The sequence below is a fragment of the Actinoplanes sp. NPDC051851 genome (genome assembly GCF_040681165.1).
GTDB lineage: Bacteria > Actinomycetota > Actinomycetes > Mycobacteriales > Micromonosporaceae > Actinoplanes.
Genome location: NZ_JBFAYF010000001.1, coordinates 365,647 through 423,317, shown reverse-complemented (window position 1 = coordinate 423,317; position 57,671 = coordinate 365,647). Strand labels below are relative to the sequence as shown.

50 protein-coding genes, 3 tRNA genes and 1 pseudogene (1 of these 54 running past the window's edge) are annotated in these 57,671 nt (G+C 69.8%); 19 read left to right on the top strand and 35 right to left on the bottom strand.

Annotated elements, in window-relative coordinates; translation table 11 throughout:
• From AB0M08_RS01975 to AB0M08_RS01960, 4 genes are all read right to left on the bottom strand, one after another.
• Positions 1-604, bottom strand: partial view of an FtsW/RodA/SpoVE family cell cycle protein gene (locus tag AB0M08_RS01975; RefSeq protein WP_364486813.1) — the beginning only. Its footprint begins 851 nt before the window's first position; the window shows 604 of its 1,455 coding nt (coding positions 1-604); it begins with the start codon at positions 602-604; the stop codon falls past the left edge of the window.
• A gap of 76 nt (positions 605-680) precedes the next feature.
• Complete coding sequence (locus AB0M08_RS01970; protein ID WP_364486810.1) at positions 681-2,051, bottom strand: PP2C family serine/threonine-protein phosphatase; 1,371 nt, start codon at positions 2,049-2,051, stop codon at positions 681-683.
• Positions 2,048-2,530, bottom strand: a complete 483-nt coding sequence (locus AB0M08_RS01965) for an FHA domain-containing protein (protein ID WP_364486807.1) — start codon at positions 2,528-2,530, stop codon at positions 2,048-2,050. Before AB0M08_RS01965 ends, AB0M08_RS01970 begins: the two co-directional genes overlap by 4 nt.
• 5 nt (positions 2,531-2,535) lie before the next feature.
• Positions 2,536-3,330: a DUF3662 and FHA domain-containing protein gene (locus AB0M08_RS01960; protein ID WP_364487138.1), complete on the bottom strand. Its 795-nt coding sequence runs from the start codon at positions 3,328-3,330 to the stop codon at positions 2,536-2,538.
• 238 nt (positions 3,331-3,568) lie between these two features.
• On the opposite strand from AB0M08_RS01960, the gene AB0M08_RS01955 reads away from it, so the two are divergent.
• The 3 genes from AB0M08_RS01955 to AB0M08_RS01945 all read left to right on the top strand — a co-directional run bounded on the left by AB0M08_RS01955 (position 3,569) and on the right by AB0M08_RS01945 (position 5,425).
• Positions 3,569-3,651: transfer RNA gene (locus tag AB0M08_RS01955), tRNA-Leu, on the top strand.
• A gap of 243 nt (positions 3,652-3,894) precedes the next feature.
• On the top strand, positions 3,895-4,719 hold the full coding sequence (locus AB0M08_RS01950) for a WecB/TagA/CpsF family glycosyltransferase (RefSeq protein ID WP_364486804.1): 825 nt from the start codon (positions 3,895-3,897) through the stop codon (positions 4,717-4,719).
• A 97-nt stretch (positions 4,720-4,816) separates the two neighbouring features.
• The gene (locus tag AB0M08_RS01945) at positions 4,817-5,425 is read left to right on the top strand and encodes a hypothetical protein (protein WP_364486801.1); all 609 of its coding nucleotides are present in this window, start codon (positions 4,817-4,819) and stop codon (positions 5,423-5,425) included.
• A 57-nt stretch (positions 5,426-5,482) separates the two neighbouring features.
• On the opposite strand, the gene AB0M08_RS01940 is transcribed toward AB0M08_RS01945, so the two are convergent.
• Positions 5,483-5,956 (bottom strand): hypothetical protein, encoded by a 474-nt coding sequence (locus AB0M08_RS01940; protein WP_364486798.1) that lies wholly within the window; start codon positions 5,954-5,956, stop codon positions 5,483-5,485.
• 161 nt (positions 5,957-6,117) lie between these two features.
• The gene (locus AB0M08_RS01935; protein WP_364486795.1) at positions 6,118-6,354 is read right to left on the bottom strand and encodes a DUF397 domain-containing protein; all 237 of its coding nucleotides are present in this window, start codon (positions 6,352-6,354) and stop codon (positions 6,118-6,120) included.
• Between the two features lie 602 nt (positions 6,355-6,956).
• Here AB0M08_RS01935 and AB0M08_RS01930 point away from each other — a divergent pair.
• Positions 6,957-7,259, top strand: coding sequence for a hypothetical protein (locus tag AB0M08_RS01930; protein WP_364486792.1), 303 nt, complete (start codon positions 6,957-6,959; stop codon positions 7,257-7,259).
• Between the two features lie 40 nt (positions 7,260-7,299).
• Here AB0M08_RS01930 and AB0M08_RS01925 read toward each other — a convergent pair whose 3' ends face one another.
• Positions 7,300-8,139 carry a PASTA domain-containing protein gene (locus tag AB0M08_RS01925; RefSeq protein ID WP_364486789.1) on the bottom strand — a complete coding sequence of 280 codons (840 nt, stop codon included), beginning with the start codon at positions 8,137-8,139 and terminating at the stop codon, positions 7,300-7,302.
• 154 nt (positions 8,140-8,293) lie between these two features.
• On the opposite strand from AB0M08_RS01925, the gene AB0M08_RS01920 reads away from it, so the two are divergent.
• Entirely contained in the window at positions 8,294-9,970 is a 1,677-nt protein-coding gene (locus tag AB0M08_RS01920; RefSeq protein ID WP_364486786.1) for a Hansenula MRAKII killer toxin-resistant protein 1, read from the top strand.
• Positions 9,971-10,038: 68 nt separating this feature from the next.
• On the opposite strand, the gene AB0M08_RS01915 is transcribed toward AB0M08_RS01920, so the two are convergent.
• Together AB0M08_RS01915 and AB0M08_RS01910 are read right to left on the bottom strand one after the other, a co-directional pair.
• Positions 10,039-11,511 (bottom strand): glutamate-cysteine ligase family protein, encoded by a 1,473-nt coding sequence (locus tag AB0M08_RS01915; RefSeq protein ID WP_364486783.1) that lies wholly within the window; start codon positions 11,509-11,511, stop codon positions 10,039-10,041.
• Between the two features lie 191 nt (positions 11,512-11,702).
• Positions 11,703-12,272, bottom strand: a complete 570-nt coding sequence (locus AB0M08_RS01910; RefSeq protein ID WP_364486780.1) for a YceI family protein — start codon at positions 12,270-12,272, stop codon at positions 11,703-11,705.
• A gap of 105 nt (positions 12,273-12,377) precedes the next feature.
• Here AB0M08_RS01910 and AB0M08_RS01905 point away from each other — a divergent pair, with 105 nt between their 5' ends.
• Complete coding sequence (locus AB0M08_RS01905; RefSeq protein ID WP_364486777.1) at positions 12,378-12,863, top strand: MarR family transcriptional regulator; 486 nt, start codon at positions 12,378-12,380, stop codon at positions 12,861-12,863.
• 276 nt (positions 12,864-13,139) lie between these two features.
• On the opposite strand, the gene AB0M08_RS01900 is transcribed toward AB0M08_RS01905, so the two are convergent.
• The 11 genes from AB0M08_RS01900 to AB0M08_RS01850 all read right to left on the bottom strand — a co-directional run bounded on the left by AB0M08_RS01900 (position 13,140) and on the right by AB0M08_RS01850 (position 29,680).
• Positions 13,140-15,650 (bottom strand): helix-turn-helix domain-containing protein, encoded by a 2,511-nt coding sequence (locus AB0M08_RS01900; RefSeq protein WP_364486774.1) that lies wholly within the window; start codon positions 15,648-15,650, stop codon positions 13,140-13,142.
• An 83-nt stretch (positions 15,651-15,733) separates the two neighbouring features.
• On the bottom strand, positions 15,734-16,888 hold the full coding sequence (locus tag AB0M08_RS01895; RefSeq protein WP_364487135.1) for an acyl-CoA dehydrogenase family protein: 1,155 nt from the start codon (positions 16,886-16,888) through the stop codon (positions 15,734-15,736).
• Between the two features lie 56 nt (positions 16,889-16,944).
• Positions 16,945-18,468 (bottom strand): acyl-CoA carboxylase subunit beta, encoded by a 1,524-nt coding sequence (locus AB0M08_RS01890; protein WP_364486771.1) that lies wholly within the window; start codon positions 18,466-18,468, stop codon positions 16,945-16,947.
• 125 nt (positions 18,469-18,593) lie between these two features.
• Positions 18,594-19,979, bottom strand: coding sequence for a chaplin family protein (locus AB0M08_RS01885; protein WP_364486768.1), 1,386 nt, complete (start codon positions 19,977-19,979; stop codon positions 18,594-18,596).
• A 586-nt stretch (positions 19,980-20,565) separates the two neighbouring features.
• Positions 20,566-21,444, bottom strand: a complete 879-nt coding sequence (locus AB0M08_RS01880) for a hydroxymethylglutaryl-CoA lyase (protein WP_364487132.1) — start codon at positions 21,442-21,444, stop codon at positions 20,566-20,568.
• A gap of 8 nt (positions 21,445-21,452) precedes the next feature.
• Positions 21,453-22,784, bottom strand: coding sequence for a biotin carboxylase N-terminal domain-containing protein (locus AB0M08_RS01875; protein ID WP_364486765.1), 1,332 nt, complete (start codon positions 22,782-22,784; stop codon positions 21,453-21,455).
• A 101-nt stretch (positions 22,785-22,885) separates the two neighbouring features.
• A complete protein-coding gene (locus AB0M08_RS01870) occupies positions 22,886-23,491 on the bottom strand; it encodes a TetR/AcrR family transcriptional regulator (protein ID WP_364486762.1) in 606 nt (201 codons plus the stop codon).
• 32 nt (positions 23,492-23,523) lie between these two features.
• Complete coding sequence (locus AB0M08_RS01865; protein ID WP_364486759.1) at positions 23,524-26,199, bottom strand: tetratricopeptide repeat protein; 2,676 nt, start codon at positions 26,197-26,199, stop codon at positions 23,524-23,526.
• A complete protein-coding gene (locus AB0M08_RS01860; protein ID WP_364486756.1) occupies positions 26,196-27,932 on the bottom strand; it encodes an HSP90 family protein in 1,737 nt (578 codons plus the stop codon). Before AB0M08_RS01860 ends, AB0M08_RS01865 begins: the two co-directional genes overlap by 4 nt.
• 57 nt (positions 27,933-27,989) lie before the next feature.
• The gene (locus tag AB0M08_RS01855) at positions 27,990-28,889 is read right to left on the bottom strand and encodes a sulfurtransferase (RefSeq protein ID WP_364486753.1); all 900 of its coding nucleotides are present in this window, start codon (positions 28,887-28,889) and stop codon (positions 27,990-27,992) included.
• Positions 28,890-28,906: 17 nt separating this feature from the next.
• A complete protein-coding gene (locus tag AB0M08_RS01850; RefSeq protein WP_364486750.1) occupies positions 28,907-29,680 on the bottom strand; it encodes an SGNH/GDSL hydrolase family protein in 774 nt (257 codons plus the stop codon).
• A gap of 147 nt (positions 29,681-29,827) precedes the next feature.
• Here AB0M08_RS01850 and AB0M08_RS01845 point away from each other — a divergent pair, with 147 nt between their 5' ends.
• Genes AB0M08_RS01845 through AB0M08_RS01830 form a run of 4 tightly spaced genes read left to right on the top strand, consistent with a single transcriptional unit; the run spans position 29,828 to position 31,615 of the window.
• Positions 29,828-30,043, top strand: coding sequence for a hypothetical protein (locus tag AB0M08_RS01845; RefSeq protein ID WP_364486747.1), 216 nt, complete (start codon positions 29,828-29,830; stop codon positions 30,041-30,043).
• 28 nt (positions 30,044-30,071) lie between these two features.
• A complete protein-coding gene (locus tag AB0M08_RS01840; RefSeq protein WP_364486744.1) occupies positions 30,072-30,461 on the top strand; it encodes a CBS domain-containing protein in 390 nt (129 codons plus the stop codon).
• A gap of 35 nt (positions 30,462-30,496) precedes the next feature.
• Positions 30,497-30,925 carry a SufE family protein gene (locus tag AB0M08_RS01835; protein ID WP_364486741.1) on the top strand — a complete coding sequence of 143 codons (429 nt, stop codon included), beginning with the start codon at positions 30,497-30,499 and terminating at the stop codon, positions 30,923-30,925.
• Between the two features lie 48 nt (positions 30,926-30,973).
• Positions 30,974-31,615, top strand: a complete 642-nt coding sequence (locus tag AB0M08_RS01830; RefSeq protein ID WP_364486738.1) for a DsbA family oxidoreductase — start codon at positions 30,974-30,976, stop codon at positions 31,613-31,615.
• Between the two features lie 32 nt (positions 31,616-31,647).
• Here AB0M08_RS01830 and AB0M08_RS01825 read toward each other — a convergent pair whose 3' ends face one another.
• The 10 genes from AB0M08_RS01825 to gyrB form a co-directional block, all read right to left on the bottom strand.
• A complete protein-coding gene (locus tag AB0M08_RS01825) occupies positions 31,648-32,199 on the bottom strand; it encodes a YbaK/EbsC family protein (protein ID WP_364487129.1) in 552 nt (183 codons plus the stop codon).
• Between the two features lie 139 nt (positions 32,200-32,338).
• Positions 32,339-32,527 carry a hypothetical protein gene (locus tag AB0M08_RS01820; protein WP_364486736.1) on the bottom strand — a complete coding sequence of 63 codons (189 nt, stop codon included), beginning with the start codon at positions 32,525-32,527 and terminating at the stop codon, positions 32,339-32,341.
• 158 nt (positions 32,528-32,685) lie between these two features.
• A complete protein-coding gene (locus tag AB0M08_RS01815; RefSeq protein ID WP_364486734.1) occupies positions 32,686-33,285 on the bottom strand; it encodes an NUDIX hydrolase in 600 nt (199 codons plus the stop codon).
• Between the two features lie 93 nt (positions 33,286-33,378).
• Positions 33,379-34,047, bottom strand: coding sequence for a DUF6461 domain-containing protein (locus tag AB0M08_RS01810; RefSeq protein ID WP_364486731.1), 669 nt, complete (start codon positions 34,045-34,047; stop codon positions 33,379-33,381).
• A 144-nt stretch (positions 34,048-34,191) separates the two neighbouring features.
• Positions 34,192-34,264 (bottom strand) — tRNA-Ala (locus tag AB0M08_RS01805).
• 7 nt (positions 34,265-34,271) lie between these two features.
• Complete coding sequence (locus AB0M08_RS01800; RefSeq protein ID WP_212847121.1) at positions 34,272-34,400, bottom strand: DLW-39 family protein; 129 nt, start codon at positions 34,398-34,400, stop codon at positions 34,272-34,274.
• A gap of 193 nt (positions 34,401-34,593) precedes the next feature.
• Positions 34,594-34,667: transfer RNA gene (locus tag AB0M08_RS01795), tRNA-Ile, on the bottom strand.
• 73 nt (positions 34,668-34,740) lie between these two features.
• Positions 34,741-35,652, bottom strand: a complete 912-nt coding sequence (locus tag AB0M08_RS01790) for a DUF3566 domain-containing protein (protein WP_364486728.1) — start codon at positions 35,650-35,652, stop codon at positions 34,741-34,743.
• A gap of 3 nt (positions 35,653-35,655) precedes the next feature.
• Positions 35,656-38,109: a DNA gyrase subunit A gene (gyrA, locus tag AB0M08_RS01785; RefSeq protein WP_364487126.1), complete on the bottom strand. Its 2,454-nt coding sequence runs from the start codon at positions 38,107-38,109 to the stop codon at positions 35,656-35,658.
• A 229-nt stretch (positions 38,110-38,338) separates the two neighbouring features.
• Positions 38,339-40,291, bottom strand: coding sequence for a DNA topoisomerase (ATP-hydrolyzing) subunit B (gene gyrB / locus AB0M08_RS01780; RefSeq protein ID WP_364486725.1), 1,953 nt, complete (start codon positions 40,289-40,291; stop codon positions 38,339-38,341).
• 546 nt (positions 40,292-40,837) lie between these two features.
• Between gyrB and AB0M08_RS01775 the strand changes: the two genes are divergently transcribed.
• Positions 40,838-41,404, top strand: coding sequence for a hypothetical protein (locus AB0M08_RS01775; protein ID WP_364486722.1), 567 nt, complete (start codon positions 40,838-40,840; stop codon positions 41,402-41,404).
• A gap of 317 nt (positions 41,405-41,721) precedes the next feature.
• On the opposite strand, the gene AB0M08_RS01770 is transcribed toward AB0M08_RS01775, so the two are convergent.
• From AB0M08_RS01770 to dnaA, 5 genes and pseudogenes are all read right to left on the bottom strand, one after another.
• Positions 41,722-42,204: a DciA family protein gene (locus AB0M08_RS01770; protein ID WP_364487123.1), complete on the bottom strand. Its 483-nt coding sequence runs from the start codon at positions 42,202-42,204 to the stop codon at positions 41,722-41,724.
• 594 nt (positions 42,205-42,798) lie between these two features.
• Positions 42,799-43,929, bottom strand: a complete 1,131-nt coding sequence (gene recF, locus AB0M08_RS01765; RefSeq protein WP_364486719.1) for a DNA replication/repair protein RecF — start codon at positions 43,927-43,929, stop codon at positions 42,799-42,801.
• Between the two features lie 3 nt (positions 43,930-43,932).
• Positions 43,933-44,811: pseudogene (gene gnd / locus AB0M08_RS01760) on the bottom strand (phosphogluconate dehydrogenase (NAD(+)-dependent, decarboxylating)); the annotation flags it as partial.
• Positions 44,812-44,845: 34 nt separating this feature from the next.
• Positions 44,846-45,979, bottom strand: coding sequence for a DNA polymerase III subunit beta (gene dnaN / locus AB0M08_RS01755; protein ID WP_364486716.1), 1,134 nt, complete (start codon positions 45,977-45,979; stop codon positions 44,846-44,848).
• 2,161 nt (positions 45,980-48,140) lie between these two features.
• Complete coding sequence (gene dnaA, locus AB0M08_RS01750) at positions 48,141-50,105, bottom strand: chromosomal replication initiator protein DnaA (RefSeq protein WP_364486713.1); 1,965 nt, start codon at positions 50,103-50,105, stop codon at positions 48,141-48,143.
• A 570-nt stretch (positions 50,106-50,675) separates the two neighbouring features.
• On the opposite strand from dnaA, the gene rpmH reads away from it, so the two are divergent.
• From rpmH to AB0M08_RS01710, 8 genes are all read left to right on the top strand, one after another.
• Positions 50,676-50,813 (top strand): 50S ribosomal protein L34, encoded by a 138-nt coding sequence (gene rpmH / locus AB0M08_RS01745; RefSeq protein WP_067702010.1) that lies wholly within the window; start codon positions 50,676-50,678, stop codon positions 50,811-50,813.
• A gap of 88 nt (positions 50,814-50,901) precedes the next feature.
• On the top strand, positions 50,902-51,210 hold the full coding sequence (rnpA, locus tag AB0M08_RS01740; protein ID WP_364487120.1) for a ribonuclease P protein component: 309 nt from the start codon (positions 50,902-50,904) through the stop codon (positions 51,208-51,210).
• Complete coding sequence (gene yidD / locus AB0M08_RS01735) at positions 51,207-51,464, top strand: membrane protein insertion efficiency factor YidD (RefSeq protein WP_364486710.1); 258 nt, start codon at positions 51,207-51,209, stop codon at positions 51,462-51,464. The genes rnpA and yidD overlap by 4 nt, the downstream gene beginning before the upstream one ends.
• Position 51,465: 1 nt before the next feature.
• On the top strand, positions 51,466-52,494 hold the full coding sequence (gene yidC, locus AB0M08_RS01730) for a membrane protein insertase YidC (RefSeq protein WP_364486708.1): 1,029 nt from the start codon (positions 51,466-51,468) through the stop codon (positions 52,492-52,494).
• 138 nt (positions 52,495-52,632) lie between these two features.
• On the top strand, positions 52,633-53,211 hold the full coding sequence (locus AB0M08_RS01725; RefSeq protein ID WP_364486705.1) for a R3H domain-containing nucleic acid-binding protein: 579 nt from the start codon (positions 52,633-52,635) through the stop codon (positions 53,209-53,211).
• Position 53,212: 1 nt separating this feature from the next.
• A complete protein-coding gene (gene rsmG / locus AB0M08_RS01720; protein ID WP_364486702.1) occupies positions 53,213-54,208 on the top strand; it encodes a 16S rRNA (guanine(527)-N(7))-methyltransferase RsmG in 996 nt (331 codons plus the stop codon).
• Between the two features lie 654 nt (positions 54,209-54,862).
• Complete coding sequence (locus tag AB0M08_RS01715; RefSeq protein ID WP_364486699.1) at positions 54,863-55,909, top strand: ParA family protein; 1,047 nt, start codon at positions 54,863-54,865, stop codon at positions 55,907-55,909.
• A complete protein-coding gene (locus AB0M08_RS01710) occupies positions 55,906-56,961 on the top strand; it encodes a ParB/RepB/Spo0J family partition protein (RefSeq protein WP_364486696.1) in 1,056 nt (351 codons plus the stop codon). Before AB0M08_RS01715 ends, AB0M08_RS01710 begins: the two co-directional genes overlap by 4 nt.
• Positions 56,962-57,671 lie beyond the last annotated feature (710 nt).

The following is a 57,671-nucleotide window of genomic DNA, read 5'->3' as shown; positions in this document are numbered from 1 at the left end:
GCTTGCGGACCAGGTAGTACGCGAAGAAGGAGACCAGCGCCAGCTTCGCGAACTCACCCGGCTGGATCGAGAACGAGCCGAACTTGATCCACAGCTTGGCGCCATTGACCTCGGAGAGGCTCGACGGCAGCACCGCCGGGATCATCACCAGCACGATGCCGGCCAGGCCCAGCGTGTACGCGTACCGGGAAACGATCTTGTGGTCGCGCACCACCAGCAGCAGGACCGTGGCCAGGATCAGCGAGGCCAGGGTCCAGGCGAGCTGGCGCCCACCGGTGCCGGCGAAGATCCCCGGGATGTCCTCGTCGTTGCTGATCGCCCGGGCGATGTCGAGGCGGCGCAGGAACGCCACCCCGATCCCGTTGATCAGCGCCACCGCGGGGAGCAGCACCGGGTCGGCGTACGGCGCGGTGAACCGGATGACCACGTGCAGGCCCAGGAACAGGATGCTCAGCAGCACGGCCGGCACCCAGAACGTGGACGTGATCGTGTCGAACTGGTTCGCCTCGACGGTCGCCCCGAACGCCATCACGAGCAGCATGGCGAACGCCAGCAGCCCGAGTTCGGCGTTACGGCGGGTCTTCAATCCCGGGATACGCGACATCTCACCCGTGGAAGCGGGTGTGGGAGCCGGTACGGCGGGCGCGGTCAAGAAATTTCCCCAGACGTGTAGGCCGTGCTCAGTCGACGGTCCGGCAGCCGTTGTCGGCGGCCGTGGCTGCACTCTCGGACGGTTGGGCACTCGGCACGGTTCCCGTCGAGGCCACGGCGCTCGGGTTCGCACCCGGCGTCGCGGTCGCGGTCGGGGCGAGGCTGGTCGTGACGCAGACCGGCTTCAGGTTCGGGTTCGAACCGTCGTCCGTGGTCAGGTCGGTCAGCATCGTCCGTGCGGCGTCCTGGCTGTCGGCGTGGATGCCCTGTTTGACCCGCTCCTGGGCGACCGTGGTCAGGTCTTCCAGGCGGACCGTGCTGGTCTCGCTCACCGTCGACAGGTCCAGCCCGGCGATCTGCCCCGGCACGCCGCGGAAGATGGCCAGTTGCCCCGCCTCGGTCGCGCCGACGTAGTACTGGCCCTGGGTGTACTTCCACCCGGCCCAGAGACCACCGCCGAGCACACCGAGCAGCAGGAGGACCAGCAGGGTCGTCCGTACCGGGTGGCCCTGGGGCTCCGGCTCGCGGTCGTACCCGTTGGTCTCCGGCTGCGCCGGGCGCGGCGCCTGCGGCTTGAGAGCCGCCGCGCGGGCCGCCGAGGTGGAGCTGTCCGCCACCGTGGTGTTGCCACGGTCGAGCGGGGACGCCGCACCGCCGACGATCGGCGCCTGTTCCATGATGTCGACGTCGGTCGCGTCCGCGATCACCACGGTGATGTTGTCCGGACCGCCGCCACGGAGGGCGAGCTGCACCAGGCGTTCGGCGCAGGCCTTAGGGTCGGGGATCTCCTTCATGGTCTGGGCGATCGTCTCGCCACTGACCACACCGGAGAGGCCGTCGCTGCAGATGAGGTACCGGTCGCCCTTGAGAACCTGGCGGACGGAGTACTCCGGGTCGATGTCCCGGCCGTCCAGCGCTCGGGTGAGCAGCGACCGCTGCGGGTGGCTGCTCGCCTCCTCGGGGCTGACGCGGCCCTCGTCGACCAGCATCTGAACGTACGTGTCGTCCTTGGTGATCTGCGCGAACTCACCGCTGCGCAACAGGTACGCGCGGGAGTCGCCGATGTGCACCATGCCGAACTTGCTTCCCGAGAAGAGCACCGCGGTCAGCGTGGTGCCCATACCCTCGAGTTGCGGGTTGGCGTCGACGGTGTCACGCAGCTGCTGGTTGGCAGTGCCGACGGCGTGCCGCAGCGCGTCGACGAGCGCGTCCCCCGGGACGTCGTCGTCGAGTGGCGCCATAGCGGCGATGACGATGTTGGACGCGACGTCACCAGCGGCCATGCCGCCCATGCCGTCCGCGACTGCGAGGAGTCGCGGCCCGGCGTAAACGGAGTCCTGGTTGAGGTCTCGGATCAGACCGCGGTCGCACTGAGCGGCATAGCGCAGGGTCAGGGTCATGGCCGTAACTCGAGAGAAGTGCGTCCGATGCGGATCGGGACGCCAAGGGGGACGGGGGTTGGCCCGGAGACCTTACCTCGATCAAGATAAGTACCGTTGGTCGAGCCGAGGTCCTCAACGAACCACTGGCCGTCGCGTGGCACCAGCCGGGCGTGGCGCGCGGAGGCGAAGTCGTCGGTGATGACGAGCGTCGAATCCTCAGCACGCCCTATCGTGATCGGGGCTTCACCGAGCGTGATACGGGTGCCGGCCAGCTGACCGGCGGTCACGACCAGTTGCCGCGCCGCCTTACCGCGCTTCACCTTCGCCGGCCGGCCCTGAAGCACCGCGCCACCCACCCCCCGAGGGCTGGCGACGATGCTCTTGGACCGGGCACCCGCGAACAGATCCCGTCGGATCACACCGACCACCGTGAACACGAAGATCCACAGAAGGATGAGGAATCCGAACCGGGCGACGGTGAGGACGAATTCGGGCAAGGCCGCTAGCCGTCCACTCGGAAGGTGAGCGTGGTGGTGCCGAGCTGGATCATGTCGCCCGGGTTCAGTGCCACGGCCGACACGCGCTGGCCGTTGACCATGGTGCCGTTGGTGGAACCGAGGTCGGTCAGCACGACCTGGTTGCCGTCGTAGTCGAGCCGGGCGTGCCGGCGCGAGATGCCGACGTCCGGCAGGCGCAGGTTCGCCTGGTCGCCACGACCGATGACGGTCGAGCCCATCTGCAGCGGGTAGGTCCGCCCGTCGCCGGAGACCAGTCCGACGCTGCGCGGGCCACCGTGGCCGCCACCACCGTGCTGCTGGTAGCCACCACCGTGCTGGTCGTAGGGCGAGTACTGCGGGCCGGCGTCATACGCCGGCTGCTGCACCGGGGCGACCTCACCACCGGTGTAGACCTCCGCGGTCACGCGGAACATGCCCGTGTCCAGGCCGTCCCCACGCTCGATCTCGACGATCACGTCGCCGTACACCGTCCAGGCCTGCTCACCGATGAACTCGGCCTGGGACTGCGCCAGCTCCTGCGCCAGCGCGGCGGCGTAGGGCGCCAGACGACTGTGGTCGTACGGCGACAGGTCGATCACGTAGCGGTTGGGCACGAGGGTGCGGCCACCGGCGAGGATGGCCTTGTGCGCCTCGGCCTCCCGCTGCATGGCATTCAGAATCTCCACAGGGTGCACTACACCCTTGAACACCTTCGCGAAGGCCCCTTCGACCAGGCCTTCCAATCGCTTCTCAAAGCGCTGCAGCACGCTCACCGGCTCCTCCTCGGGTTCCGAGGACATGATGGTATCCGGCGGCCGCTTGCGCATCTGTAGCCCAAGAGCAGCCGGCACTTCTGACCCTCGTATGACGCCCTACGACGCCGTGCTAATGTTTCCTGCGTCGCGGGGCGATATCAACTCGCTCTAGTGACGTGCGACAGCGTAGTCTGTCGCACGCAGTAACCTGAAGCAGACCCGGCGGGGCCCGCTTCACCCGGTCACCGAGGTCAGTTATATGATCTCCGAGACCAAGTCACATGGGGATGTGGCGGAATGGCAGACGCGCACGGTTCAGGTCCGTGTGTCCGAAAGGACGTGGGGGTTCAACTCCCCCCATCCCCACGATTCGCAGGCGCCCTGTGTTCGCAAAGACCGCGAACCAGGGCGCCTCGTTTTGCTACCTGGGGGCCGAGCCCCCCAGACCCCCACGTTACGGTGGGCCCGCTTTGCCGGTGGTCGGGCTGGAAAAGTTTTTGGTCTCGGTTCCGCCCTTGTTTTTTCCGTACGGTGTGTCGCGTCACGTTTTGACCGTTGGACGTCGGCGGTAAGGTGGCGCGCCAGTGTCTCTACGTCGTGGAGTTCTTTGTGACCGCTACGCCCACCGGGGTTGGCCAGGACAAGCGCAACGTGTTGGGTGTGCTGGTCGACGCGACGGACTACGCCAGTGCGACTGCCAAGATTGTTGAGGCGGCCAAGGAGGGGCGGGGGTTCGCGGTCACGGCGCTGGCCGTGCACGGGGTGATGACCGGGGTACAGGATGCGGCGCACAATGCGCGCCTGAACTCGTTCGATCTGGTGACGCCGGACGGACAGCCGGTGCGGTGGGCACTGAACCTGCTGCACGGGGCGGGACTCACCGATCGGGTGTACGGGCCGACGCTGACCCTCAAAGTGGTGGAGCGCGCGGCGGCCGAGGGGCTTCCGGTCTACCTGTACGGGTCCACCGAGCCGACGCTGGAGCGGCTCGTGCCGGCGCTGCAGGAGATGTTCCCCGCGCTGAAGATCGCCGGGGTGGAGGCGTCGAAGTTCCGGAAGTCGCACCCGGGCGAGGAGATCGAGATCGCGGAGCGGATCAAGGCCTCCGGTGCCCGTGTGGTGCTGGTCGGTCTGGGCTGCCCGCGGCAGGAGGTCTTCACCTACGCCATGCGACCGCACCTGGACATGCCACTGCTCGCCGTGGGCGCCGCGTTCGACTACCACGCCGGGCTGCTGAAGAACCCTCCCGCGTGGATGCAGAAGTACGCGCTGGAGTGGCTGTGGCGCCTCGGTCTGGAGCCGAAGCGGCTGTGGAAGCGGTACGTCCTCCTCAACCCCGCGTACCTGAGCCGGCTCGCGGCGCAGAAGCTCGGGCTGTGGAAGGCCACCCCGCCGGCGCCCGCCACCGAGCCGGTCACCGACTTCGCCGTCTGATCTGATCTTCGATCGGGTTTCCGACTGTTACCCCTACGGGTCGCGGTCCGGGAACAGCCCGGTTTTGCGCGCCGCGTAATCGGTGAACGCTGTCGATGTGACTACTGCCGTGGACGTCGTTCTGATCGGGGTGCTCGCTGTCGTCTGGCTCACGGCCGGACTCGTGGCGGACGGGCTGCCCAGCGCCGGCACAGCGCTCGCCATGCGCCGGCGGGCGGGTGTGCTGGGGCTGCTGGTCGGCGCAGGCGCGACGGCGTTCGTGGCGGTGCCGCTGGTCGCCGCCCTGATGCCGGGTGCGTCCACGGCGACGACGGCCGCACTGCTTCCCGCCGTACCGGCGCTGATCGTGCTGACCGGGACCGTACGCCACCTCAGCTGGGTGCGGCGCGGTGCCGGCGCGTTCGCGACCGCACCGCTGGCGCCGGTGCCGCCGGCCCTGCGTGCCGGTGCGGCACACCCGCTGGTCGCGGCGCCGCTCCAGGTCACCGGGCTCGCCGCGGTGGCCGGGCTGCCCCTGGCTGCCGGGCTGGTGGCCCTGCCCGGCGAGGGCGTCCCCGGGGTGAGCACCGCGACCGGGGTGGCGATCACGCTGGTCGCGATCGCGGGCGTGGCGATCGGGGTACGCGCAGCGCTGCGGCACAGCCGGCTCGCCCCGCTCGTGCTGGCCCCGCTGGGACGGGAACGCGTTCGCGCCGGGGTCCGCTGACTCCCGGAGAAGGCGTCGGCCCGCCCCGTCTACCGGGGGCGGGCCGAACGGTCTCACCTACCTGTTATGCGCGGCGGCACGGGCCTCCTGGACGTAGAGCAGCTCCAGAATGGAGCGCGCCGCCTCGAACCAGCGGTCCAGCCACTCGGACGGCGGCAGGGTGCCGCGCGCCGGCAGTTCCAGGAGCAGGCCCCGGAGCAGCGGGTGATCCGCCATCGACTCGCTGGACGACGACGATCCGTCGCTGCTCCAGCTCGCTCCGAAGACCGGCTCGGTCAGGCCCTGCAGGTCCAGCGACGGCAACGTGGCCGCGCGGTCCAGTGCACTGGTCGGCTCGATGCTGCTGTACGAACCCCCGGGCGAACGGGTCGGCAGACCCGAACCGCTGCTGTGCCGGGGAGACAGCAGATCGTCGGCGGAATCCACCGACAGCGCCTCCCGGCGGCTCGCCCGGTACGCGCTCACGCCGCCGCTGAACCGGTCCTGTGCCGTCGACGAGCCGTTGCTGAGGCTCTCCGAACCAATCGTCATATCTCTGCCTTGCCTCGTTCGAATCCATCCCGGCCGTCAGCGCGGTCCGGCCCGCGCTTGGAACATTCAACGAGGCGCGCCGCACCTGGCGACGGCAAAATTCGGGCATATGGCCACAAGACGGCCGGGATGCCCGCGGGTAAGAACGAAACTATCGCAGGTCAGAGGTCGAATTCGCCATCCTTGGCACCGCCGACGAAAGCGTCCCATTCCGCGGCCGTGAAGATCAGCGCCGGGCCGGCGGGGTTCTTCGAGTCCCGTACGGCGATCGCACCGTCCACGAAGGCCACCTCGACCGAGTTCCCGTCCGCGGCGTCGCCGCCGGCACTCCGGAGCCACCGCGCACGGCTCAGGTCCACCCGGAGTCCCTTGACTTCCTTGACGTCCGTGAGTTCCACAGCAACCTCCCCAGGTCGGCGACGGCCTCCATCGAGGGTCGCCCAGAGATCAATGAGATCGTCCTGGATGAGCAACGACGACGATTCCCGCGAGGTGCGCACCAGCAGTGCGTTGCGCTGTTCGGGGTAGTCCCATCGGATGGTTTGAATAACTCGCGTCAACTGGCAATTTGCGGGTATATGTCCAACTTATACCCACGTCCAGCCAGGATCTTCGATAGGTGAGCCCCTATGAATGATCACTCACGATCACGGAAGACTGACATGCAACTTGCATCGACGACGCCTCTGATGCAATCTTTCCGTATGGCCAGCATCACTTAACGTTCTTGAGCGATGCGACCAAGTCCGACATAAAACACCAAATCAACGTCCGATACGGGGTGCCGAGCCACGGGGAGTCCCTCATGGACTCCTGCCCAGAAAACGGGTGGCAGGTCGGCGATAGTGACGTTCCGCAACCTTCCTCGATGTTGACATCGGCGGAGGCTTGCAAAGGTGCATGAGGCGGGCAGACTGGTGCATCTGTGTCACAAAGTCAATCTGAGCCCGGTTCTCTCTGAGCTCGGTCACAGGCAACGAATCTCAGGGCAGGAGATGACGTGCTACTTCCTCGGTCCGGTGACGTCCTCCACGTGACGAAAGCGGCGAGCGTCCAATTCGCAACCCCACTGCTCTTCCGGGTCATCCGGGTGCACGACTGGCCCACCTACGAGGGCTGGGTATGGCTCGACGGGTACGAGCTCAACTCGGCCGGTGACGCGGTAGAGCGCCGATCCATCTTCGTGCAGGTCAACGGCCTGCGACAGGTCGGGAAGGCCCCGGATCCCCGGGCCCGGAACGGCCGCCAGCCCACCACCCGGCCGAACGTGGTTCCCGCCCGGCCGGTACGCGCGCCCCGTTGAGCCAACCCGACCTCGAGCGACTCGACCGTGCACGACGTGGTCAGTCCTCGACGGGCTCGGTGGTGACGCCGGTGGTGGGCACCGCCGTCGTCGTCGGGGTCGGGTTCGCCGTACTCCCGACCGCGACGACGAGGGTGATCCTGGTATCGGAGGGCACGACCTGGCCTTCCGCCGGGTCGCTGTCGATCACGACGCCGGGCTCCACATCGCTCTCCCGCGTGATGATCCGGTAGGTGAGGCCCATCCGCTGCAGCGCCGCCTGCGCGTCGTTCAGTGGCATGCCGCGCAGCGCCGGAACGGTGATCTCGGTGGACACCGGCTCGGTGGTGGCGGTCGTGGTGACCGGCGGCGGCGTGGTCGTCTCGGCCGCGCTGGGCTCCGTCGTCCCGGTGGCCGTCTCGGTCACCGTGGCAGTCGGCGTCGGCGTCGGCGACTCGGCGCCCCCGGTGTTCCGCACGATCAGCGCAAGGCCGATCACCAGGAGGGCCAGGAGCACCAGCGCGACGCTTCCCACCAGGATCGGCATCCACCAGCGGCCCTCGGACTCACTTGGGCTGCCGGTGTCCCAACCCCTTTCCGGGTACGCCCCACCGCCACCGCCGTCCGGGCGGGGCGCCCGCACCGCGGCGCGCCCGGTCCAGGCGGCATCGTTCGGGCGCGGATCCGGATCCCAGGACGCGACCGTGGTCCGGGTGTCCTCCGATCGGGGGCGGCCGGACGGCTGATTCCGCTGAACCCGGGTCTCGTCCCCGGACGGATCGGAAGCGCCGGGGCCGGCCCCGGCAGAGGAGGGTGGAGATGAGTCAGCCGCCGGCATCGGACGGGTCTCGGCCGGGCGCGGGGCACCGGTGTCCGCGCCTTGCTCACGGTCGTCCGGCATCACGGTTCCTCCGCTGCGTGCATCCGTCGTCGTCGCAGCGTCAAGGTATCGAATCTTGAGCGTCACCGGGGGCTTCCGCACCGGCGGGACCGAGTGTGACCCCGCACCCGTCGTCGTTTCGCGGACATCGGCACCGGCAAGTACAGTGCCCGGCATGGCCGAGAAGGGCTGGACAACACAGGCCGGCGCGGCGGCCGGGATCGCCGCCGGCGCGGGCGCGGCACAACTGGGACTCGGCTACGGGCTCGGCGTCATCGCCTGGCCGGCGACCCTGACCGAGGCGGAGAGCCTCTGGCTGGGCAGCCTCGGCTGGGCCACCTGGATCACCGCGAGCGCGACCGTGCTCGGCGCGGTGATCGCCGGCCGGATGCGCGCCGACCGGGCCGGGCGGTGGCGTTCGCTCTGGCGGTTCGCCCTGGCCACCTCCGCGGCGCTGGGCGCGCTCGTCTCGGTCGCCCTGGTCGCGCTGCCGGCCCGCTCAGCGGTCCGCGCCGACACGCTCTCCCCGCAGCTGGTCGCCGTCGGCTACGCACTGATCGGTCTCGTCACCGGCGTGGTGGTCGCCTACTGGGCGGTCTCCTCCACCCCGGTGGCGACGAACCTGCTCGGCACCGCCGCGTGGCTCTGGGCGCTCGCCGTCGCCGCGGTCGCCGCCGGGCTGATCACCGGACGATCCACCGCGGCGTACCCGACGAGCTGGCAGTTCGCCGAGACCGACTCCCCCGTACGGTACGGCGGCATCTACTGGCCGAGCGCCGCGCTGACCCTGTTCGCCGCGTTCGTCATCGGCCTGATCGCCGTCTGGCCCGCCGTCCGCCGCGGCGACCTGGGCCTCGGTTCCGCCACCTCCGGTGCGGTCGGCCCGCTGCTCGTCGCGATCTCGTTCCTCGCCCTGGCCCCGCAGCTCACCGAGGCGCTGGGCCCGCTCCAGTCGGCGTACCTGATCGCGCCGTACGCCGTCCTGGCCGGCCTCGCCGGTTCCGCGATGATGGTCGCCCTGGGCCGCGGCCGCCGCACCCACCAGCCCTCACCCGGCGACACCCCTCTGCCCACCGCGCCGACCCCGCCGCCGGCTCCGGTGTCCACTCCGGCCGCACCTCCCGCCCCGGCCTCCACCTCGGCCAAGCCCGCGGCGGCCGCCAAGCCCGAGCCCACCAAGCCCGAGCCCACCAGGCCGCAGCCCAGCACCGGCGTCGAGCCGGCGAAGCAGACGCCCACGGCCACCGCTCCGAAGCAGCCGGCCCCGGCCGACCAGGCGAAGTCGAAGCAGGCGCCCGCCGCCGAGCAGGCGAAACCGGCACCGAGGCCGCGCACCGCCGCGAAGGCCACCGGCGCACCCGCCGCCGAGGCGACCCCGGCAGCCGGCGCGGCCGTCGAGGTCCCCGCCGACCGGGCACCCCGGCGCCGCTGGTTCCAGTTCGGCGCCCGCAAGCAGGCCGAGGAGTCCCGCGCCTACGACGAGTTCCTCTCCGACCTCGCCAAACCGGCCGAGAGCGCCGCGGCCACCGGCAAGTCCCCGGCCCGAAAGCCGTCCCGCCGCACCCCCGCCACCAAGCCCGCACCCGAGCCGGCAACACCGACCGCGCAGCCGACGCCGACCGCCGAGGCGAAGCCCACGAAGTCCCCGGCCCCGAAGCCGTCACCCACCGCCGGGGATTCCGCCCCGGCCACCACGGACGGCGCCGCCGACCCGGAACTCGCCGCCCTGGCCCGCCCCAGCAAGAACGCCGCCCGCCGAGCCGCCGCCCGCAAAACCGCCACGGCCTCCCGCTCCACGATCACCCCGCCCCCCGCAAACCCCACCGTCGCCCGCATCAACCCCGACAAATAGCTCACACTCACCGATCTTGGCAGGATCGAGACGGAGCCAGGGATGGCGACGGCGGGTGGGTGAGGGGGTCAGAGGGGCCAGGTGTGGACGGGCTCGTTCGAGTGCTGGAGCTCGAGGTACTGGGTGGTCATCGTGCGTAGTGCCGTTGTCCGGTCCTGGCCCGTACGCTCGGCGGCCCGCACCGTCTCGGTCTGCCAGGTGGCACCGTTGCGGCCGGTGCGGCAGCGATCCTCGATGATGCCGAGCAACCGGTCCCGCTGAGCCGGGTCGACCCCGAAGGCGTCCAGCCCGGCATGTGCCTTGGGCAGCAGTGTCGAGAGGATCAGCTCGGTCACCGGCACCTCGCCGAGGCCCGGCCAGCGCACCGTGGCGTCCAGGCCGAACCGGGCCGCGTCCCGGAAGCTCTCCGCCGCCGCGCCGAAGTCGAGCCGTGACCAGACCGGCCGCTCCTGTTCGGCGAGCCGGCGTACGACTCCGAAGTAGAACGCCGCGTTGGCCAGCAGATCCGTCACGGTCGGGCCGGACGGCAGCACCCGGTTCTCCACCCGCAGGTGGGGGCGCCCGTCGAGCACGTCGTAGACCGGACGGTTCCACCGGTAGATCGTGCCGTTGTGCATGCAGAGCTCGCGTAGCCGCGGCACCTCGCCGGCCGACCAGACGGCGGCCGGGTCCTCGTCGCCGAGGAAGGGCAGCAGCGGCGGGAAGAAGCGGACGTTCTCCTCGTACAGGTCGAAGACCGAGGTGATCCAGCGCTCGCCGAACCAGACCCGCGGCCGTACGCCCTGGGCGATGAACTCGTCCGGCCGGACATCGGTGGCCTGCTCGAAGTGCGCGATCCGGGTCTCCGCCCAGAGCCGGCGGCCGAACAGGAAGGGCGAGTTGGCGCCGAGCGCGACCTGGGCGGCGGCGAGTGCCTGGGAGGCGTTCCAGTACCGCGCGAAGCTGCCGGCCGGTACCTGCAGGTGGAACTGCGCGCTGGTGCAGGCCGCCTCGGGCGCGATCGACGGGTTGGCGCTGAGCAGCCGTTCGACCCCGCGGATGTCGAGCCGGAACTCGTCACCCCGCGCCCGGACGATCTCGGTGTTCAGCGCCCGGAACCGCTCGTTGTCGGTGAGCGTGTCCGGCGTCATCCGCTCCGCCGCCAGCGTGGGAAGCATCCCGACCATGGCCAGGCGTGTCTCGCTCTTCCCCGCGCACTCCTCGGCGGCGCGCAGAGCTTCCAGGATCTCTTTCTCGTACGCGTCGAAACCCTCACCCGAAATGGCCCGGGGTGGCACGTTCAGCTCGATGTTGAATCGTCCCAGCTCGGCCTGGAAACGGGGATCGGCGAGCTCACCGAGGAATTCGACGTTCCGCATCACCGGCCCGGCCTCCGCGTCGACCAGGTTGATCTCCAGCTCCAGCCCGGTCATCCCGGTGCCGTCGTCGAACGATCCGTGGTCGAGGAGGCGGCCCAGCACATCCAGGCACTGGCGGACCTTCTCCCGATACTCGATCCGGTCCTGGGGCGAGAAGACGCCGTGCACGAGATCTTTGCCCATGTGCCCTCCCGGGGAGCGGCCGGGGACGAAACGGACGTCGATCACCACTCTGTGAGCGAGCATGTACGCTCGGTCTACCTTGCCATCCCGCGCCACTTAGCGCCAGATGCACCGAGGCGCCGCCAGAACCTGACGGCGCCTCTGATGTGGACGATCGACTGACCGGGGCCGGGACCCTGGTGGCGAATGTCTCAGGCCTGCAGTACGGCCTCGCCCTCGATCTCAATCTTGATCTTCTTGCCGATCAGCACGCCGCCGGTCTCCAGGGCCACGTTCCAGGTCAGGCCCCAGTCCTCGCGGTCGATCTCGGTGGTCGCGCTGAAGCCGAAGACGTGCTGCCCGTACGGGCTGGTGGCGGCGCCCTCGAACTCGACGACCAGCTCGACCGGCTTGGTCACGTCCTTGATGGTGAGCTCGCCGTCGAGGACGAACTCGGCGCCCGCGTGCGACTTCACGCCGGTGCTGCGGAACTCGAGGGTCGGGTACTTCTCCGCCTCGAGGAAGTCGCCGGTGCGCAGGTGGTTGTCGCGGTCGACCTGGCCGGTCTCGATGCTGGCGGCCTTGATCGTGGCGGTCACCGAGGACTCGAGGGGGTTCTCCGCGACCACGATGGTCGCGCTCGCCTCGGCGAACTGGCCACGAACCTTGCTGACCATGAGGTGCTTGGCGACGAAACCGACCCGCTTGTGAGCAGCGTCCAGCTCGTAGGTGCCGGCGGCCGGGATCTGCAGACCCTCGAACTCACGCGTGTTGACGGTCATGACGAGTCCTTCTCTCAAGCTAGCTCTGTGCCGAATGCTTGTGTGACGGAGCAACTATATGCTCGGCAATATTCCCTCTGTCAAGTGCCTGTTAGAGTTGACCGCGTGAACACCGATCTGGACGACCCTCGCCTCACCGCGGTCGGCCTGCTGGCCGAGGCATACACGGGTCTGATGAACCGCCTCGCCGCACAGTTCGAGCAGCACCGCCTCTCCACGGTCGAGTTCGAGGTGCTGATGCGCCTCGCCCGCTCGCCCGGCCACCGCCTCCGGATGACCGATCTCGCCGGTCAGACCACCCTCTCCACCAGCGGTGTCACCCGCGTGGTGGACCGGATGGAGCGCGACGGCATGGTCCGCCGCGAGGCCTGCCCCAGTGACCGCCGCAGCTCGTACGCGGTGATCACCGACGCCGGCACGCAGCGCCTCGAGGAGGTGCTGCCGGGCCATCTCGAGCTCGTCCAGCAGTGGTACGTGGGGCTGCTCCCGCCGGATCGACTCACCGATCTGCTCGGCTCACTGCGCACCGTCCGCGACGCGGTGAACCCGTGCGCGGTGGCCGGAAGCTCGGAAACCGCGTCCGCGGCCTGATCGAACTGCCGGAACCGGCAGAACAACCGGCAGAAGACGCGATTTTCCGTGGGCCCACGCGCTACCCGGCTACTGTGGCGTGCGCAGGGGGATGCGGCGCGTTCGAGGCGACGTACGGGGCTTACGGGGGAGTCTCGTTCTCGCCGCTTGAACGGGCGCGGCGCCGCTGCGGCCGGGCGCGTGGGGGGCACGCTACAAAGCCGGGCTGCGCGCGCCGCGCCCCGGATACCCCCGCGAAATCGTGGTTCCGCGGGAAGGTGCCGGGTCGCTCACCCGTCAGGGCATGAGGACCCGGGACACGGTCTCCGGGCCGAGGGCGTCGCGGTCGCGAGGGAGCAGGCGAACCCCGGTCTCCCGGCAGAGTTCGGCCAGTCTGCGGACCGCCGCCACCCGGTCGTCGTGGTCCGGGACGCTGGCGATCAGGCCGACGAGAGCCGTGACGTGCGGTCGTGGATCGCCGCCCTCGTACACCTCGCAAGCCCGGCCGAAGCACTCCGCCGCCCGCTTCGGTTCGCCACGCCGCAGCGCGATCGCGCCCTCGACCAGCGACGCCGCGCCGTCCGGGGCCTCACCATCCGGTGTCCCATCGCCGAACGGCCGCAACCCGGTCAGCACCTCGGCCGCCTCCGCCAGCCGATCAGTCTCGGCCAGCGCCATCCCGATCGTGGCGAGCAGCCGGCGCTCCGCCTCCGCCTCCACGGCCCGCTGCTGCTCGGTGAGCACGGCCTGCCCCACCCGGACCGCCTCCGCCGGACGGTCGTCCAGCCGGGCCACCTCCGCGAGACTGACCAGCACCGACGCCCGCAGCCTACGATCGGCGCACTCCCCGGCCAGCCGTTCCGCCTCGGCCAGCCGGCGCCGGGCCGCCCCGAGATCACCGGCCCGGACCTCGTGCCGGGCCAGGCGCCGCTCCGCGATCGCCGCCTCCCGCCGTCGCCCGGTCTCCCGGGCCAGGGCCAGCGCCGCCTCGCCGTGCCGCCGGGCCTCGGCCGTGCCGCCGCCCGGCCCGGCCAGCAGGCCGTGGGCGACCAGCCGGCCGTCGACGGACCCGAGCTGCTCGAATTCGGACAGTGCCACGAACGCCACCCCGCGGTCCCCGGACAGCCGGGCCAGGCCCGCCCGGGCCCAGGCACGGATCACCGGATCGGCGTCGGCGGTCCGCGGGTCGGCGAGCAGGCGGCGCAGCCACTGCTCCCCGACGACCTCCCGGCCACGCAGCCGCCACCACCGGGGCAGGGCCGCGGCCAGGCGCAACGCGGTGTGCGGCTCCTCGCCGACCGCCCAGGAGAGCGCGGCACCCATGTCGCCGGTCATGTCGTCGAGCCGCACGATCGCCTCGGGCAGCATCCGGCCCAGCCGCGGCGCGATCCGTTCCACCAGATCGGCGAGGACCCGGGCGTGCCGGATCCGGCTTCCCCGCAGGTCGCCCTCGGCGGCCGCGCGCTCTATCGCGAAGTCGCGCACCACCTCGACCAGCCGGAACCGGACGGTCCGGCTGCCGCTCACCCCGAGCAGCCCCAGCGCGAGCAGCCGATCGAGCAGGTGCACGACATCGGTGCCCAGCTCCGGGCCGTCGGCCAGCATGTTCTCGGCCATCTCCAGCGACCAGCGGTCGTTGAAGGCCGCCAGCCGCCGCAGCGCGTGCTGTTCCGCCGGGGTGAGCAGGCGGTAGGTGTCGGCGACCGCCTCGCGCAGCGGCAACGGACCACCCGATGTCCGGTTCTGCCCATAGACCCCGTACCGGTTCAGCATCTCCGGCATGGTCAGCACCCGTCCGCGTGCCGCCGCCAGCTCGATCGCGAGCGGCAGACCGCCGAGGCGGCGCACCAGGGCGGCCAGCGGCGCGATCTCCCGGGACTCCAGCCTGGTGCGGCGGACCCGGCTGAGACGTTCCAGGAACAGAGCGACTGCGGCGTACGCCGAGAGCTCCTCAAGGGTGCCCGGGGGTGGGTCCGGGGCGGTCTCCAGCGGAACGACCGGGCGGACGCTCTCGGCGGCCAGGCCGATCGGGTGCCGCCCCGTCGCCAGGAACCGCAGGGCCGGCAGCCGGGCGAGCAGGACGGTGAGCGCCTCGGCCACGGTGTGCGGGCCGTGCTCGACCCCGTCCACGACCAGCAGCGCGGCCCGGCCGGCGAAGTGTCCCGGCAGATCGTCGGCCCGGTTGACCGAGAACGCCGCGGCGACCGCGCCGAGCGGCTCGCTGAGCGGCGCCTCCTGGTCGATCGCGATGCCCGCCACCCCACCCGGGAACGCCGTCGCGGCCCGGCGCGCCACCTCGATCGCGAGGCTGGTCTTGCCCACCCCGGCGGTCCCGACCAGGGTGACGACGCGCGGCCCGTCCGGGTCGGCGAGCCGGGCGGCGAGCTCGGCGAGCTCCTCGTCCCGGCCGAAGAGCCGATCGGTCAACGGCAGCTGGACGATGGAGACCGGCGGCTCCTCCTCCAGCTCACCCGGGCCGTCGGCGCGGGTCGGCTCGCCGTTCGCCGCCGCACCGGCCTCGGCGCCGGTCGTGGCCGCCGTGTCCGCGAGCAGGCCGCCGAGGCGTCCCCGGGCCGCGGTCAGGAAGGTCTCCCGCTCCGCGCCGGCCAGCCCCAGCGCGGCGGCGAGCAGTTCGGCGGTGGTCCGCTGTGGACGGGAGGCCCGGCCGCGCTCCAGGTCACGGACGGTCCGGACACCGATCGCCGCCCGGGCCGCCAGCTCCTCCTGGGTCAGTCCGGCGCGCAGCCGGTGGGTACGCAGCACGACGTCGAACCCCGGGCCGGGCGCGGCACGCTGTTCGGACGCCATCCTGCGAAACTAGGCACCCACGTCGATCGAAGCGATCCCGAAGGCCCGGTTTGTCGGCAAGTGGACTGGGGATTGGCGTACGCCTATAGCCCGAGTCCCCGGGCGATCAGCATCCGCTGGACCTCGGAGGTGCCCTCGCCGACTTCCAGGATCTTGGCGTCGCGGTAGAAGCGCCCGACCGCGGACTCGTTCATGAAGCCGTACCCGCCGTGCACCTGGGTCGCCCACCTGCTGTTCTCCATCGCGGCGTTGCTGGCGTGGAGCTTGGCGATCGCGGCGTACCGCTTGAAGTCCTCGCCGGCGATCATCCGGGACGCGGCGTCGTAGTAGCCGAGACGGGCGGTGTGCGCGCGCAGCTCCATGTCCGCGATCAGGAACGAGACCGCCTGGTGGCCGCCGATCGGGCGCCCGAAGGTGACCCGCTGCTGGGCGTACGCCACCGACTCGTCGACGCAGCCCTGCGCGAGGCCGACCGAGAGCGCGGCGATCGCGATCCGCCCCTCGTCCAGGATCCGCAGGAACTGGGCGAACCCGCGGCCGCGCTCGCCGAGCAGGTTCGCGGCGGGTACCCGGACGTCGTCGAAGGAGAGCTCGTGGGTGTCCGAGGCGCACCAGCCGACCTTGGAGTACCCGGGCGCCACGGTGAACCCGGGAGTCCCGTTCGGCACCAGGATGGTGGAGAGCTCCTTACTGCCGTCCGGGTTCGTCCCGGTGATCGCCATGACGGTGACCAGGCAGGTGATGTCGGTGCCGGAGTTGGTGATGAACGCCTTCGTCCCGTTGATCACCCATTCGCCGGCCCCCTCGTCGAGCACGGCGCGGGTGGTGATCGCCGCCGCGTCCGACCCCGAACCGGGCTCGGTCAGGCCGAATCCGGCCAGCGCCTCACCGGCGAGCAACCGGGGCAGCCACTGTTTGCGCTGCTCCTCGGTGCCGTACCGATGGATCGGCATGGCGCCCAGGGAGACGGCGGCCTCCAGGGTGATCGCCACCGAGCTGTCCACCCGGGCCAGCTCCTCCAGGGCGAGGCAGAGCGCGAAGTAGTCGCCGCCCATCCCGCCGTACTGCTCCGGGAACGGAAGACCGAAAAGGCCCATCGCGCCCATCTGCCGCACCAGATCGTACGGAAAAGTCTTCTTCTCGTAGTGCTCGGCGATCACCGGAGCGACCTTGTCGCGGGCGAACTGCCGGACACCGACCCGAAGTTGCTCGTGTTCCTCGTCGAGACGGAAATCCACCATGACGGACGGCCTTCCCTCCACACCGGACTGACTCGCTAAACGGGACTGACTCGCTAGACGGGACTGACCCCGTGGCGGCGGCGGGAGAACCCGCGGTCCTTGCCGCGCGCGGCGGTGAAGCGCCGGACCAGCTCGGCCCGCAGGTCGCCGGGCTCCACCACGGCGTCCACGACGAGCTCACTGGCGAGGCGCATGATGTCGATGTCGCGCTCGTACTCGGCGCGGCGTGCGGCGACGAAGGCCTCCCGTTCCCCCGGGTCCCCGATCGCCGCGATCTTGTTGGCGTACACCGCGTTGACCGCGGCCTCGGCACCCATCACCGCGATCTTGGCGGTGGGCAGGGCGAGGGTGGCGTCCGGCTCGAACCCGGGACCGGCCATCGCGTAGAGCCCGGCGCCGTACGCCTTCCGCACCACCACGCAGATCTTCGGCACGGTGGCCTCGGAGATCGCAGTGATCATCTTGGCGCCGTGCCGGATGATGCCCTGCCTCTCCACGGCCGTGCCGACCATGAAGCCGGGTACGTCGCTGAGGAAGAGCAGGGGCACGTTGAAAGCGTCGCAGAGCTGGACGAAGCGGGCGGCCTTGTCGGCGGAATCGACGAAGAGCACGCCGCCCTTGAACATCGAGTTGTTGCCGAGCACGCCGACCACCTGGCCGTCGAGCCGCGCGAAACCGACGGTCAGCTCACGGGCCCAGAGCGCCTGGATCTCGAAGTACGAGTTCTCGTCGACCAGACCCTTGACGTACCGCCGCATGTCGAAGGCCTGCCGCTCGCTGGCCGGAACCAACCCGCCCAGATCTATCCCGGCCGGCGCCGCCCCGGTAGCGGCCGGCGGCTGCCCGGTCCAGTTCGACGGCAGATAGGAGAGGTACGTCCGGACCACGTCGAGCGCCTCGCGCTCGGTCTTGCAGAGGAAGTGCCCGACACCCGACTCGGCGCAGTGCACCCGGGCGCCGCCCATCGCCTCCAGCGTGGTCTTCTCCCCGGTGACCATCTCGACCATCCGGTCGGAGCCCAGGTACATGCTGGCGTTGCCCTCGACCATGGCCACCACGTCGCAGAACGCCGGAATGTACGCCCCACCGGCGGCGGACGGACCGAAGAGCGCGCAGACCTGCGGAATCGCCCCGGAGGCCTTGACCTGGCTGTGGAAGATCTTCCCGGCACCGCGCCGACCGGGGAAGAGGTCGATCTGGTCGGTGATCCGGGCGCCGGCCGAGTCGACCAGGTAGACCATCGGGACGCCCACCTGGTACGCCCGCTCGATCACCCGGATGATCTTCTCGACCGTACGCGCCCCCCAGGACCCGGCCTTGACCGTGGAGTCGTTGGCCATCAGGCAGACCTCGCGCCCGTCGATCCGGGCGGCTCCGGTGATCACCCCGTCCGCGGGCAGTCCGTCGGCCAGACTGTTGGCGTAGAGCCCGTCCTCGACGAAGGAGCCCACGTCGACCAGGAGCGCGATCCGCTCACGGGCGAAGAGCTTGCCCTTGGCGGCGTTCGCGTCGTGGTACTTCTCCGCGCCACCGGCCAGCACACGCTTGCGAACCTGGGCCAGCGCGTCGCCGTCCATCGATCCCCCTCGGTGCCCGACGTACAAAACTTAACGCTCGTTAGGCTAGCCCATCGGGGTTACCAGCGGCAATGCCAGAAGGGAGCCCCCGCACCCGCGAGGACCCCCTTCTCCTGACGCTGGACTCAGCGCAGCGTGTCGAGCAGGTCGAGGCCGCCGAGGCTGCTCGAGCCGACGCCGCTCGTCAGCTCGCCGACCGAGGACTTCTCGATGGAGCGGCCGCCCTTGCCGCCGCCGTAGGTGTCCGGGTTGACGCCGCCGTAGCCGGCGTCCTTGTTGCCCGCGTTGTGGCCCTTGCCGCCCTTGTCACCCTTGTGGCCACTGCCGGGCTTGTGGCCCTTGCCGGGCTTGGCGTGGATCGGCTTGGCATGGGCCGGCTTGGTGTGGGCCGGCTTGGTGTGGGCCGGCTTGGTGTGGGCCGGCTTGGTGTGGGCCGGCTTCTCACCGTGGCCGTAGCCGCTGTCGTCGGTGTCGACGTCACTCACGTCGCCGTAGCCGCTGTCGTCGGTGTCGACGTCACTCACGTCGCCGTAACCGTCGTCACCGTTGTCCACGTCGCTGACATCGCCGTAGCCGTCGTCACCGTTGTCCACGTCGCTCACGTCACCGTAACCGTCGCCGGGCTTGCCCTTGTGGCCGTGCGTGACCCGGCGGCCCTCGTAGGTGTCGCCGATCTGGTTCGCACAGGCCCCGGAGGCCGACGCCATGCCCAGGAGCCCGCCGAACGAGTTGCCGCAGATGTTCGCCGGCATGGTGAACGGCGCCGCGATCTGCGTCCCGTTCAGGAGACCCCAGTTGTACGCGCCTGCCTGGGCGATGTCATCGCCCCAGCCCGCGGCCTTGCTGGCGCTCTCGGTCCTGCCGTAGTGGTGGCCCTTGCCGGAGCTCACCGTGTCGCCGACCCGGTTCGCGCAGTCGCCCTCGGCGGACGAGTGCCCGAGCAGCGCGGTCGAGTTGCCGCAGACGTTGACCGGAACCGTGATCGGCACGGCGACCTGGGTGCCGTTCAGGACACCGTAGTTGCCGTAGGTGGCCTGGTCGATGCCGCCGCCGTCGCTGTGGCCGCCCTTGCCCCTGCCGCTCTCCACCCGGTTCACGCCGGAGCCGGAGGCGGACGAGTGACCCAGGATCGAGTCCGCGTTGCCGTTCATGTTGACCGGAACGGTGATCGGCACCGCGACCTGCGTGCCGTTCAGGACACCGAAGTTCCCGTGGCTCGCCTGGCTGATCCGGTCGCCGCCGGTGGCGTGCTTACCGCTCTTGCCGCTCTCGATGTGGTTGGCGCCGTAGCCCGAGCCGGTCGCGATGCCGGCCAGGCCGAGCGAGTTGCCCACCTGGTTGGACGGGGCCTTGATCGGGGCCGCGATCTGGGTGCCGTTGAGGGCCCCGAGGTTGCCGTAGCCGGCCTGGCCGATCGAGTCGGCCTGGGCAGCGGCCGCCGGGGCGAGCAGGAGCGCGCCGGCCGCCATGATCCCGATGCTCAGAGTCTTACGAACCCACGTCTTCTTCATCTGAGAAATGGCCTTTCCGAATGTGTCAGTGATAGTCCGCGATTTCGTTTTGGGCACCACAGAGGCCCGGACCTTTTGGTTCCGCTTTTGTCGACGTACGCCGGAAGTGGCGCTTGGCGCGGCGGATGACGACTTTCCGGCACGGTGACGACTCGCCGCTTGTGCGCAAACGGTTCGGGAATCGCCCCGGCGAAGAAGGCGCGGCCGGAGGACGGGCCGCGGGGCAGTCGTCAGTCAGGTGAGATCGGCGGGGCCTGCGATGCGTACCGCGACCGGCATGCCGGGTCGGGGTGGTACGGGTACTGCCTCGGTACCGGCTCCAGCGGTTGAGCAGCCGCTATGCGGAGGGCACCGATCGCTCCCTGGCTCGGGGGCGGCATGAGCGGGAGGCGGTCGTCGGGGGATGTCGCGGACCGGGACACCGTGTGCCGTTCCGTCATGATCCCCCCTCGCCACCAGTGATGACCGCAATGCCCCGGTTAGTCCGGAACAGGCGATATTTGCCACTCGGTATTGGTAACGACGGGAGCGAGCAGGAAGTCACGCGGACAAATCGGAAAAATCATCACTGGATTGGGGCACGAAATCACACCAGACGCGTTCGGGGACCCGCCCGAAGAACACCACTGGGAAGTGCCCGGCCCACCAGACGTTCGGCCAGTTCGGCGGCCTCGATCAACCTGTCGAGCTCGATTCCGGTGGCGAACCCCATGTCGTGCAGCATATGGACGACCTCCTCGGACGCCACGTTGCCGGAGGCGCCCGGAGCGTACGGACATCCGCCCAGTCCACCGGCACTGGCGTCGAACTCACGGATACCCATCTCCAGCGCCGTCACGATGTTCGCCAGTCCCGTACCCCTCGTGTTGTGGAAATGCAGCAAATCGGGACGTACCACAGAAATAAGGTCACGAACCCGGCGCGGAGTCGCCATGCCGGTGGTGTCTCCGAAGGCGATGCGGTCCGCGCCGTCGGCGCGGACCCGGGAGACGATGCCGGCCACCCGGTCCGGCGCGATGTCACCCTCGTAGGGACAGCCGAAGCTGGTCGCGACGATCACCTCCAGCGTCGCGCCCGCCTCGTGCACCAGCGGAATCAGCCCGGCGATGTCGTCGAGCGACTCCTCGGTCGACCGGTTCAGATTGCGCCGGTTGTGGGTGTCGCTCGCCGACACCACCACCTCGATCTCCCGGAAGCCGGCGGCCAGCGCCCGCTGCGCGCCACGGGTGTTCGGGATCAGCGCCGAGTAGCGGACCCCGGGGTTGTGCCAGGCCCGGGCCCAGACCTCGTCCGCGTCGGCCATCTGCGGGATGGCCTTGGGGTGCACGAACGAGACCGCCTCGATCCGGGCGACGCCGGTCCGGCTCAGCGCGTCGATCAGCTCCACCTTGGCGTCGGTGGGCACCGGGTCCTCGTTCTGCAGGCCGTCGCGCGGGGCGACCTCGCGGATGCTGACCGACTCCACGGAACGGCTCACCTCATCCTCGCCACGATGCCGGTGTCGTAGTCGCCGGAGAGGAACTCCGGGTTCGCCAACAACTCGGCGAAGAAGGGCAGGTTGTTCTTCGGCCCGGCGATCTGGAAACCGGACACCGCGACGCGGGCCCGGGCGATCGCCTCCTCCCTGTCGGCGCCGAAAAGGATCAGTTTCGCCATCAGCGAGTCGTAGAACGGCGTGACCGTGGTGCCCGCCGCGTAACCGGAGTCGACCCGGACGCCCTCGCCGTCCGGCTCCACCCAGGTCGCGACCTTGCCCGGTCCCGGAAGGAAACGCTTCGGGTCCTCCGCGTTGATCCGCAGCTCGATCGCGTGTCCTTCCGGAGAACCCGGGTCGAAGCTCGGCGCCAGTCCCGAGGCGATCCGCAGCTGCTGCTCGACCAGGTCGATGCCGTGGATCAGCTCGGTGATCGGGTGCTCCACCTGCAGCCGGGTGTTCATCTCCAGGAAGAAGAACTCGCCGGTCGCCGGGTCGAGCAGGCACTCGACGGTGCCCGCGTTCCGGTAGCCGACCGCCTCACCGGCCGTCGCCGCCGCGCGTAGCAGACGTTCGCGCAGCTCCGGGCCGACCGCGGGGGATGGCGCCTCCTCGACCAGCTTCTGGTTGCGGCGCTGCACCGAGCACTCCCGCTCGGAGAGGGCGATCACCCGGCCGTCGGCGAGCCCGAGGATCTGCACCTCGACGTGGCGTACCCGGGGGAAGTAACGCTCCAGAAGCACCGAGCCATCGCCGAACATCCGCTCGGCGAAGGACCGCACCTTGTCGAACTCGGTGCGCAGCGCGGCCTCGTCGGCCGCGACGCCCATGCCCATGCCACCACCGCCGGCCGCGGCCTTGACCATCACCGGGTAGCCGATCCCCGCGGCCGCGATCACCGCCGCGTCGGCGCTCACCACCGGCTCGGGCGTCCCCGCGGCCACCGGCACACCGGCCGCGGCCATCAGGTTGCGCGCATTGATCTTGTCGCCCATCGCGCTGATCGCCTCGGCGCCGGGTCCGATCCAGATCAGACCGTTCTCTTCCACCGTACGGGCGAAGTCCGCGTTCTCGCTCAGGAAGCCGTAGCCGGGGTGGATCGCCGCGGCACCGCTGGACTTGGCGGCGGCCAGGATCGCCTCGGCGTTGCGGTAGCTCAGCGCCGGGTTCGCCGGGCCGATCGCGACCGCCTCGTCCGCCTCCAGGACGAACGGCATCCCGGCGTCGGCCTCGGAGTACACGGCGACGGTCCGGATACCGAGGCGTCGCGCGGTCCGGATGATCCGGCGGGCGATCTCGCCCCGGTTGGCGATGAGCAGCGATGGGATCATGACGCCCTCTCCTGTCGGTGGTGTCCGAGGGGTATGGCGGCTCGCCCGCTTGTGGCGGGACTGAATGACCTACGTGCCTGTTCAGTGGTGACTTTAAGTTTTCAGCGGCCGATCAGGGCGTGCATCGTGGCATCGCGCAACAGGTCCGCCCGGCGGCGCCGCTCGACCTCGCCACCCAGGAAGGGCGTCGAGTTCATCAGGCCGAACGCGGCGTGGGCGAGCACCCGGGCCTCGGCCGCGATCAGTTCCGGCCGCAGCAGGATGAGCACGTTGACCCATTCCTCGACGTAGAGGCGCTGCAGCTTGCGGATCTGCCGGCGTGGCTCCTCGGGCAGCCGGTCCAGCTCGTGCAGGTGCAGCACGATCACGGCCGGGTTGGCGAGCGCGAACTCGACGTGGAAGTCGATGAGGTCCGCCAGGGCGGCCTCGGCGTCGTCCGGGTGCCGGACGACGCGCTCGTGACTGCCCTCGAGCAGGCTCTCGCTGACCGGGATCAGGGCAGCGACCAGCATCGCTTCCTTGCCGGCGAAGTGGTGGTACAGCGCCGGGCCGGTGACCCCGGCCGCGGTACCGATGTCGTCCATCGAGACACCGTGATAGCCGCGGGACGCGAAGAGTCCCACGGCGATCTCGAGGATCTCGTCACGGCGCGAACGCCGCCTCGGCGCCGGCGGGGTGGTCCGGTGCCGCTGATCTACCGTCGTCACCTCGCCACTCTAACCCCACACCGGCCGGATGCTTAACGGTCGTTCAGCCGATCGACGGCGTCGCGGGCCTCGTTCAACATGGCCTCGACCCGATCCGCGTCGTCACCGGCACCGATCTCCCGAAGCTGCTCGGGCGCGCCGAGCAGGTGCTCCACGGCCTCCGCGTACCGATCGCGGCGCATCAGCAGGTTGCCGGTCTCGAACGCGAAAATCGCCCGGCCCCAGATCACCCCGGGCGCGGCGGCCAGGTCGGGTGCCAGATCGGCGTACTTCGCCGCGACCTGAGCGATCAGCTCCTCGGCGGCGGGCACCTCGTCGGCGTAGTTCAGCGCCATCAGCCGGCGGCGCAGCACCCGAAGCTCGCCGACCGGGTCGCCGGACTCGCGCAGCGCCTCGGCCGCGGCCCGGAAGGTCAGCGCCGCCTCGGAGTCCCGGTCCAGGTCGTACAGCGCCTGACCGGCCAGCTCACCGATCTGGCCACGGCCCGCCGGGTTGTCGGCGAGGCGCTCGATCAGCTCGCGGTAGAGCTCCAGTGCCCGGCCGCTGTCACCGAGATCACGGTAGGCGCCGGCCAGCTGGAGCCGGGTGTCGTTGGCCGGTTCCGGATAGCCCAGCCGCTCGAAGCCGAGCAGCGCCTCCTCGCCGACCTCGGCCGCCTCCGCCGGACGGCCCGCCGCCCGGTACGCCTGCCCGAGGTCCTGCCGGGCGAACACACCCCCCTCGTCCAGGCCGTTCTCCGCGCAGAGCGCCACCGCCTCGACCAGGTCGTCGATCGCCTCCTCGGCCCGTTCCAGCTGCATCAGCGCGCGCCCGCGCCGGACCCGGGCCATCAGCGCCGGACCGGTGGCACCGGCGGCCAGGGTCTCGCCGAGCGCGGTCACCACCTCGGCCGGATCATCGCTGATCTGCCCGAAGACCGCCGCCGCCGAGGCGCTCACCGCGGCGGGACCGTGCTCGCGGTAGAAGTCCCAGGCGAACCGGGCCGCGGCCAGCGCGTCCTCGTGCCGCTGCGCGGTCGCGCGGTTCCGTGCCCGGATCATCGCGTGGTATGCCAGCCGCCGTGCCTCGCCGATCTCCCCGGCGATCTCGTCGGCCCGGTCGCCGGCCTCGTTCGCCTCCTCGACCCGCCCCAGCATCAGGTACATCGTGGACACCCGCAGCCAGGCGCTCGCCCGGTCGCTCGCGTCGCCGTGCTCGTCCTGGTGGGCCACGTCCTTCAGGACGACCGCGAGGCCCTCCTCGCCGGCGCCGTCCTCGGACTCCTCGGCCTCCTCCAGGGCGATCCGGGCGGCCAGCACGCTCGCCCGGCCGACCTCGCCGACCTCGGTGAACAGCTCGATCGCGCGCTCCCAGGCCGCGATCGTGCCCTCGTGATCGTCGTCGGGCAGCGTCCGGCCGAGCAGGGTCAGGTAGCGGGCGGCCAGCGCGGCGTCGTCCGGCGGGGCGACTGCGGCCAGCGTCACCCGGGCGGCCTCGTGCCGGTCCGCCTCCCAGTGCCGTTCGGCGAGCGCGATCAGCTCGGCGGGCGAGGCGCCGGACGGGATCTCCGGCGCCGGCTCCGGCTCCACCGCGGGCGCCGGTGCGGGCACGGGTGCGGTCACCCGCCGGGCGATCGGCGAGAGCGGCAACTCCACCCCGTACGGCTCGGCGGCCATGACGGTGGCGACCGTGCGGCTCTGGTGGTCGGTGCCGTTGCGGGCGTCGAAGCGGGCGGCGAGCTCGGTCGCGTACCCGGTCAGCTCCTCGGCCAGCGCGGTCGCGGTGGCGTCCGGGTGCCCGGCGCGGCGGACCACCGTGTCGCCGTGGCCCAGCTCGCCGAGCCGGCGCAGCAGCAGGACAGCCGAGGCCGCGAAGTTCATCCCGGCGGCCGGCGAGGGCGCCCGGTCCAGCCAGTCGATGTGCCGCTGCAGGATCTCCAGGCCACGCGGCTCGTTCCCGGTCCGCGCGCAGAACTGGATGTGGTACCCGATGCCCCAGAGGTCGGCCAGGTTGCCGCGTTCCCCGAGGTAGGACCGCCGGTGCGCGTCCGCAGCCTCCCGCAGCCGGCCCATCCTCAGGTACGACACCATCAGCTCGCTCAGAATCGCCTGCGGCTGCTCGTTGCAGGAGAGCTCGCCCGCCAGCACCGGCTCGGCCAGCTCGACGGCGTCGGCGTACCTGGCACGCGCGTTGAGATGCTCGGTCAGCGTGGTCGGATCGCACCCGGCGCAGTCGGAGAGCGAGTCACGCGGCGCGGCCTGCCACTTCTCGAACCAGGCGTCCGCCTCCTCCAGCTGCCCGACGTGCTTGGCGACCAGGTAGCGGTGCTTGTAGACCGGCTGCATCCCGTGCCCGGCCTCGCGGTAGCGCCGCTCCATGTCGTCGAGCACCGACCGGGTCCGGGCCAGCGGGATCTCCGGGAAGTTGGTGAGCGCGCTGACCATGGTCTTGAAGAGCCAGAGCAGGCTGTGCATCCGGCGCTCGTGGTACGGCTGCGGATTGCGGTCGAAGTCGGCCACGCACCACGAGAAGGTGGAGAACGCCTTCACCGACTCGCCGCCGTAGATGTACGCGTTCGTCGCGAAGAGCCGCGCCGTGAACGCCAGGGCCGGGTCGCCCGCCGCGTCGACGTGCCGCAGCACCTGTTCGACCAGCGCGATCTGGGCCGAACCGTACGGCAGGTGCTGTGCCTCGCCGATCAGTTCCCAGAGCTCGTCGGCGGTCTTCACTTCTCCTCCTGCGGTACGGCACGGTCGAGCAGTCCCAGGAACGACGTGGTCAGCAGTGCCGCGTCGGCCGGTCGGATCGGGTGGTGGCCGAGCAGCAGCGCCTGGCCGTAGAGCGACTCGACGGCCAGCCCGGCCAGCTCGGCGTCGCCCAGCGCGGTGACCCGGCGGACCAGCGGGTTCCGGTGGTTGAGCACCAGCTGGGGGCGCTCGTTCGGCACCGTCCGGGAGAGCGCGTCGAGCACCCCGCCCCAGAGGTCGTCGGCCTGGTCCCGGCCCGCGGTGAACTCGTCGTGGAAGGCCGCGGCGCGGGAGACCAGGTAGAGCGCGGGCGTGGTGACCGGGTCGAAGGCGCGCACCACCACCTCGCAGCCGAGCCGGTCGAGGCGGCGCTGGGCGGCGGTGAGGAACGGGCGCAACTGCAGCTCGGCCTCGGCGTCCACAGTGGTGAACCGCGTGGTGAGGTCGGTCGGGTCGAGCCGCTCGGTACGGATCTCCGGGTCGGTGGCGGCGAGCCTCTCGATCAGCTCCGCGTCGTACACGTAACCGCCGTTGATCAGGCCCACGTCCTGAGCCGCCGCCACGCCGCCCAGCTGGCGGAACTCGTCGGCGGTCGCGGCATAGCGCAGCGTGCCGAACCGGGCGCGGAACTCGGCGAGGGTGAGATCGCCCATGTTGGTCTGCATCGGGTACCACTGCTCGACCAGGCGCAGCATCTCGTCGTCGTGCAGGGCCAGCGCCTTCACACCGAGGTGGTGCACCCGGAGGAACTCGCCGAGCCGGTGCGGGTCGGTCGCGGAGAGCCGGACCAGCCAGCCGCGCAACTGGTCGGCGATCGCCTCGCGGGTCTCGGCCAGCATCCCGTCGTCGTAGAGCGCCTCGCGGCTCGCGGTCGGCCGCAACTCGGTGCTGTCCACCACGCAGCGGGCGAAGAACGCCCACTCCGGCAACAGGCCCTCGACGCTCTCCGAGAGCAGCATCCGCTTGAGGTAGACCCGGTGGCCACCGCGGGTCGCCGGGTTCACCGCGGTGGGCAGCACGAACGCGGCGCCGGTGAGGCCCGCGGCCGGCACGTTCAGCTCGATCACGTCGAACGGGCGGAATCCCAGGGTCTTCTGTGCCCAGGTCAGCCGGGACTCGGCGGGCAGCTCCCAGGGCAGCGTCCCGGTGGTCACCCGCCGGTCGTCGACGCGCACCTCGACCGGGAGCAGCGACCCGTACAGGGTCGCCAGCTCGGTCACGGTCGCGCTGGTCAGCAGGGCCTCCGCTCCCCGCCGCGGCAGCAGCGTCACCGTGGTGCCGGGCTCGCGCTCCTCGCCCGGGCGCACCTCGTAGCGCCCATCGGAGTGACCGATCCAGAGCACCGGCGGCGCGTCCCCGCGCCGGGTGTGCACCCGGATCTCGTCGGCCACCAGGAAGCAGGAGAGCAGGCCGATGCCGAACTGGCCGAGGAACTCGTGCCGGGCGAAACCCAGCTCGTCCCGCTTCGAACTGCGGCCGATGGTGGCCAGCAGTTCGTGCACCTGGGCCTCGGTCAAGCCGATGCCGTTGTCACTGACCCGCAGGGTCTCGCCGGTGACGATCTCCACCAGCCCGGCGTGCCCCTCGCCGACCGCGGTGATCGCGTCGACCGCGTTCTGCAGCAGCTCGCGCACGTAGACGCGGGGGCTCGCGTAGAGATGATGGCTGAGAAGGTCGACGATGCCGCGGAGGTCCACCTGAAACGTGTTGCTCACGCTGCGGCACGGTACCGGTTGCCTGTGACAAAAGCATCGACTTGGCTCACCCCCGGCTCACTTCAGTCCGCCGGGCTCCGCTCCCTTCACGATCGGCGCCCGGACCAGGTTGCCCCACTCGGTCCACGAGCCGTCGTAGTTGCGGACCTGCGGATAACCCAGCAGGTGGTGCAGGACGAACCAGGTATGACTCGACCGCTCGCCGATCCGGCAGTACGCGATCACGTCGTCCCCGGACTCCAGCCCGAGCTCGTCCTGATAGATCTTGACCAGCTCGTCGTGCGCCTTGAACGTGCCGTCGTCGTTCGCCGCCGACTTCCACGGCTTGCTGGCCGCGCCCGGGATGTGCCCGCCGCGCAGCGCGCCCTCCTGCGGGTACGCCGCCATGTGGGTCAGCTCGCCGGTGTACTCCTGCGGCGAGCGCACGTCGACCAGCGGCCGCCCGCTCGCGATGTGCCCCATCACCTGGTCGCGGAAGGCCCGGATCTCGGCGTCGTTGCGGACCGGCACGGGGTAGTCCGCCGCCGGGCGGACGCTCTTGTCCCGGGTCAGCTCGCGGCCCTCGGCGGCCCACTTCTGCCGGCCGCCGTCGAGCAGCCGCACGTCCCGATGCCCGAAGAGGCTGAAGACCCAGAGCGCGTACGCCGCCCACCAGTTGAAGTTGTCGCCGTAGAAGACGATCGTGTCGTCCCGGCCGATGCCCTTCGCGGAGCAGAGCGCCGCGAACCCGGCCGGGTCCAGATAGTCACGGGTGAGCTGGTCGTTCAGCTCCAGATGCCAGTCGACCTTCACGGCGCCGGGGATGTGCCCGGTGTCGTAGAGCAGCACGTCCTCGTCCGACTCGACGACGACGAGGCCGGGTGTGTCCAGGTTCGCGGCGAGCCACTCGGTGGTGACCAGTTTGTCGGGGTGCGCGTACGCCTGCAGCGCCTGCGCCGGATCGTTCGGAACGGACATGGTTGTCACGCTAGCCCTCACCGCACGCTGATCGGGGCCAGCACGGGACGCTTCGCCGTGACGAGGTCACCCGAGGAGATGCCGCGCAGGTGCCGCCCGACCCACGGGGCCAGGTGGTGCCGCGCCCAGTGCAGGTCGGCACTGCGGGCCAGCCGCCACGGCGTGGGCTGCGGCATCGGCGGGACCAGCATCCACTCCTCGTCCACGCCGACGCCGAGCGCGTTCAGCGCGTGCCCGGCGGCCCGCCGGTGCCCGATCTCGGAGAGGTGCAGGCGGTCGTCGCTCCACATCTCGCGATGCAGGTACGCCCCGTCCGCGAAGAGGTCGACCAGATACGCCCCGTGCCGCTCGGCGATCTCCCGGAAGCCGTCGTTGAGCGCCGCGGTCCGCGCCCCGATCATGCGCTGACCACCCGGGATGTGCGCCGCGATGTCGGCGAACCGGAAGACGATCACGTCCGCCCCGGCCGCCCGGATCCGCGCCACCACCGGGTCGATCTTGGCCAGCAGGGTGTCCGGATCGACCCGCGGCCGCAGCAGATCGTTGCCCCCGGCGGCGAAACTCACCAGGTCCGGCCGCATGGCCAGAGTCGGTTCGAGCTGCTCGGCGATGATCTGGTCGAGGAGCCGGCCGCGGATCGCGACGTTCGCATATCCGAAGTCGGGACCGGTCTCGACGGCGAGTCGGGTGGCCACCAGGTCGGCCCAGCCACGGAATGTCCCGTCGGGATAGCCGTCGTTCATACCCTCGGTGAAGCTGTCGCCCATTGCCACGAAGCTGCGCCAGGCCATCCTGCCTCCCTAACGTCTGTTCAGCTTTGGTTGCCTGGTCAGTTTTCCACCGAACAGGGACCTTCGTAACGTGACGCTGGCGACACGCGGTTTCCCAGGGGGTTATCCGGATGTTTTCGGGGCCGCCGGTGCATAGGCTCGGTGACCATGCCGCTGCGGATGTCCACCCTGCTGCTCAAGGTCCGCCCCCTCGCCGATCCGCGGGGCGCGGCCGGCTCGTACGGCATCGGCATCCCGCGATCGGTCGTGGTCGGACGGCGTCTCGCCGAGGGCATCGGCGAACTCCGGGACCGCCGGACCGGTGAACGCCACGAAGTGGCCCTTGTGGACATCGCGGGTGTAATCACACCATCACAGGGATAGTCCGTTCCAACAGCGGGAGGGCAGAGGCATGGCCAGACTGGTGGCTGACGCGATGACCCGACAGGTGGTGTACCTGCCGGACGACACCCCGCTCGACGAGGCCGCGCAGGCCATGCGCGACCGCGGCATCGGCGACGTGGTGGTGACCCGCGGCCCGACCATGTCCGGCATCGTCACCGACCGCGACATCGTGGTCCGCGCGATCGCCGAGGGCCTGCCCCCGGCCAAGACCACGATCGGCGCCGTCGCCTCCCGCGAGCTGGTGATGGTCGAGCAGAGCGCCACGGTGGAGGACGCCGTCCAGGCCATGCGCGTTCGCGGCATCCGCCGGGTGCTGGTCTGTGACGCCGACCGCAACGTCGTCGGCCTGCTGAGCCTCAGCGACGTGGCGCTCCTCCCCACCTCCGCCGCCGCCTGATCTCCGGGCGGCGGGCCCGGCGTAGCGTTGATCCGGTGAGTGACATGCCGCCGAAGCTGGCCGAGATCGTCGAGGAGTTCGCCTCCGCCCCGCGCGAGGTCGTCCTCGAGATGCTGCTGGAGTTCTCCGACACGGTGCCGCCGCTGCCCGCCGAGTACGCCGGCCACGAGGGCATGGAGCAGGTGCCCGAGTGCCAGACCCAGTTCTTCCTCCGTGCCGAGATACGCCCCGACGCCACCGTGGCCACGTACTTCGACTGCCCACCGGAGGCGCCCACCACCCGGGCCTTCGCCGGCATCCTGGCCGAGGGGCTGGCCGGCGCCACCGCCACGGAGATCCTCGCCGTGCCGGACGACCTCTACGCCCGGATGGGCCTGGCCCAGGCGATCAGCCCGCTGCGGATCCGCGGCGGCACGGCGATCCTGGCCCGCCTCAAGCGCCAGATCTCCGACCAGCTCTCCTGACCGGCCGCCACTCACTCCCCCTCGCCCCACACCCCCGATCGGAGAAACGTGGACATCCAAGTCTGGTCCGATGTCGTCTGCCCCTGGTGCTACATAGGCAAGCGGCGCCTCGAGAACGCCCTGGCCGAGTTCGGCGGGGAGGTCACGGTGACCTACCGCGCGTACCAGCTGGACGGTTCCCCGGTGCCCGAGCCGCTGCCGATCAAGCAGGTGATGGCCGCCAAGTTCGGCGGCCCGGAGCGCGCCGAGCAGATGTTCGCCCACGTCACCGGCATCGGCGCGAGCGAGGGCCTGGAACTCGACTTCGACCGGGCGATCGCCGCCAACACGTTCACCGCGCACCGGTTGATCGCCTGGGCCGCCGGGCAGGAACGGCAGGCCGACATGCTGGACGCCCTGCAGCGCGCCCACTTCACCGACGGCGTCGACATCGGCTCACCCAAGGCCCTGGCCGAGGTGGCCGGCGCGATCGGTCTCGACACCGCGGCGGCGCTGGCCTACCTGGAGTCGGACGCCGGCACCGGGGCGGTCGACGCCGACATCGCCGAGGCCCGCGAGCTCGGCATCACCAGCGTCCCCACCTTCGTCATCGACGGGAAGTATGCGGTCCAGGGCGCCCAGGAGTCGGCCGCCCTGGTCTCCGCGTTCGAGGAGATCGCACGTCGCGAAGACGTCGACGCCGATCGATAACGTTTCACGTGGAACAACATCGACGAGTGTCGTCAGGCGACCTCGCGGGCCAGCCCTTCGATCACCTCGGCACCCGGTAGCGCCCCCAGGGCCGGTCCGGCGATGGCGATCTTGCTGTGCCGGACCCCGGATCCGATGATCACGTGCGGCGCGGCGATCACCCGGCTGTCGACCAGGATCGGCCAGGACGCCGGGAGGCCGATCGGGGTGATCCCGCCGTACTCCATGCCGGTGATCGCGACCGCGTCGTCCATCGGCGCGAAGCTGGCCTTCCGGACGTCCAGCAGGCGGCGGACCGTCCCGTTCACGTCGGCGCGGGTGGTGGCCAGCACGACGCAGGCCGCATACCGGGTGACCTCACCACGGCGGCCGGCCACGATCACACAGTTGGCGCTCTCCGCGAGGGTCACGCCGTACGCCGCACAGAACGCCGCCGTGTCGGCGAGAGACGCATCGATCGGCGCCACCAGAACCTGGTCGGCGTCGATCGGCGCGTCCTCCGGCCAGACCTCCAGGGCCTCGGCGACCGGATCGGCGAGCAGGTCGGGGCGGGACCGAGCGGGCTCGGTCTTCAGGGTTCCCATCACGCCCGCCATCATCGCCCACCCCGGCCGCAGCTCCGGCACTCCGCCGCTCCGGCACTCCGGCACTCCGGCCCCGGGTTTCGGCCGAGGCCGGAGCGGCGGAGCGGCGGCCTCAGGTTTCGGCCGATCATGCCGATCGTCAGAGGTTGTGGAGGAGCGACGGAAAGGACGTGTCGGAACGGTCAGCGGGCTGGCCCTGATGACCGGTGCCACCGCACTGGCCGCGGTCGGCGGGGGACACCATTCGCTCTTCGCGACCGTGCTCCTCGGCGCGCTGGCTCTCGGCATGGCGCACGCCTTCACCGTCGAGATCCAGCGGCAGGCGCACCGGCGTACCGGGCGCTGGGGCCGGCCCGACGTGATCAATGTCGTGCTGCTGGCGAGCTGGGCCTTCGGCGCCCTGGCGATCGCCCTGCCCGGCTTCGCGTCCCTGCCGGTCCGTGTCCTCGGGCTCCTGCTTGCCGTCAGCTACGCCGCGGGCTCCGCCTACTTCGTCGTGGAGCGCCGCCGTACGATCGGCGGCCCGCTGCCCTCCGCGGCGGCGCCCGCCGAGCCCGCGGAACCCACCGGGCCCCCGTCCCGGTCGTCATCCGAGCCCTCGCCCGGGTCCCCCTCCGAGCCGTCGTCCGAGCTCGATGGGACCGCGCTGGTGGAGGCCGAGTCCTCCTCGGCGTAGTGCCGCTCGGATACCACCGTCGGCAGCACCACCATCAACGGTGGCACCGGCACGCCCCGGGTCTCGATCGGCAGCTCCGGCACCGGCAGCCAGTCCAGCCCGAGCGGCTCGGGACCGGACCCGTCGTCCTGGCCGAGGCGTGGCTCGCCGTCGGCCACCGAGACCGAGAAGACCGACGTCATGCCGGACGGATAGGGCATCTCCAGGACGTACCGCAGGTCGCTGACGACCAGGCCGGTCTCCTCGAACACCTCGCGCCGCACGGCCTCCTCGGGCGTCTCGCCCGGCTCCAGTCCGCCGCCCGGCAGGGTCCACCACTCGCCGCCACCGGATCGCCGGCTGCGCTCGTGCACCATCAGCACACGGCCGTCCCGGACGATCACGGCAGCGGCCCGTCTTCGTTCGCTCACGATTCGCAGGCTAACCGGAGGAACTGTGATGCGCAGGATTCCTTCATTCCTCTGTGGATAACCGGCACAGCCGCAGACCGGGCAAACGCGTACCTATGCATTCGGAACGGTGACCAGCAGATACGTCCGCTCGGCCAGCAGCGCTCCGGAGAGTGACAGTCCTATTCGACCCTCCACGAAGGTAAGAGCGGCTTCGGTGGGATCCATCACGTTCGTCCCGCCGATCAGGCCGGCCTCACTCATCGCGGTCACGTAGTCACCCGGACGGCTGCCACCCCACTTCTCCGGGTACGCCGAGTCGAAGTCGAGCTCGAGCTCCCCGTCCCGGTAGACCCGCAGCTGCCCGCGCCGGTCCGCGTCACACCGGTACGCCACCACCTCGGTCTCCGCGGAGAGCGGCGCGACGAGGTTCCCGGCCATCCCCAGCCCGCCGGCGTCCTCGACGATCAGCGTCCACGTCCCGAGGTTCGCCAGTCCCGCGAAGAAGCGCCCGGTCCCGTCCCGTTCGCCGTCTCCCGGTCCGACGATCTGTGCCCACAGCACCCGCTCGTCCCCGGTCGCGCCGAGCCGCTCGGTCACCTCGGCCGGCGTACGCCCCTTGACCAACGTCAGGCAGAAGCCGCGCCCCAGTTGCCCGTCCTGCGCCGCCCAGACGTGCGCTGCGCCCTCGGCACCGCTCGGCTCGGGTTCGACCGCCTGCGCCTCCCCACAGCCCGCGAGAGAGGCCAGCAAGACCCCGAGAAGCACCACACGCCGTTTCACCGGCCCAGTGAACCAAACATCCGCGCCACCGGTCGCCCCGATGTGAACAACTGTCGCCTCCATCGCGACGTGAAACACAGCCACCACGCCCGCGGACACGAAAAAGCCGTCCGCGTCAGCGGACGGCTAAGGTCGATCATCGTGTGGAGCCCAGGAGAATCGAACTCCTAACCCCCGCCTTGCAAAGGCGGTGCTCTGCCAATTGAGCTAGGGCCCCCAGCGCCTCAGCGCAGATCCGGCGCCGTAGTCGCCTCGTGCCACAGCGCCCGCTCATCACTGGACGCCTTGACCTTCTTCACCACCAGCGCCGCAGCCCCAACCACAGCCGCCACAATCAAAAGCTTCTTCAGCATCTCGTCACCCAACCCCTAGGCTTCCAAGAGCACGAACAAAACCCAAACCCAGCGCGTACGAGAAAAGGAAGCGCAAGAGAGAAACGAAGCACAGCCATCGCAACGCGGGGTTTCAGGGGGCTCGGCCCCCTGAGCAGACATGACGAGATGGTCCGGCTCGCGGTGTTTGCGAGCAGGACCATCCACCATCTCGTGGGGCTAGATGGAATCGAACCATCGACCTCAGAGTTATCAGCTCTGCGCTCTAACCGACTGAGCTATAGCCCCTCGTGCGGGATGAACGTTACCGCATCGGGTTGCGAGCCACCAAAACGGGGGTGGCCCGCAACCCGGCCGATCGTCAGTCGCGTTCGGCGAGCGTCAGCTCGATGCCACCGACCAGGTCGGCGCAGACGTTGTAGATGAACGCACTGAGCGTGGCCAGCGCGGTGAAGAGCACCACATTGACCGCGCCGATCAGCATCGACGTGCCGATCACGCCCCAGGCGGTGATCTGGAAGCCGCCGGACGAGCCGGTCTCCGAGCCACCGCTGGCGTTGACCAGTTCCTTCAGGCTGCTGTTGATCGAGCCCCAGACGCCCATCGTGTCGAGCGCGAGGTAGAGCACCGAGGTCGCGACGACCACCACGATGAACAGCACGATCGAGACGGCGAACGAGAACTTCATGACGGACCAGGGGTCGATCCGCTTGAGGTTCAGCCGGGCCCGCCGGGGTCCGCGCGCCGCGGCCGAGGAGACCGTGGAGCGGGCCGAGCGGACCGCTTCGGAGACCCGGGCCGCCCCGACCGCCGCCGCGCCCGCCACGCCGCCCGCGGGGGGCGCCGTGCGCTGCTTGGTGGCACCCGTCGTGCTGCCGGGCGTACCGCTGTTGCCCAGGGTCGTCGGGCGGGCCGAGGCCGACGCGGACGCCGGCTGGGCGATACCCGGCACCGACGAGGTGCCCCGGCTGGCCGGGGTACCCGGCGCGGCTCCCTTGCCCTTGGTGACGACGGGCACCGCCGCCGTGGCCTTCGCCACGGCGGGCGCACCCGGACGTTTCGCATCCGCATCCGCACCCGCGGCAGACGGCTCACTCGGCGGCGGGGCCATGCCCGGCGCCCGGGTGAACTTGGGCGGGGACGAGGCCTCGGCGGGGACAGCGGCGCGCCCAGCGGTCTCGCGCCCGTTCGGTGCGGCACCGTCCTTCTTCGCCGCATCGTCCGGAGTCGCTGAGGTTCCCTGGCCCCCCGACTTCGCCTGTGTCTCCGGCATCAACTAGTCCTGTTCGTCAGGCTCGTCGGCATTGCGAGCAAGCGCCACGATGGTTACACCTTCTGGGAGGTCCATCAGCTTGACCCCCATTGTGTTCCGATCCCGTGTGCGCCGTACAGGCTTCACGGGAGTCCGGATGACACCACCATTGCTGGTGATGGCAAACAGTTCATCCTCCGGGCTGATCACCAGAGCACCGACAAGTCCACCACGACGCTCGGTGATCTTCGCGGTGAGCACCCCCTTGCCGCCACGTCCCTGTACCGGATACTCCTCGATGGGTGTGCGCTTCGCATACCCACCATCGGTGGCGACCAACACATCCAGATCCTCGCGAACCACTTCCATCGCCAGGAGCTCGTCGTTGTCGCCGAATCGCATACCGATCACACCGGACGTCGCGCGGCCCATCGGGCGTAGCGCCTCGTCGGTCGCGTTGAAGCGGATGGCCTGCGCCTTCTTGGAGACCAGCAAGAGGTCTTCCTCAGGTGCCACCAGTGCCGCGCCCACCAACTCGTCATCCTCCCGCAGGTTGATGGCGATGATGCCACCGCTGCGGTTGGAGTCAAATTCGTCCAGGCGGGTCTTCTTCACGAGCCCATTCTTGGTGGCGAGCACAAGGTAGGGCGCGACCTGGTAGTTCGGGATCTGGATGACCTGGGCGATGTGCTCGTCCGGCTGGAAGGCCAGCAGGTTCGCGACGTGCTGTCCCTTCGCGACGCGGGCCGCCTCGGGCAGCTCGTACGCCTTCGCCCGGTACACCCGGCCCTTGTTCGTGAAGAAGAGCATCCAGTCGTGCGTCGAGATCACGAAGAAGTGCGAGACGATGTCGTCCTGGCGCAGGGAAGCGCCGCTCACGCCCTTGCCGCCGCGCTTCTGCGACCGGTACAGATCGACCTTGGTGCGCTTCGCGTATCCGGTACGTGTGATCGTCACCACAACGTCTTCCCGCGTGATGAGGTCCTCCATGGAGACCTCGCCGTCGAACGGGATGATCTGGGTGCGCCGCTCGTCCCCGAACTTCTGGACGATCTCGCCGAGTTCGTCCGAGATGATCGCCCGCTGCCGCTCCGGCTTGGCGAGGATGTCCTTGAAGTCGGCGATCTCCAGCTCGATCTTCGCGAGCTCGTCGACGATCCGCTGCCGCTCCAGGGCGGCGAGGCGGCGCAGCTGCATGTCGAGGATCGCGGTGGCCTGGATCTCGTCGACGTCGAGCAGCGTCATCAGGCCCTGGCGGGAGTCCTCCACCGTGGGCGAGCGCCGGATCAGCGCGATGACCTCGTCGAGCATGTCGAGGGCCTTGGCCAGACCGCGCAGGATGTGCGCCCGCTCCTCGGCCTTGCGCAGCCGGTACGCGGTCCGCCGGCGGATGACCTCGATCTGGTGCTCGACGTAGTACCGGATGAACTGCGCCAGGTTGAGCGTCCGCGGCACCCCGTCGACCAGCGCCAGCATGTTGGCGCCGAAGGTCTCCTGCAACTGGGTGTGCTTGTAGAGGTTGTTCAGCACCACCTTGGCGACCGCGTCGCGCTTGAGCACCAGGATCAGGCGCATACCGGTACGACCGGACGACTCGTCCCGGATGTCCGCGATACCGGTGAGCTTGCCCTCCTTGACCAGCTCGGCGACCCGCTCGGCCAGATTGTCCGGGTTCACCTGGTACGGCAACTCGGTGACCACGAGACACGGCCGGCCGCGCGCGTCCTCCTCCACCTCGACGACCGCGCGCATCCGGATCGAGCCGCGCCCGGTCCGGTACGCGTCCTGGATCGCCTGCTGTCCGACGATCAGGCCGTAGGTCGGGAAGTCCGGCCCCTTGACGATCTCCAGCAGCGCCTCGAGCGTGGTGGCCTCGTCCGCGTCGATGTTGTCCAGGCACCACTGGACGGCGGCCGCGATCTCCCGCAGGTTGTGCGGCGGGATCTTGGTGGCCATGCCGACCGCGATGCCCTCGGAGCCGTTCACCAGCAGGTTCGGGAACCGGGCCGGCAGGATCGTCGGCTCCTTGGTACGCCCGTCGTAGTTGTCCTGCATGTCGACGGTGTCCTCGTCGATGTCCCGCAGCATCTCCATTGCCAGCTGGGACAGCTTCGACTCGGTGTACCGCATGGCCGCCGGCGGGTCGTTGCCGGGCGAACCGAAGTTGCCGTTGCCGTCGATCAGCGGGTACCGCAGCGACCAGGGCTGCCCCATCCGGACCAGGGCGTCGTAGATCGACGAGTCACCGTGCGGGTGGTAGTTGCCCATCACGTCGCCGACCACGCGCGCGCACTTCACGTACCCGCGGTCGGGACGGAAACCGGCGTCGTACATGGCGTACAGGATCTTGCGGTGCACGGGCTTCAGGCCGTCGCGGACGTCGGGCAGCGCACGGCCGACGATGACGCTCATCGCGTAGTCGAGGTACGAGCGCTGCATCTCGACTTCGAGGCCTACGGGCTCGACGCGCTGGGTCACACCGCCGCCGGTCTCCTCCTGGGTTTCGTCGCCGTCAGGGGGTTCGGGAGTGTCAGTCACTGTTAACCCTTACTCAAGGTGAAACCAGACATATGCGGCTCAAGGCCCGCAAATTGCTGTGGATAACACTGTGGAAAGTGGCCACTGCCTGTGGACACGTGACGACTGGTCGACTGTCTCGGCAACGGCCTCGTCAACCGTCGCGTCGACCGTCGCGTCAGATGTCTCGTCAGATGTCGAGGAACCGGACGTCCTTCGCGTTGCGCTGGATGAACGATCGCCGAGCCTCGACGTCCTCGCCCATCAGCACGCTGAACAACTCGTCCGCCACGGCGGCGTCGTCGAGGGTCACCTGGCGCAGCGTCCGGGTGTCCGGGTTCATCGTGGTGTCCCAGAGCTCGTGGAAGTTCATCTCGCCGAGACCCTTGAACCGCTGAATGTCGTCCGGCTTGGCGTTCGCCTTCTTCTGCTGGCGCAGCGCGATCAGCCCGTCCCGCTCCCGGTCGGAGTACGCGTACTGCGCGTCGTCGCCCCGCTTGTTCCACTTGATCTTGTACAGCGGCGGGGAGGCCAGGTAGACGTGCCCGTGCTCGACCAGCGGCCGGACGAACCGGAACAGCAGGGTGAGCAGCAGCGTCTGGATGTGCTGGCCGTCGACGTCGGCGTCGGCCATCAGGATGATCTTGTGGTACCGCAGCTTGCCGATGTCGAACTCGTCGTGGATGCCGGTGCCCATCGCCGTGATCAGCGCCTGGACCTCGTTGTTCTTCAGCACCCGGTCGATCCGGGCCTTCTCCACGTTCAGGATCTTGCCGCGGATCGGCAGGATCGCCTGGATGCGGCTCTCCCGGCCGGACTTGGCCGAGCCGCCGGCCGAGTCGCCCTCGACGATGAACAGCTCGGTCTCGCGCGGGTCGGTGGACTGGCAGTCGGCCAGCTTGCCCGGCATCGAGCCGGACTCCAGCAGCGACTTGCGGCGGGCCAGCTTGCGGGCCTGCTGGGCGGCGAGCCGGGCACGGGCCGCCTGGTCGGCCTTCGTGATGATCAGCTTGGCATCCGCCGGGTTGCGGTCGAACCAGTCGGCGAGCTGCTCGTTCGCGACCTTCTGCACGAAGCTCTTCATGTCGGTGTTGCCGAGCTTCGTCTTGGTCTGTCCCTCGAACTGCGGCTCGCGCAGGGTCACCGAGATGATCGCGGCGAGACCCTCGCGGATGTCCTCACCGGACAGTTTCTGGTCACCCTTGAGGAACTTCTTCTCGGTGCCGTACTTGTTGACGATCGTCGTCAGCGCGGCGCGGAAGCCCTCCTCGTGGGTGCCGCCCTCGTGGGTGTTGATCCGGTTGGCGAAGGTGTAGACCGACTCGCCGTACGACTCGTTCCACTGCATGGCGATCTCGACACCCATGCCGGCGTCGTTGTCCTCGGTGCCGAACTCGATGACCGTCTTGTGGATGGCGCTCTTGGTGGCGTTCAGGTGCCGGACGAAGTCCGAGATGCCACCCGCGTACATGAAGGTGACCTTGTAGGCCCCGCCGTCGTCCTCGGCCGACTGGGGCCGCTCGTCGACGAAGTTGATGGTCAGCCCACGGTTCAGGAACGCCATCTCCTGAAGCCGGCGGTAGATCGTCTGGCGGTCGAACTCCACCGTCTCGAAGACGTCCGGGTCCGGCCAGAACTGCACGGTCGAACCGGTGTGCTCGGTCGTCTCGCCCTTGATCAGCTCGCTCGGGACGGAGGCGGTGTACTTCTGCCGCCAGACGAAGCCGACCTTGTGGATCTCGACAGCCATCCGGCTGGAGAGCGCGTTCACCACCGAGACGCCGACGCCGTGCAGACCACCGGAGACCTTGTACGCCTGGCCGTCGAACTTGCCGCCGGCGTGCAGCACGGTCAGCGCCACCTCGACGCCGGGCTTCTTCAGCTTGGGGTGCAGGTCGACCGGGAAACCACGGCCGTTGTCGGTGACCGAGACCCCGCCGTCGGCGAGCAGAACCACGTCGATCGTGTCGCAGAAGCCGGCCAGCGCCTCGTCGACCGCGTTGTCCACGACCTCCCAGACCAGGTGGTGCAGACCGCGCTCACCGGTCGAGCCGATGTACATACCGGGACGCTTGCGAACCGCTTCCAGGCCCTCGAGCACGGTAATCGACTCGGCGCCGTATTCCTGCTTGTTCTCTGCCACCCTCGGCCACTTTCTCGCACCGGGCCCCGAGGGACCCCGCACGGGGTTGGCGGACTCGTCGGCGGCGGGTTCGGCACGCACGGAAGCAGCACAGATGACACCGCGGGGAGAGCGGACCACCGGTGGAACCGTGCACGCCGGTCGCCGCGGTCGGCCCGCGGATCGTGATCGGCTGGAAAAACCGCATAGCGTGACGAAGGTGGCTGCGCGTAGCAGCTCCGCCACCGTCAAGCACAGTTTTCCCGGTCACTGTCAATCCTACTCCGCCGAAACGAGTTGGCGAGGGTGCGGCACCCCTTCCGGGTGCCTGAGAGACACGTAGCGCGATTCAAGCCGCTACCCACGTCTCCCCCTACACGGAACAGCCACCCCGCACAATGGCAAACGGCTGCGGCTGTTTCACCGGTCTGGCGCGCCTGCCACCGCCGCCCGGCACTCGCTGCGACACTGCCTGTGCCCGGCAGACGGTGGTGTCGTAGCCTCGCCCGCGCGGGAGTAGTTCGGCGCAGGCTGCCGCAAGGTCAGGTCGAGGAAGGGTTTGCCCCGATGGCGCACGACAAGGGCCTGGACAACGTGGCGGTGCACTGGCCGCGGACGAACCAGTATTACGACCCGGTGGCTCCCGCCGAGTTCGTCGACTTCGGCGCGATCGCGGACGCGCCCGAGATCGCCGCACCGACGGGGGCGCTGGCACTGCACATCGCCAAGACCGGGACGGTGCGCGCGACCGCGTACACGGAACTGGTCGATCTTCTCCTGGGTCTGGCCGGTGTGCTCTACGCCACCGACGCCGCCGCCGAGGACGAGGACCCGGTGATCGATCCGGACGGTTGCGCCTGGATCGCCGGCGGCCTGGAACGCTTCGTCGAGGGCCACGAGAAGTTCGGCGACCTGGTCACCTTCGACACGGTCGCCGAGGTGATGCGCACCGCGATCGCCGGCGGCCGCCTCCCCGAGCAGCAGCTGCGCTGGCTCGACCACCGGATGGCCGCGCTGCGCGACGACGCCGGCAACGCCCCGCACTGGAGCTTCGCCCGCACCGAGCTGGCCGTCCTGGCCGGTTTCTATCGCCGTTGCGCCGAGCGCGGTTTCGCTGTCTTCGCGGACTATTGAGAACCTCCTGTCGCGGCTGGGTGGGGCGTACAGACCGCTGCTCCCGCCGAGGGTCGGGCCGGGGCCCAGCTTCGCTGCCCCTGGCCCTCCACGTGCGTGAGCGGTCGCGCTCACCCCGCGTTCGCCCCGCCCCCACCGGCCTCGCCGCCCGCCCCGCCCGCACGGACATCAATCCCCGCCCCGTCGGCACGGGCCGCACCACCCAGCGCGGGCTCGCCGGCGCCGGGCGAACGCACCGGGCACCGCGACGACCGTCACCAGCCACCGCCACTCGGCCCGGTGCCCGCCATCGACCGATATAGCCGCTCAGGCCTCACTCAGCCGTAGGTGTCCCGCGGACCGCGCCCCTGCACCCGCAGCGTGCCCCGGCTCCACGACGGCGCCGCCGGCCCGTGGATGTTCAGCCTGGTCACCACGTTGTGCCCGACCTCGTCGGCGATCTGCTTCAGCAGCCGCCCGGTCAGCATCCGCAGCTGGGTGGCCCAGGCCGTGGACTCCGCCTCGACGGTGAGCACCCCACCCTCCAGCTTCAGCGGCCGGCTGTGCGAGGCGATGTCCTCCCCGACGACCTTCTCCCAGGCCCCGAAGACGGTCGCCTCGGCCTTCGGCTTCTCCCAGCCGCGCGCCTTCATCAGCCGTTCCAGCACCGTCCCGAAGAGCTGGGGATCCCGCGGGTCCGGCCCCGGCCCGGAGTACCCGCGCAGCCGCTTCTCGCCGCCGCCCGCCCCGGTCCGCCTCCGTGGCTTCCGCATGGCCTCGCGCCGTTTCGCCAGCGCGGCGTCGAGCACGGCGCGCGCCAGCTCCGGCCCGGCCTTCCCGTCCCCGACACCGTGAAACGCCTCGGGCCCGGCATTCTGGCCGTTCCCCGCGCCCGCCGCGTTCCCCACTTTCCCCGCGTCGTTCACGCCGTCGGCCGCCTCCGCCGGGCGCCCGTTCACCGATCTGCGCTCACTCCGCGGCACAGCATCCTCCCCGACCACATCGTGAACTCCCGCCCGCCTCGGCAAGACCCCAAGGCTGACACACCCCCACCCAGAGTCCCAGCAATCATGGCGCTTTCCCCGCCCCGCCACACTCCGCCCGAAGAATCGTCTCAGCGAGCCCGAGAGTCCCCGAACACCCCGCACCCACCCTCGCCCCCGAGATCACACCCCAAACTCCCCACACGCCCCGCTGAACCCCGTTCGCGCCCCACACGCTCACCCACCCCGATCCGCTCACCGCCCGCCTTACTCCCGCCCGCACGCCGCCCACGGCCCGCACGCGTCGTGCACGACGCAGCCCGCAGCCCGTGGCACCCCGGCCGTCACCTACCCACGATCCGCCGACATGTGACCTTCGAGCGCAAAAAGGTGGCCCCGCAGGCGGGGTGACCGGAATCCGTACACGGCGGGTCAGACCGCTCGGGTCACCGCGCCGGTCGTCACGTCGTAGCGAGCGCCGCGCAGGCTGGCCGGCACGTCCTCGGGGACCGCGCAGGTGACCAGGAGCTGGGCGGCGTCCGAGACCAGGGCAGCCAGCCGATCCCGGCGCCCGCCGTCCAGCTCGGCGAAGACGTCGTCGAGCACCAGCACCGGCTCGATCCCGTCCGAGCGCAGCAGGTCGTACGCCGCCAGCCGCAGCGCCAGCGCGAACGACCAGGACTCGCCGTGGCTCGCGTACCCCTTGGCCGGCAGCTCGCCGAGCGTCAGCGTCAGGTCGTCCCGGTGTGGCCCGACCAGCGTGGTGCCCCGCTCGATCTCCGCGGTCCGGCGTTCTTCGAGGGAGGCGAGGAGCGCCGCCTCCAGCGCGGACCGGTCCGGGGTGAGCGATTCACCGAGGCGGGACGCGTACGCGATCGAGGCGGCCGTCCGCCCGGCGGCCACCGCGTCGTACGCCTTGGTCAGGTGTGGCCCGAGCGCCGCGGCCAGCTCCAGACGCCCGGCCAGCAGCTCCGCGCCGTGGTGGGCCAGGTGCTGGTCCCAGACCGCCAGCGTGGAGAGGTCCTGCCCGCGGTTCCCGCCCACCTTCCGGGTCAGGTACGCCGTCCGCAGAAGGGCGTTGCGCTGCTTGACCACCCGGTCGTAGTCGGCGCGTACCCCGGCGAACCGCGGCTGCCGGGCGACGAGGAGATCGTCGAGGTAGCGGCGCCGCTCGGAGGGGTCGCCGCGGACCAGTTCGAGGTCCTCCGGGGCGAAGAGCACCATCCGCAGGGCGCCGAGCACCTCACGGGGACGGCGTACCGGAGAACGGTTCAGGCGTGCCCGGTTCGCCTTGCCGGGGACGATCTCCAGCTCGACCAGGAGCTCTCGTCCATCGTGGACCACCGCGCACCGGATCACCGCCGAGGCGGCCCCCGCCCGGACCAGTGGCGCGTCGGTCGCCACCCGGTGACTGTCCAGAGTGGCCACGTAGCCGAGGGCCTCGATGAGGTTGGTCTTGCCCATGCCGTTCTGGCCCACCAGCACGGACACGCCGGAATCGAGATCGACGGCAACCCGCTCGTAGGAACGGAAGTCGACGAGCTCGACCCGGCGTACGTGCATGGGTCAGCGCTTGACGGCGTGGCCGCCGAACTGGTTGCGGAGCGCCGCGACGGCCTTCATCGCCGGCGAGTCGTCCTGGCGGGACGCGAACCGGGCGAAGAGCGACGCGGAGATGACGTGGGCCGGCACGGCGAGGCGGACGGCCTCGTCGACGGTCCAGCGGCCCTCGCCGGTGTCGTCGGCGTACCCCTTCAGGGCGGCCAGCTTCGGGTCCTCGTCGAGGGCCCGATCCAGCAGGTCGAGCAGCCACGACTTCACGACGCTCCCCTCCCGCCAGCTCTTGATGACCGCCGGCACGTCGTCGATGTGCTCGGACGCCTCGAGGATCTCGTACCCCTCGGCGTACGCGTGCATCAGGCCGTACTCGATGCCGTTGTGCACCATCTTGGCGTAGTGGCCGGCGCCCGGGCCGCCCGCGTGGGCGAAACCGAACTCACCGGCCGGCTTCAGCGCCTCGAAGATCGGCATGCAGTGCGCCACCGTCTCCTTGTCGCCGCCGACCATCAGGGCGTACCCGTTGGTCTTGCCCCAGACGCCGCCGGAGACGCCGACGTCCATGTACTTGATGCCCTTCTTCGCGAGCCGTTCGGCACGCGGGGCGTCGTCGGTGAACTTGGAGTTCCCGCCGTCGATGATGATGTCGCCGGGCGACAGCACCTCGGCGAGGGCGTCGATGGTGTCCTCGGTGATCTGGCCGGACGGGACCATGGTCCAGATGACTCGCGGCGCTGACAGCTTCCCGGCCAGGTCGGCCAGGTCGGCTGCGTCGCTGATGTCCTTGTTCTGGTCATAGCCGACGACCTCGTGCCCCGCGGCACGAAGTCGGTCCCGCATGTTCCCACCCATTCGGCCGAGACCGATCAGGCCGAGTTGCATGGTCTTCCCCCTAGATGACGCGAATGTTCCTCGCTCAGTATCAGCGCGTTACCCGGATCGGCATGATCAGATAGCGGTATCCCGGGATGATTTCGCCGCTTTCGCCCGCGGGCGAGATCACAGCGGGCTTGAACGCGTCGACGAACGAGAGCACCGCGGTCGGGGCACCGAGGTTCTGCAGGCCGTCGATCAGGTACTGCGGGTTGAAGCCGATGGTCAACCCCTCGCCGGTGAACTCGGCCTCCATGGCCTCGCTCGCCCGCGCCTCCTCGGTCGTGCCGGCCTCGACCACCAGGCCGTCCTCCCCGAAGCTGAGCAGCACCGGGGTGGTGCGCTCGGCGACCAGGGCCACGCGGCGGACCACCTCGACCAGGGCGGCGACGCTGACCCTGGCATCGGAGTTGTGCGACGCCGGGAACAGGGAGCGCACCGGCGGGTAGTTCGCGCCGTCCAGCAGGCGGCTGGTCGTGCGCCGGGTACCACCGGCGAAGCCGATCATGCCCTCGCCGGCGCTGCCCTGGGCGAGAGCCAGGGTCACCGAGCCGCCGATCGGGCCGAGCGCCTTCGCGGTGTCGTTCAGCGTCTTCGCCGGGACGAGGGCGTTGAGGCTGATCTCCGGGTCGTCCGGGTTCCAGTCGATCTCGCGCATGGCGAGCCGATAGCGGTCCGTGGCGAGCATCGCCATCTTGGTGCCGTTCAGCTCCAGGCGGACGCCGGTCATCATCGGCAGCGTCTCGTCCCGGCCCGCCGCGATGGCGACCTGCGAAACCGCTGAGGCGAACGTAGCGGCGTCGACAGTCCCGGTGCTGGACGGCATCTCCGGAAGGGCCGGATAGTCCTCCACGGGCATCGTGGGGAGCGTGAAACGGGCGCTCCCGCAGACGAGCTCCAGATGCGCACCGACCGCGGCGATGTCCACCGGCTTGCCCGGCAGCGCCTTGGTGATCTCGGCGAGCAGCCGACCGGAGACCAGTGCGGCGCCGTCGGCGTCGGCCTGGACCTCGACGGTCACCTGGCTGGAGACCTCGTAGTCGAAGCCGGACACCTGCAGGCGCCCGTCGGTGACCCGGAGCAGGACGCCGGCGAGCACCGGAACCGATGGCCGGCTGGGCAGGCTCTTGGCTGTCCAGGCCACGGCGTCGGCGAGTGCGTCTCGCTCCACCCGGAACTTCATGCTGTCCTCCGCGATGCTTCCTCTACGGGGCGTGGACCCCACTGAACTCTATGGCTCCGGTGCTCTCTGTGCGCGCCCGACCCCGGTGCCACGAGCACCGGCTCTCGAAGGCCTGGCAAAGACCTCAGTCTCCGGTGCCGTACGCCGAACCGGAGGGGCGAGTCGCTCCGGCCTTGCTTCTGGTGCTGATCAGACCTTGCCCCGAGCCCAGCTGGAAGCGGAGCAACCACACCTTCCACAACGCTGATCATTGCTTTTTGTTCTTCTATTAGAGAGAGATAAGTCGTAATCATAGGGCCTGTGCATACTGTGGAAAACCTGCGTTAGTGCTGGTCAGAGAGTTATCCACCGGTGAATCACATGTGGGTAACCGGGGTACAAACTCCGGTGTTTGTCCACAGGCTTGATCGTCTGGAGACGTTGTCCACGGCTATCCACTGGTTATCCACCGGTTATCCACGGGGTTTATCCCCCGACCTGTGGATAACGCTGGGACGGTACCGCTTCGTTGTCCCCAGATCCTTCAACAGGATATCCACAGCCGTCCACAGACACTGGGCAAGGCCCTGTGACCGTCCGTGTCTGTCCACATCGATTTCCACAGAACTAGTCCACTGTCTGTGGATAACGAGGGCCCTCGTTATCCACCGTCTGGGGAAAACGCCTGTGGACGCCTGTGGATAGCTGTGGACAACGTTGGCACGAAACTGACCCGTCCCGACGTTGACAAGAGGCCCCGGACCGTACTCAAAAATAGGCGTTGACCAGCGTCGATCAAATTGGTTAAAGCTTCAAACTGTGGGTGAATCTGTGGAAAACCCGGTGTAGAACCCGTGGATAACCTGGGTATAACTAGTGTTACTGCTGGTCAGAGCCGATCAGCTGACTATCTTTGCACGTGACTAAAGCCTGTGGATAACGCGGGAAGCCCATTGTCTGGCGTCGTCTAGTCACGTTTCCGTTGTCATTCGCCTACTCCACGGAACCCCCGCATCCGGTCTGTGGAATGCGCTCCGGTGCTTCCCCGCCCTCCGGTTGTCAATGACTGGGGATAACCCTGCTGACCTGCGAGGACGCCAGGATTCAGGGCTGTGGAAAACATTCGTCCCGACTGTTTCCACAGGCTGTCCCCAGGGCCCCGGCACAGCCGTCACCGGCGGTGAGACCCCGGCGAGCGACGTCGGCGAGCGACGTTCGGCCGCGGAGGTGGTCGGCGAGCGGCGCTCGGCCGTGGAGGTGGTCGACGAGCGGCGTTCGGCCGTGGAGACGTCGAACGCACACGACGCTGTGGATGGTGGGCGGCAGACGCACCCGATCGGGGACCGTGTGCGTGTCCGGCCCCAGGGAGGGCGCCAGGGGTCCACGATCCGTCATTGAGTCCCCCACCGTCCGGCTCGAAGGAGATCGTGACGCTGCTGGTCATTTCTGGACCGCCCGGGTGGGACGCCGGATCCCGCGGCGAGTGCCCGTCCGGAACACTCGCCCCCGCGGATCGCCGATTCCATCGGCCGGGTTTCGGTCGGCCAGGTTTCGGTCGCGGGCCCGCCGGGCGGCGTGCCCGCAGGCGGTGGGCCGGCCGTCCAGGGTGCCTCGGCCGGTCCGGCTGGCGCTCCGGGGTGCCTCGGCCACGGTCGGCTGGCGATCCGGGGTGTCTCGGGCGCTCCGAGTGACCCGTGAACGCCAGCCGCGCCGGGAAAGCTGGCGCTCACGGGTCACTCCAGCCCGCCGACACACCCCTGAGCACCAGCCACCAAGATCCAACCCGTAGTTGATCATGAAATGTTGATCAAGTCCGGCCGGTCGGGGCCCACCCCGACCGGGGGAAACCCCCATCCCTCACGGAACAGTGGCAGAAAACGGTGATCTTGGCCCGGGGCCCTGTGGACGAACCCTGGCTGTGGATAACCCCCGACCCGGACCATGACCGGGAACGCCCACCCCCGCGACCCCACCGGCGACGGTCCCGCCGGAATGGGCCAGCGGGGTCGATCGTGTGCGTGCACCGCGCTGCTGCCGAGTGGTGAGCGGGTAGCACGTGGCGTGAGGTGGGCAGCTCAGACCGGCGGCCGGGTGAGGGCGGGACGGAACGCCTGGCCGCCGGCCGCGAAGCGGGGGCGGGGCCAGGTGCGGTTGAGAGCGAGGAGGCCGCGTACCCGAGAGATCAGGTGTTTTGTTTGATGCGGTTTGTCAGTTCGGCGATCTGGTTGTAGAGCGAGCGGCGTTCGGCCATGTGCTGGCGGATCTTGCGGTCGGCGTGCATGACCGTGGTGTGGTCGCGGCCGCCGAACGCCTGGCCGATGCGGGGCAGGGAGAGGTCGGTCAGCTCGCGGCAGAGGTACATCGCGACCTGGCGGGCGTTGACCAGGACGCGGCTGCGGGAATGGCCGCGCAGGTCCTCCAGCGAGACTCCGAAGTAGTCGGCGGTGGAGACCATGATCTGGTCGGCGGTGATCTCCGGGCCGGCGCCGTCCGGCATGAAGTCGCGCAGGACCTCCTCGGCCAGTGACAACTGCACCGGGGAGCGGGTCAGGCTGGCGAATGCCGTCACCCGGATGAGGGCGCCCTCGAGCTCGCGGATCGAGTTGGAGACCCGGGACGCGATGAACTCCAGCACGTCGTCGGGGGCGTACATCCGCTCCTGGGCGGCCTTCTTCTGCAGGATGGCGATACGCGTCTCGAGGTCCGGTGGCTGGATGTCGGCGAGCAGGCCCCACTCGAAGCGGGTGCGCATCCGGTCCTCGAGGGTGGCCAGCTGCCGCGGCGAGCGGTCCGAGCTGATCACGATCTGCTTGTTGGCGTTGTGCAGCGTGTTGAAGGTGTGGAAGAACTCCTCCTGCGTCCGCTCGCGGTTCTCCAGGAACTGGATGTCGTCGATCAGCAGGATGTCGACGTCGCGGTAGCGGCGCTGGAACGCCTGGGTCTTGTCGTCCCGCAGGCTGTTGATGAAATCGTTGGTGAACTCCTCGGTCGACACGTAGCGCACCGAACGGGCGTGGCCCAGTGTGGTGGCGTAGTGGCCGATCGCGTGCAGGAGGTGGGTCTTGCCCAGCCCGGAGCTGCCGTAGATGAACAGCGGGTTGTACGCCTTGGCCGGTGACTCCGCGACGGCCACCGCCGCGGCGTGCGCGAACCGGTTGGACGAGCCGATGACGAACGTCTCGAACATGTACTTCGGGTTGAGGCGGTTCCCGTCCTGGCCGCCCGGCCGCGGGTTGCTGCCCGGGACGCGCAGGTCGACCGGGGGACGCCCGGGCCCGTTGTCCCCGGCGCGGCTCGGCATCTGCTCGTCCCGGCGAAGCATCTGCTCATCACGGCGCAGCATCGGGTCGTCCCGGCGGACCGGGAGGACCGGCTCGGCGGGGTGCCGCTGGTTCTCCCGCAGCGCGGCGGGGTCGGCCGGGTGCCGCTGGGCCGACGACTCGTTCGGGGACTGCGGGGTCTCGTACTCGGGCGTCTTCTCCGGGATGCGCGCGCCGGCCGGATGGTTCATCGGCGTCTGCGGCAGCGGCGATGCCTGCGGCATCGTCGGTGGCATGGTGGGCGGCATCGGGTCCGCGAAGAGTGCTTCCTGGCCGTCGCGGGCGGAGGGCACGTTTCTCGGGTACGCCGGGGGCAGCGTGGAGTGCTGTGCCGAGCCGGTCGGATAATCCTCGGGGGTCCGGTCCGGGGGCCCGAAGGCGGGCGGCTGCTGATACGGCAGCTCGGGTGTCCGCCCATGCCCCGGGTAGGCGGGCAGCTCCTGCTGGAACGAGCCGTTCGGGTACTGCGGGGGCTCGGCGTAGTGCCGGGGCTGCGGCTCCTCGAACGCCGGCGGGGCGGGCTCGACCGGGCTGCCGTAGACGGTGCCGGGCATACCCGTGCCGTCCTCCGGGGGACGTACGGTCACGGCCACCTGGATGGGGCGGTTGAGACGGCGGGTCAGGGCCTCGGTGATCGCCGGGCGGAGCCGGGACTCGATCACGTCACGGGTGAACGCGTCCGGAACGGATAGCAGGGCGGTGTCCTCGACGATCGCCCGCAGTCGGGTGAGCTGAAGATAGGCGCGCTGCTGAGGTGAGGCGATTTCGTCGGACAATTCGCCCAACGTGTCCTGCCACACCCCGCTCAGGTCGACCTGATCGGTCACCGCCGCGCCACCCCCATCGCCACCGACCCCCGGTGGAGTTTGTGTCCGGCCTTCCGCCTGGTGCCTGTTCCGGCTACCTCAGCCCAGCACAGTTAACGTGCTGAACACGCACGGCGCCACCTGCTATCCACAGGTTATCCACAACCCGTGGCGGAGCCGGTGGCGCTCCCGGCCGGAACGTCGGCAGATTTACCGGAGCCTGTAGCGGCGCGGGCTGAAAACAGGCTCACCGTGGCGAACGATCCACCTGCTTGTCCGGTTTTGGCCGCCGCTTCGCGGTATGCGAACGACCGGGTAAGACCAGCAACCGCGCACGCTAACAGCGGCTGCCGTGCTACTACAACCGCCCTGCGGACCACCCCTGCACGAGGGCAGGAAAAGATTCACTTTGTGCGTGGAAGGACCAGGCGATTCTCCTGGGGGTTCCCCCATGTCGGCGTGCCGACCCAGGATATGGTTGACCACTGCAACCGCCCTGCGTAGGGTTGAGCGGTTGCTCCGCCGCACTCTGCTAAAGTGGCGTCTTGCAGCGGATGCCCCCTGGTCGAAGTACGAAGACGGAGTTCTGACGTGAGCAAGCGCACTTACCAGCCGAACAACCGCCGGCGCGCCAAGACCCACGGCTTCCGGCTGCGCATGCGCACCCGTGCCGGTCGCGCCATCCTTTCCTCCCGCCGGGCTAAGGGCCGCGGGACCCTCTCGGCCTGACAGCTGACGCTGATCAGGTCGGAATGTCCAGGTAGTCGTGCTGTCCGCAGCGCAACGCGTACGGCGTAGCGCGGACTTCGCCGCGGCGATCCGTGGTGGCCGTCGAGCCGGTCGCGGGACCCTGGTCGTTCACCTGCTTATCGACGATGAGCCGGCGCACGCCTCCACGGCGTGTGCCGGCTTCGTCGTATCCAAAGCAGTGGGAAACGCGGTGGTGCGCAACAGGGTCCGCCGGCGACTGCGGCACCTGGTCCGTCCCCTGCTGGACGGGCTGCCCGACGGCACCTCATTGGTGGTCCGGGCACTACCCCCCGCGGCCGACGCGACCAGTGCCGCGCTCGGTGCCGATCTGGAGGGGGCCCTGGCGGCGGCGCGCAGGCCCCGGAGACCGCGATGAGCCTGGCTGCCCGGCTCATGACGGCTGCGGTCGTCGCGTACCGTCGATACTTGAGTCCGGCGCTGCCGGCCCGCTGTCGGTTCTACCCCTCGTGCAGCGCGTACGCCCAGGAGGCGCTGGCGCGGCACGGTGCGTTGAAGGGTACGGGCCTGGCGATCTGGCGGCTCTTACGTTGTCATCCCTTCCACCCTGGCGGGTACGACCCGGTGCCTGACCCGATCCGTCACCGTCCTGCCGATGTGACTGGAGCTTAGATTGAGTCTCGACTGGATCTACTACGCCATTTCGTGGATCCTCCTCCGCTGGCACGCCCTCTGGGACGCGATCGGGGTATCCGACGGTCGCGTGCTCGGGACCAACTGGGCCTGGGTCCTCTCGATCTTCTTCCTGGTGGTGACGCTGCGCGTCATCCTCTTCCCGGTCTTCGTCAAGCAGATCAAGAGCCAGCGCGCCATGCAGGCGCTGCAGCCGAAGGTCAAGGAGCTGCAGGAGAAGCACAAGGGTGACCGGGAGACGCTCCAGAAGGAAATGATGGAGCTGTACCGGACGGAGAAGGCGAACCCGCTGATGGGCTGCCTTCCGATGTTCCTGCAGATTCCGGTCTTCCTCGGCCTCTTCCACGTGCTGCGCCACCTGAACCCGAACCTCTCGGACAAGTTCAAGGTGCTGTACGGCTGGTCGCTGGAGCAGTTCAACAGCGCCGCCGGTGCGCACCTCTTCAACGTGCCGATCAGTGCCAAGTTCGGCTCGACTCAGGCGGAGCTCGACGCGCTCGGCGCCAACGCCACCACGGTGAAGATCCTCGCCGGCATCCTGATCCTGACGATGATGGCGACCACGTTCCTCACCAGCCGTCAGATGATCCTCAAGACCGGCTGGGCCGAGGACCCGCAGCAGAAGATGGTCCAGCGGCTGATGCTCTACGGCATCCCGTTCTCGCTGCTGATCTCCGGTTCGCTGTTCCCGATCGGTGTCGTCATCTACTGGGTGACCAACAACCTCTTCACCCTGGCCCAGCAGCAGTGGGTGCTCCGCAAGTTCCCGCCGCCGCAGACCGCGAACAAGGCCGGCTCGGCGGCCCGCACGTCGTCCGGCTCGGCGAATCGTTCCGGTGACGCCAAGAACCCGGTGCAGCCGGCGCGGACCGGTGGCCTCTTCGGCCGCAAGCCCGCCCCGGAGCCGGTCGGCCCGGTGGTGGACACCAAGGCCCTGGCGCCCAAGCCCGGTGCCAAACCGGTGAACCCGAAGAAGGGCACCCGGCCGGCGAACAAACCCAAGGGATGATCGCGGCGCGGGGTCCGGTTCGCCGGACCTCGCGCGCTCCCCTTGCAGAGACCTCCCCGTGTCGCGTACGCACATCGAGCGGCGCGGGAAACAGCGGACCGATCTCGGTCGGGCCCGAGTGACAACGGAGATGAGACCGTGACCGACACCAGCACTCCCCCCGCTTCCGACTCATCGGCGGAGGCCCTCGCTACGACCGCGACCCCGGCCGCCGAGGGCACGGAGGAAGCTAAGAAGTCGGAGACCGTCGCCTCGGACAGCGACCTCTTCCGGCAGAGCGAGATCGCGGCCGACTACATCGAGGGTCTGCTCGACATCCTCGACTACGACGGTGACATCGACGAGCTGGTCTCCGCGGGCCGGCCGATGGTCGAGGTGGTCGGCGGCCGGCTGCAGCCGCTCGTCGGCCAGCGGGGCGCGACCCTCGAGGCCCTTCAGGAGCTGACCCGCCTGGCGATCTTCCGCGCCACCGGTTCGCCGAGCCGGCTGCTGCTGGACATCGGCGGCTACCGCGCCAGCCGCCGTAAGGAGCTGGCCGCCGTGGCCCGCAACGCGGTGGAGAAGGTCAAGGAGCACGGCGAGCCGGTCCGCCTGGAGCCGATGTCCGCCTTCGAGCGCAAGTGCGTGCACGACGTGGTCAACGCGATCGCGGGCGTGCAGAGCGAGTCCGAGGGCGTCGAGCCCAGCCGGCGCATCGTGGTGCGTGTGGCGGACTGACATGACTGACCCACGCCACGGCGCGGGTGACCTCGGCCCGGGCGTTTCCTCGCCCGGGCCGACGTCTTTCCCCGCCACTTCTCAACCCACTTCTTCCGGGTACGCGTCACGCCCCGGCCTCCGTCCCGTCCCCTCCCCGGGCTCCGGTTCTCCGGTCTCGGGGGATCCTGGCGCCGTTTCCTCGTCGTCCTCGTCCACATCGGTGGGCTCCTCCGATGTTCCCGGGGTCTCCGCCGACCCGGCGCCGGTCGACGCCCGGCGTCCGCCGGAGGAGGTTGCCCGGGCCGCGGCCGAGGTGTTCGGGGAGCGGTTGGAGCTCGCGGGGCGGTTCACGCAGTTGCTCGCCACCGAGGGCGTGGTGCGGGGCCTGATCGGGCCGCGGGAGACGCCACGGCTCTGGGAGAGGCACCTGGTCAACTGCGGTGTTATGTCCCAGTTATTCCCTTTCGGGTCTTCAGTCGTCGACGTCGGATCTGGTGCTGGTTTGCCCGGTATCGTGCTGGCAGTGGCTCGACCCGATCTGGTGATCACGCTGGTGGAGCCGCTGGCACGACGTACCGCCTTCCTCACCGAGGCGGTCGACGAGCTCGGCCTGGACAACGTCACGGTCGTGCGCGGGCGTGCGGAGGAGGTCGCCGGTCACCTGGCGGCCGACATCGTCACCGCCCGGGCCGTCGCGGCGCTCGACAAGCTGGCCGGCTGGTGCCTGCCGCTGGCCCGTACCGGGGGCCTGCTGCTGGCGCTGAAGGGGTCCTCGGCGGCCGAGGAGATCGCCGACCACACGGCGGCGATCGCGCGGCTCGGCGGCGGCGAGCCGGTCATCCGGATCTGCGGGGAAGGGCTGATCGAGCCGCCCGCCACGGTGGTCGAGATCGTCAAGGAACGGGACGTCGTGCCGGTACGGGAGAAGAAGACGTCGTCCGGGCGGGCGGCCGGCTCCGGGAACTCCGGAGCCGGTGGGCGTGGGGCTGGGCGGAGGAGATCGCGGAGGGGCTAGATGGGCAGCAGGCGGGGTGCGCGTAAGCGGGATCGGCGGAAGGGGCACCCCGCCGGTGAGGTTCTCCCGGAGCGTTCGAGTTCGGGGTCCGGGCCGGATGTTTCCCGTGAAACCAAGACTGTTCGCGGGGGCGGGCGCGCGGTGGGCGGGCTCGGGCGAGGGCTGGGGAGTGCACCCGGTGGTTCCGTTCAGGACGGGACGACGGCGCCGATAGTGCACCCGGGTGGTTCCGGGGCCGCCCCTATGGAGGGAATCGGTGAATCTCCTGTCGTGGGCGGGCGGGGCCAGACGGGAGAGGTGCGGTTGGGTGCGGGCTCCGGGCGTACCGGAAAAGGGTCTTGGGAAGTTGCTGGAGAGACCGAGGGCGCCCAGCTCGGGGGAGCGATGCGCCTTGTGTCGGGTGTCTGGGCTTTTGTGCCCTCCGTGGAGGTCGAGGGCGGAACGTTGCGCGCGACTCATCCGGCTGCGGAGCATAGCGGCGTTCGCCCGACGGCCGTAGGCTGGCCAGGCGTCGATAGTGTTGACCGGATCTCTCCCGCCGGGACGCACGAATCGCCGGCCGACCCATTCCTAGCCAACAGGGATAAAGCGGTGCATGAGTACGGTGTTTCACGTGAAACCGAGTCGCCTCTCGACCGGCAGTCGGGAGTGGGCATGAACGGACTCCACCCCGCCGAGCAGGGTGTTCCACAGCCTCGCGTGGGTGGATACGAACCATCGGCCTCCGCGGGGTACGGTTACGGCCCATCTTCGACCTCGGCGACGCCGGTGTCCGCGGCCCCGAGCCATCCCGACGAGCATGTTTCACGTGAAACGCCGGGCGCGGATGAGGACGATCCGCCCCTGGCCATGGAAGCGTTGCGAGCTGTGCAGATCCTGAATCCGAGCGGCGAGATCATCATGCCGCGGCCGGACCACCCACGGGTGATTTGCGTCGCCAACCAGAAGGGCGGCGTCGGTAAGACCACCACCACGGTCAACCTTGCCGTGGCGCTCGCGCTTCACGGCAACCGGGTGCTGGTGGTCGACCTGGACCCGCAGGGCAATGCCTCCACCGGTTTGAACGTGCCGCACCACGCCGGCGTCCCGGACGTCTACGACTGCCTGATCGACAATGTGCCACTGGCCGAGGTGGCCCAGCAGGTCGAGGGCATCCCGAACCTCTTCTGCGTGCCGGCGACCATCGACCTGGCCGGCGCGGAGATCGAGCTGGTCTCGGTGGTGGCGCGTGAGTCTCGGCTGTCCCGGGCGATCTCCGGCCACCCGGAGAAGTTCGACTACGTCTTCATCGACTGCCCGCCGTCGCTCGGTCTGCTGACGGTCAACGCGCTCTGTGCGGCGCAGGAGGTGCTGATTCCGATCCAGTGCGAGTACTACGCGCTGGAGGGTCTCAATCAGCTGATCAACAACATCAACCTGGTACGCCAGCACCTGAACCCCACGCTGGACGTCTCCACCATTCTGCTGACCATGTACGACCGGCGTACGCGCCTGGCCGACGCCGTGGAGCAGGATGTGCGCAACCACTTCGGGACCAAGGTCCTGAACGCGGTGATTCCCCGGAACGTGCGGGTTTCGGAGGCTCCCAGCTATGGTCAGTCGGTGATGACCTACGATCCGGGTTCACGAGGCGCAACGAGTTACTTCGAAGCGGCTCTGGAGATCGCGATGCGTGGCGTCAACACAGGAGGCACGGCATGAAGAACCGTCCGCGGGGTGGCTTGGGTCGCGGCCTAGGCGCACTGATCCCCACGGCGCCTGCTGCCGAAGCGCCCGCCGAGGCGGTCGTCGCACCCGAGTCGATGCCGGTGTCGGCGCCTCCGGTCTCCGCCGTGCCGGCTTCGCTTGCTGCGGTCGGATCGATCGCACCCGCCGTTCCCACGCCTCCGGCCGTGCTCGCCGAGAATGAGCTTGCTCCGGTGCCGGGGGCCCGCTTTGCCGAGCTGCCCGTGTCGTCGATCGAGCCGAACGCCAAGCAGCCGCGGCACGTCTTCGACGAGGAGGCGCTGGAGGAGCTGAAGACCTCGATCCAGGAGGTCGGCTTCCTGCAGCCGATCGTGGTTCGGGACGTCGGCGACGGCCGGTTCGAGCTCGTCATGGGTGAGCGCCGCTGGCGTGCCGCCCAGGCCGTTGGACGGGACACGATTCCGGCGATCATCCGGGACACCCGTGACGATGCGATGCTGCGGGATGCGCTGCTGGAGAACATCCACCGGGCCAATCTCAACCCCCTGGAAGAGGCGGCGGCGTACCAGCAGCTGCTGGAGGAGTTCGGCGCCACACACGAGGAGCTGGCCCGGCGGATCGGTCGCAGTCGGCCGCAGATCTCCAACACCATCCGGCTGATGAGCCTGCCGGCGCCGGTTCAGCGCCGGGTCGCCGCCGGGGTGCTGTCGGCGGGTCACGCCCGGGCACTGCTCGGTCTCGAGGACAGCGAGGCTCAGGAGAAGCTCGCCCTGCGCATCGTCGCCGAGGGCCTGTCGGTCCGCGCGACCGAGGAGCTGGTCCGGCTCACCCCGTCCGAGAGCCCGGCGAAGAAGCCGCCGGCCCGGCGGGCGAAGGTGCACGCGCCTGCGCTGAACGATCTGGCCGACCGTCTGTCCGATCGTTTCGACACCCGGGTGAAGGTCGACATCGGCCGGAACAAGGGCAAGATAACGATCGAGTTCGCCACGGTCGACGACCTCGAGCGGATCGTCAGCATGATCGGCGTCGAGGAAGAGGGGAACCGGGCGGAGACCGAGGCGGAGTAGCCCTCCCCGGTTCGCCTCTGCGTTCGGCAGATGGAAAGGCACGCGGCTTGAGCTGCGTGCCTTTTTCGTTGTCAGCCCCGTCGTCGATTCCGGCCGCGGACCGATTTTTGCTTCTGTCAGAGCCATTCTCCTGAGGTTTCACGATCTTGCCCACCCGGCGGCTGGACCGTTTTGAATGCGAGTATTTGCCGTATTTGCCGTATTTGCCGGTTTGATGGGTTGGGCGGGGGCCTCCCCTTCTTCGCCGTCTCTTTCGCGGCTTCTGCCGCTGGCTTTCCGCCATCACGGATGATGGCGACATTGCCGACTGGGGGGAATGAGCGCCAGCCTCCGCTCTTCTACTGAGTCCGTGCAGAGTCGGGATCCTTCTCGAGTCAGCCAGCGGAACACCCATGTTTCTCAGCAACGGGCAACGCCGCCGTGCTGTGACTGCGGTTCGCCGGACGGGGGCAATCACGGGAACTTGGCATGCAGTCCACGTGATCTACACGATGGCCGTAGTAGACAGGGCCGGCACCGAGAAGTGACCATCTCTCGCCCGGCGCCGGGCGCCGGGCTCTTCACAGCCGCGGTTGGAATGGGCCACCGCCTGGGCTAGCGTCCGTCGACGCCGGGACGCCGGGACGCCGGGACGCCGGGACGCCGGGACGCCGGGACGCCGGGACGCCGGGACGCCGGGACGCCGGGACGCCGGGACGCCGGGACGCCGG

Coding starts and splice junctions, on each gene's coding strand:
- AB0M08_RS01970 (WP_364486810.1), bottom strand. CDS start 2,051: ATGACCCTGACCCTGCGCTATGCCGCTCAGTGCGACCGCGGTCTGATC.
- AB0M08_RS01960 (WP_364487138.1), bottom strand. CDS start 3,330: ATGTCCTCGGAACCCGAGGAGGAGCCGGTGAGCGTGCTGCAGCGCTTT.
- AB0M08_RS01940 (WP_364486798.1), bottom strand. CDS start 5,956: ATGACGATTGGTTCGGAGAGCCTCAGCAACGGCTCGTCGACGGCACAG.
- AB0M08_RS01925 (WP_364486789.1), bottom strand. CDS start 8,139: ATGCCGGACGACCGTGAGCAAGGCGCGGACACCGGTGCCCCGCGCCCG.
- AB0M08_RS01920 (WP_364486786.1), top strand. CDS start 8,294: ATGGCCGAGAAGGGCTGGACAACACAGGCCGGCGCGGCGGCCGGGATC.
- AB0M08_RS01915 (WP_364486783.1), bottom strand. CDS start 11,511: ATGGGCAAAGATCTCGTGCACGGCGTCTTCTCGCCCCAGGACCGGATC.
- AB0M08_RS01910 (WP_364486780.1), bottom strand. CDS start 12,272: ATGACCGTCAACACGCGTGAGTTCGAGGGTCTGCAGATCCCGGCCGCC.
- AB0M08_RS01900 (WP_364486774.1), bottom strand. CDS start 15,650: ATGGCGTCCGAACAGCGTGCCGCGCCCGGCCCGGGGTTCGACGTCGTG.
- AB0M08_RS01890 (WP_364486771.1), bottom strand. CDS start 18,468: ATGGACGGCGACGCGCTGGCCCAGGTTCGCAAGCGTGTGCTGGCCGGT.
- AB0M08_RS01885 (WP_364486768.1), bottom strand. CDS start 19,979: ATGAAGAAGACGTGGGTTCGTAAGACTCTGAGCATCGGGATCATGGCG.
- AB0M08_RS01875 (WP_364486765.1), bottom strand. CDS start 22,784: ATGATCCCATCGCTGCTCATCGCCAACCGGGGCGAGATCGCCCGCCGG.
- AB0M08_RS01855 (WP_364486753.1), bottom strand. CDS start 28,889: ATGTCCGTTCCGAACGATCCGGCGCAGGCGCTGCAGGCGTACGCGCAC.
- AB0M08_RS01850 (WP_364486750.1), bottom strand. CDS start 29,680: ATGGCCTGGCGCAGCTTCGTGGCAATGGGCGACAGCTTCACCGAGGGT.
- AB0M08_RS01845 (WP_364486747.1), top strand. CDS start 29,828: ATGCCGCTGCGGATGTCCACCCTGCTGCTCAAGGTCCGCCCCCTCGCC.
- AB0M08_RS01840 (WP_364486744.1), top strand. CDS start 30,072: ATGGCCAGACTGGTGGCTGACGCGATGACCCGACAGGTGGTGTACCTG.
- AB0M08_RS01825 (WP_364487129.1), bottom strand. CDS start 32,199: ATGGGAACCCTGAAGACCGAGCCCGCTCGGTCCCGCCCCGACCTGCTC.
- AB0M08_RS01800 (WP_212847121.1), bottom strand. CDS start 34,400: ATGCTGAAGAAGCTTTTGATTGTGGCGGCTGTGGTTGGGGCTGCGGCG.
- AB0M08_RS01790 (WP_364486728.1), bottom strand. CDS start 35,652: ATGCCGGAGACACAGGCGAAGTCGGGGGGCCAGGGAACCTCAGCGACT.
- AB0M08_RS01775 (WP_364486722.1), top strand. CDS start 40,838: ATGGCGCACGACAAGGGCCTGGACAACGTGGCGGTGCACTGGCCGCGG.
- recF (WP_364486719.1), bottom strand. CDS start 43,929: ATGCACGTACGCCGGGTCGAGCTCGTCGACTTCCGTTCCTACGAGCGG.
- dnaN (WP_364486716.1), bottom strand. CDS start 45,979: ATGAAGTTCCGGGTGGAGCGAGACGCACTCGCCGACGCCGTGGCCTGG.
- yidD (WP_364486710.1), top strand. CDS start 51,207: ATGAGCCTGGCTGCCCGGCTCATGACGGCTGCGGTCGTCGCGTACCGT.
- rsmG (WP_364486702.1), top strand. CDS start 53,213: ATGACTGACCCACGCCACGGCGCGGGTGACCTCGGCCCGGGCGTTTCC.
- AB0M08_RS01715 (WP_364486699.1), top strand. CDS start 54,863: ATGAACGGACTCCACCCCGCCGAGCAGGGTGTTCCACAGCCTCGCGTG.
- AB0M08_RS01710 (WP_364486696.1), top strand. CDS start 55,906: ATGAAGAACCGTCCGCGGGGTGGCTTGGGTCGCGGCCTAGGCGCACTG.